The 55,573-nt window shown below is 60.3% G+C and carries 57 protein-coding genes and 1 tRNA gene (1 of these 58 cut by a window edge); 24 read left to right on the forward strand and 34 right to left on the reverse strand.

The genetic code is table 11. From position 1 onward, the window contains the following. Positions 1-792: NAD(P)H-hydrate dehydratase (locus tag PMI03_RS18085; protein WP_007696007.1), on the forward strand; the 792-nt coding region annotated here is incomplete at its 5' end. Between the two features lie 6 nt (positions 793-798). Here PMI03_RS18085 and PMI03_RS18090 read toward each other — a convergent pair. Together PMI03_RS18090 and uvrA are read right to left on the reverse strand one after the other, a co-directional pair. Further along, the gene (locus PMI03_RS18090) at positions 799-1,605 is read right to left on the reverse strand and encodes a DUF72 domain-containing protein (RefSeq protein ID WP_007696008.1); all 807 of its coding nucleotides are present in this window, start codon (positions 1,603-1,605) and stop codon (positions 799-801) included. Between the two features lie 30 nt (positions 1,606-1,635). Beyond that, positions 1,636-4,557, reverse strand: coding sequence for an excinuclease ABC subunit UvrA (gene uvrA / locus PMI03_RS18095; protein ID WP_007696009.1), 2,922 nt, complete (start codon positions 4,555-4,557; stop codon positions 1,636-1,638). Between the two features lie 259 nt (positions 4,558-4,816). On the opposite strand from uvrA, the gene PMI03_RS18100 reads away from it, so the two are divergent. After that, positions 4,817-5,365 carry a single-stranded DNA-binding protein gene (locus PMI03_RS18100; protein WP_007696010.1) on the forward strand — a complete coding sequence of 183 codons (549 nt, stop codon included), beginning with the start codon at positions 4,817-4,819 and terminating at the stop codon, positions 5,363-5,365. A 69-nt stretch (positions 5,366-5,434) separates the two neighbouring features. Here PMI03_RS18100 and PMI03_RS18105 read toward each other — a convergent pair whose 3' ends face one another. After that, complete coding sequence (locus PMI03_RS18105; RefSeq protein ID WP_007696011.1) at positions 5,435-6,067, reverse strand: MarC family protein; 633 nt, start codon at positions 6,065-6,067, stop codon at positions 5,435-5,437. Positions 6,068-6,293: 226 nt separating this feature from the next. On the opposite strand from PMI03_RS18105, the gene gyrA reads away from it, so the two are divergent. Continuing rightward, on the forward strand, positions 6,294-9,098 hold the full coding sequence (gyrA, locus tag PMI03_RS18110) for a DNA gyrase subunit A (protein ID WP_012651457.1): 2,805 nt from the start codon (positions 6,294-6,296) through the stop codon (positions 9,096-9,098). A gap of 98 nt (positions 9,099-9,196) precedes the next feature. Here the strand turns inward: gyrA and PMI03_RS18115 are convergent, their stop codons facing one another. From PMI03_RS18115 to PMI03_RS18125, 5 genes are all read right to left on the reverse strand, one after another. Continuing rightward, positions 9,197-9,556: a DoxX family protein gene (locus tag PMI03_RS18115; RefSeq protein WP_007696014.1), complete on the reverse strand. Its 360-nt coding sequence runs from the start codon at positions 9,554-9,556 to the stop codon at positions 9,197-9,199. Next, positions 9,549-10,193 carry a TetR/AcrR family transcriptional regulator gene (locus PMI03_RS18120; RefSeq protein ID WP_007696017.1) on the reverse strand — a complete coding sequence of 215 codons (645 nt, stop codon included), beginning with the start codon at positions 10,191-10,193 and terminating at the stop codon, positions 9,549-9,551. Before PMI03_RS18120 ends, PMI03_RS18115 begins: the two co-directional genes overlap by 8 nt. A 226-nt stretch (positions 10,194-10,419) precedes the next feature. Continuing rightward, positions 10,420-10,554 carry a hypothetical protein gene (locus PMI03_RS31800; protein ID WP_007696019.1) on the reverse strand — a complete coding sequence of 45 codons (135 nt, stop codon included), beginning with the start codon at positions 10,552-10,554 and terminating at the stop codon, positions 10,420-10,422. Between the two features lie 41 nt (positions 10,555-10,595). Continuing rightward, positions 10,596-10,754 carry a hypothetical protein gene (locus PMI03_RS31805; RefSeq protein WP_007696021.1) on the reverse strand — a complete coding sequence of 53 codons (159 nt, stop codon included), beginning with the start codon at positions 10,752-10,754 and terminating at the stop codon, positions 10,596-10,598. A 92-nt stretch (positions 10,755-10,846) separates the two neighbouring features. Beyond that, positions 10,847-11,068 (reverse strand): hypothetical protein, encoded by a 222-nt coding sequence (locus PMI03_RS18125; protein ID WP_007696023.1) that lies wholly within the window; start codon positions 11,066-11,068, stop codon positions 10,847-10,849. 201 nt (positions 11,069-11,269) lie between these two features. Between PMI03_RS18125 and coaD the strand changes: the two genes are divergently transcribed. The 5 genes from coaD (at position 11,270) to tgt (ending at position 15,261) form a co-directional block, all read left to right on the forward strand. Then, the gene (coaD, locus tag PMI03_RS18130; protein WP_007696025.1) at positions 11,270-11,773 is read left to right on the forward strand and encodes a pantetheine-phosphate adenylyltransferase; all 504 of its coding nucleotides are present in this window, start codon (positions 11,270-11,272) and stop codon (positions 11,771-11,773) included. 38 nt (positions 11,774-11,811) lie between these two features. Next, complete coding sequence (locus PMI03_RS18135; protein ID WP_007696027.1) at positions 11,812-12,384, forward strand: peptidylprolyl isomerase; 573 nt, start codon at positions 11,812-11,814, stop codon at positions 12,382-12,384. A gap of 82 nt (positions 12,385-12,466) precedes the next feature. Beyond that, positions 12,467-12,967, forward strand: coding sequence for a peptidylprolyl isomerase (locus PMI03_RS18140; RefSeq protein ID WP_007696028.1), 501 nt, complete (start codon positions 12,467-12,469; stop codon positions 12,965-12,967). A 74-nt stretch (positions 12,968-13,041) separates the two neighbouring features. After that, on the forward strand, positions 13,042-14,124 hold the full coding sequence (gene queA / locus PMI03_RS18145) for a tRNA preQ1(34) S-adenosylmethionine ribosyltransferase-isomerase QueA (protein ID WP_007696029.1): 1,083 nt from the start codon (positions 13,042-13,044) through the stop codon (positions 14,122-14,124). Positions 14,125-14,130: 6 nt separating this feature from the next. After that, positions 14,131-15,261 (forward strand): tRNA guanosine(34) transglycosylase Tgt, encoded by a 1,131-nt coding sequence (gene tgt, locus PMI03_RS18150; RefSeq protein WP_007696031.1) that lies wholly within the window; start codon positions 14,131-14,133, stop codon positions 15,259-15,261. A 79-nt stretch (positions 15,262-15,340) separates the two neighbouring features. Here the strand turns inward: tgt and PMI03_RS18155 are convergent, their stop codons facing one another. Next, a complete protein-coding gene (locus PMI03_RS18155) occupies positions 15,341-16,036 on the reverse strand; it encodes a class I SAM-dependent methyltransferase (RefSeq protein ID WP_007696033.1) in 696 nt (231 codons plus the stop codon). A 157-nt stretch (positions 16,037-16,193) separates the two neighbouring features. Continuing rightward, the gene (locus tag PMI03_RS31810) at positions 16,194-16,352 is read right to left on the reverse strand and encodes a hypothetical protein (protein ID WP_174015642.1); all 159 of its coding nucleotides are present in this window, start codon (positions 16,350-16,352) and stop codon (positions 16,194-16,196) included. A gap of 33 nt (positions 16,353-16,385) precedes the next feature. On the opposite strand from PMI03_RS31810, the gene PMI03_RS18160 reads away from it, so the two are divergent. After that, the gene (locus PMI03_RS18160; protein ID WP_007696035.1) at positions 16,386-16,775 is read left to right on the forward strand and encodes a VOC family protein; all 390 of its coding nucleotides are present in this window, start codon (positions 16,386-16,388) and stop codon (positions 16,773-16,775) included. Positions 16,776-17,068: 293 nt separating this feature from the next. Then, positions 17,069-17,947, forward strand: coding sequence for a cell wall hydrolase (locus PMI03_RS18165; RefSeq protein WP_007696037.1), 879 nt, complete (start codon positions 17,069-17,071; stop codon positions 17,945-17,947). Between the two features lie 84 nt (positions 17,948-18,031). Here PMI03_RS18165 and PMI03_RS18170 read toward each other — a convergent pair whose 3' ends face one another. The 7 genes from PMI03_RS18170 to PMI03_RS18200 form a co-directional block, all read right to left on the reverse strand. Then, complete coding sequence (locus PMI03_RS18170) at positions 18,032-18,451, reverse strand: DUF4864 domain-containing protein (protein WP_007696045.1); 420 nt, start codon at positions 18,449-18,451, stop codon at positions 18,032-18,034. 59 nt (positions 18,452-18,510) lie between these two features. Further along, a complete protein-coding gene (gene fabF / locus PMI03_RS18175; protein ID WP_007696047.1) occupies positions 18,511-19,776 on the reverse strand; it encodes a beta-ketoacyl-ACP synthase II in 1,266 nt (421 codons plus the stop codon). Between the two features lie 22 nt (positions 19,777-19,798). After that, complete coding sequence (locus PMI03_RS18180; protein ID WP_039974390.1) at positions 19,799-20,305, reverse strand: helix-turn-helix domain-containing protein; 507 nt, start codon at positions 20,303-20,305, stop codon at positions 19,799-19,801. 156 nt (positions 20,306-20,461) lie between these two features. Further along, positions 20,462-20,926, reverse strand: coding sequence for a GNAT family N-acetyltransferase (locus PMI03_RS18185; protein ID WP_007696049.1), 465 nt, complete (start codon positions 20,924-20,926; stop codon positions 20,462-20,464). A 43-nt stretch (positions 20,927-20,969) separates the two neighbouring features. Then, a complete protein-coding gene (locus PMI03_RS18190) occupies positions 20,970-22,871 on the reverse strand; it encodes an ABC transporter ATP-binding protein (protein WP_007696051.1) in 1,902 nt (633 codons plus the stop codon). A 2-nt stretch (positions 22,872-22,873) separates the two neighbouring features. Then, positions 22,874-24,760 (reverse strand): ABC transporter ATP-binding protein, encoded by a 1,887-nt coding sequence (locus PMI03_RS18195; RefSeq protein ID WP_039974307.1) that lies wholly within the window; start codon positions 24,758-24,760, stop codon positions 22,874-22,876. A gap of 161 nt (positions 24,761-24,921) precedes the next feature. After that, positions 24,922-25,797 carry a LysR family transcriptional regulator gene (locus PMI03_RS18200; protein WP_007696056.1) on the reverse strand — a complete coding sequence of 292 codons (876 nt, stop codon included), beginning with the start codon at positions 25,795-25,797 and terminating at the stop codon, positions 24,922-24,924. Positions 25,798-25,927: 130 nt separating this feature from the next. On the opposite strand from PMI03_RS18200, the gene PMI03_RS18205 reads away from it, so the two are divergent. The 3 genes from PMI03_RS18205 (at position 25,928) to PMI03_RS18215 (ending at position 27,624) form a co-directional block, all read left to right on the forward strand. Further along, on the forward strand, positions 25,928-26,149 hold the full coding sequence (locus PMI03_RS18205; RefSeq protein ID WP_007696057.1) for a DUF1127 domain-containing protein: 222 nt from the start codon (positions 25,928-25,930) through the stop codon (positions 26,147-26,149). A gap of 228 nt (positions 26,150-26,377) precedes the next feature. After that, entirely contained in the window at positions 26,378-27,070 is a 693-nt protein-coding gene (locus PMI03_RS18210; protein ID WP_229202585.1) for a hypothetical protein, read from the forward strand. Continuing rightward, positions 27,067-27,624, forward strand: a complete 558-nt coding sequence (locus PMI03_RS18215) for a sel1 repeat family protein (protein ID WP_007696061.1) — start codon at positions 27,067-27,069, stop codon at positions 27,622-27,624. The genes PMI03_RS18210 and PMI03_RS18215 overlap by 4 nt, the downstream gene beginning before the upstream one ends. A 181-nt stretch (positions 27,625-27,805) precedes the next feature. On the opposite strand, the gene PMI03_RS18220 is transcribed toward PMI03_RS18215, so the two are convergent. Genes PMI03_RS18220 through metG form a run of 4 tightly spaced genes read right to left on the reverse strand, consistent with a single transcriptional unit; the run spans position 27,806 to position 31,470 of the window. Further along, positions 27,806-28,297, reverse strand: coding sequence for a YbaK/EbsC family protein (locus tag PMI03_RS18220; RefSeq protein WP_007696063.1), 492 nt, complete (start codon positions 28,295-28,297; stop codon positions 27,806-27,808). Next, positions 28,294-29,121, reverse strand: a complete 828-nt coding sequence (locus tag PMI03_RS18225) for an MBL fold metallo-hydrolase (protein ID WP_007696065.1) — start codon at positions 29,119-29,121, stop codon at positions 28,294-28,296. Before PMI03_RS18225 ends, PMI03_RS18220 begins: the two co-directional genes overlap by 4 nt. A 4-nt stretch (positions 29,122-29,125) precedes the next feature. Further along, positions 29,126-29,908: a TatD family hydrolase gene (locus tag PMI03_RS18230; RefSeq protein WP_007696067.1), complete on the reverse strand. Its 783-nt coding sequence runs from the start codon at positions 29,906-29,908 to the stop codon at positions 29,126-29,128. An 8-nt stretch (positions 29,909-29,916) separates the two neighbouring features. After that, complete coding sequence (metG, locus tag PMI03_RS18235; protein WP_007696069.1) at positions 29,917-31,470, reverse strand: methionine--tRNA ligase; 1,554 nt, start codon at positions 31,468-31,470, stop codon at positions 29,917-29,919. Between the two features lie 248 nt (positions 31,471-31,718). Here metG and PMI03_RS18240 point away from each other — a divergent pair, with 248 nt between their 5' ends. Next, on the forward strand, positions 31,719-32,519 hold the full coding sequence (locus tag PMI03_RS18240) for a sulfite exporter TauE/SafE family protein (RefSeq protein ID WP_007696072.1): 801 nt from the start codon (positions 31,719-31,721) through the stop codon (positions 32,517-32,519). On the opposite strand, the gene PMI03_RS18245 is transcribed toward PMI03_RS18240, so the two are convergent. The 4 genes from PMI03_RS18245 to PMI03_RS18260 all read right to left on the reverse strand — a co-directional run bounded on the left by PMI03_RS18245 (position 32,516) and on the right by PMI03_RS18260 (position 36,822). Further along, positions 32,516-33,553, reverse strand: coding sequence for a DNA polymerase III subunit delta' (locus PMI03_RS18245; protein ID WP_007696074.1), 1,038 nt, complete (start codon positions 33,551-33,553; stop codon positions 32,516-32,518). The genes PMI03_RS18240 and PMI03_RS18245 overlap by 4 nt on opposite strands. Beyond that, positions 33,550-34,233: a dTMP kinase gene (tmk, locus tag PMI03_RS18250; protein ID WP_007696077.1), complete on the reverse strand. Its 684-nt coding sequence runs from the start codon at positions 34,231-34,233 to the stop codon at positions 33,550-33,552. The genes PMI03_RS18245 and tmk overlap by 4 nt, the downstream gene beginning before the upstream one ends. Positions 34,234-34,375: 142 nt before the next feature. Then, positions 34,376-35,587 (reverse strand): D-alanyl-D-alanine carboxypeptidase family protein, encoded by a 1,212-nt coding sequence (locus PMI03_RS18255; RefSeq protein WP_007696079.1) that lies wholly within the window; start codon positions 35,585-35,587, stop codon positions 34,376-34,378. 68 nt (positions 35,588-35,655) lie between these two features. Beyond that, positions 35,656-36,822, reverse strand: coding sequence for a septal ring lytic transglycosylase RlpA family protein (locus PMI03_RS18260; RefSeq protein WP_007696081.1), 1,167 nt, complete (start codon positions 36,820-36,822; stop codon positions 35,656-35,658). Between the two features lie 455 nt (positions 36,823-37,277). Here PMI03_RS18260 and PMI03_RS18265 point away from each other — a divergent pair, with 455 nt between their 5' ends. Continuing rightward, positions 37,278-37,574 (forward strand): PsiF family protein, encoded by a 297-nt coding sequence (locus tag PMI03_RS18265; RefSeq protein WP_007696083.1) that lies wholly within the window; start codon positions 37,278-37,280, stop codon positions 37,572-37,574. A gap of 587 nt (positions 37,575-38,161) precedes the next feature. Here PMI03_RS18265 and PMI03_RS18270 read toward each other — a convergent pair. Beyond that, a tRNA-Ser gene (locus PMI03_RS18270) sits at positions 38,162-38,251 on the reverse strand. Positions 38,252-38,448: 197 nt separating this feature from the next. Between PMI03_RS18270 and PMI03_RS18275 the strand changes: the two genes are divergently transcribed. Beyond that, a complete protein-coding gene (locus PMI03_RS18275; RefSeq protein ID WP_007696085.1) occupies positions 38,449-39,051 on the forward strand; it encodes a DNA-3-methyladenine glycosylase in 603 nt (200 codons plus the stop codon). A gap of 67 nt (positions 39,052-39,118) precedes the next feature. Here the strand turns inward: PMI03_RS18275 and PMI03_RS18280 are convergent, their stop codons facing one another. The 4 genes from PMI03_RS18280 to PMI03_RS18295 form a co-directional block, all read right to left on the reverse strand. Continuing rightward, the gene (locus tag PMI03_RS18280) at positions 39,119-40,663 is read right to left on the reverse strand and encodes a DHA2 family efflux MFS transporter permease subunit (RefSeq protein WP_007696087.1); all 1,545 of its coding nucleotides are present in this window, start codon (positions 40,661-40,663) and stop codon (positions 39,119-39,121) included. Continuing rightward, complete coding sequence (locus tag PMI03_RS18285) at positions 40,656-41,879, reverse strand: HlyD family secretion protein (protein ID WP_007696089.1); 1,224 nt, start codon at positions 41,877-41,879, stop codon at positions 40,656-40,658. The genes PMI03_RS18280 and PMI03_RS18285 overlap by 8 nt, the downstream gene beginning before the upstream one ends. Further along, the gene (locus PMI03_RS18290) at positions 41,872-42,336 is read right to left on the reverse strand and encodes a MarR family winged helix-turn-helix transcriptional regulator (protein ID WP_007696090.1); all 465 of its coding nucleotides are present in this window, start codon (positions 42,334-42,336) and stop codon (positions 41,872-41,874) included. The genes PMI03_RS18285 and PMI03_RS18290 overlap by 8 nt, the downstream gene beginning before the upstream one ends. A 244-nt stretch (positions 42,337-42,580) precedes the next feature. Continuing rightward, the gene (locus tag PMI03_RS18295) at positions 42,581-42,862 is read right to left on the reverse strand and encodes a hypothetical protein (protein ID WP_007696092.1); all 282 of its coding nucleotides are present in this window, start codon (positions 42,860-42,862) and stop codon (positions 42,581-42,583) included. Between the two features lie 184 nt (positions 42,863-43,046). Between PMI03_RS18295 and PMI03_RS18300 the strand changes: the two genes are divergently transcribed. From PMI03_RS18300 to glp, 5 genes are read left to right on the forward strand one after another with little or no spacing between them, the layout of a single operon-like run. After that, a complete protein-coding gene (locus PMI03_RS18300; RefSeq protein ID WP_007696095.1) occupies positions 43,047-44,939 on the forward strand; it encodes a peptidylprolyl isomerase in 1,893 nt (630 codons plus the stop codon). A gap of 24 nt (positions 44,940-44,963) precedes the next feature. Next, positions 44,964-45,980 (forward strand): anthranilate phosphoribosyltransferase, encoded by a 1,017-nt coding sequence (gene trpD / locus PMI03_RS18305; RefSeq protein WP_007696097.1) that lies wholly within the window; start codon positions 44,964-44,966, stop codon positions 45,978-45,980. A gap of 12 nt (positions 45,981-45,992) precedes the next feature. Then, positions 45,993-46,793, forward strand: a complete 801-nt coding sequence (gene trpC, locus PMI03_RS18310) for an indole-3-glycerol phosphate synthase TrpC (protein ID WP_007696099.1) — start codon at positions 45,993-45,995, stop codon at positions 46,791-46,793. A 1-nt stretch (position 46,794) separates the two neighbouring features. After that, positions 46,795-47,289: a cyclic pyranopterin monophosphate synthase MoaC gene (moaC, locus tag PMI03_RS18315; RefSeq protein WP_007696101.1), complete on the forward strand. Its 495-nt coding sequence runs from the start codon at positions 46,795-46,797 to the stop codon at positions 47,287-47,289. A gap of 3 nt (positions 47,290-47,292) precedes the next feature. Then, complete coding sequence (glp, locus tag PMI03_RS18320; RefSeq protein ID WP_007696103.1) at positions 47,293-48,519, forward strand: gephyrin-like molybdotransferase Glp; 1,227 nt, start codon at positions 47,293-47,295, stop codon at positions 48,517-48,519. Positions 48,520-48,585: 66 nt separating this feature from the next. Here the strand turns inward: glp and gnd are convergent, their stop codons facing one another. Continuing rightward, positions 48,586-49,611 carry a phosphogluconate dehydrogenase (NAD(+)-dependent, decarboxylating) gene (gnd, locus tag PMI03_RS18325; protein WP_007696104.1) on the reverse strand — a complete coding sequence of 342 codons (1,026 nt, stop codon included), beginning with the start codon at positions 49,609-49,611 and terminating at the stop codon, positions 48,586-48,588. 199 nt (positions 49,612-49,810) lie between these two features. Here gnd and PMI03_RS18330 point away from each other — a divergent pair, with 199 nt between their 5' ends. Next, positions 49,811-50,188 carry a VOC family protein gene (locus PMI03_RS18330; protein ID WP_007696105.1) on the forward strand — a complete coding sequence of 126 codons (378 nt, stop codon included), beginning with the start codon at positions 49,811-49,813 and terminating at the stop codon, positions 50,186-50,188. Here the strand turns inward: PMI03_RS18330 and PMI03_RS18335 are convergent. Beyond that, entirely contained in the window at positions 50,164-51,297 is a 1,134-nt protein-coding gene (locus PMI03_RS18335) for a citrate synthase (RefSeq protein ID WP_007696107.1), read from the reverse strand. The genes PMI03_RS18330 and PMI03_RS18335 overlap by 25 nt on opposite strands. 84 nt (positions 51,298-51,381) lie before the next feature. Here PMI03_RS18335 and PMI03_RS18340 point away from each other — a divergent pair, with 84 nt between their 5' ends. Beyond that, on the forward strand, positions 51,382-52,470 hold the full coding sequence (locus PMI03_RS18340; RefSeq protein ID WP_007696108.1) for a citrate synthase/methylcitrate synthase: 1,089 nt from the start codon (positions 51,382-51,384) through the stop codon (positions 52,468-52,470). 9 nt (positions 52,471-52,479) lie between these two features. On the opposite strand, the gene PMI03_RS18345 is transcribed toward PMI03_RS18340, so the two are convergent. Continuing rightward, positions 52,480-53,355: a LysR family transcriptional regulator gene (locus PMI03_RS18345; protein ID WP_007696109.1), complete on the reverse strand. Its 876-nt coding sequence runs from the start codon at positions 53,353-53,355 to the stop codon at positions 52,480-52,482. 98 nt (positions 53,356-53,453) lie between these two features. Here PMI03_RS18345 and PMI03_RS18350 point away from each other — a divergent pair, with 98 nt between their 5' ends. Then, positions 53,454-54,053 carry a LysE family translocator gene (locus PMI03_RS18350; RefSeq protein ID WP_007696111.1) on the forward strand — a complete coding sequence of 200 codons (600 nt, stop codon included), beginning with the start codon at positions 53,454-53,456 and terminating at the stop codon, positions 54,051-54,053. Positions 54,054-54,065: 12 nt separating this feature from the next. Here the strand turns inward: PMI03_RS18350 and PMI03_RS18355 are convergent, their stop codons facing one another. Continuing rightward, on the reverse strand, positions 54,066-55,573 hold the 3' portion of the coding sequence (locus PMI03_RS18355; protein ID WP_007696112.1) for a CHASE2 domain-containing protein. 367 nt of this gene lie beyond the right edge of the window; the window shows 1,508 of its 1,875 coding nt (coding positions 368-1,875); the start codon falls outside the window, past its right edge; the stop codon is at positions 54,066-54,068.

The following is a 55,573-nucleotide window of genomic DNA, read 5'->3' on the forward strand; positions in this document are numbered from 1 at the left end:
CAGGCAAACCTGCCAGCGGCTGCCACCGACACCCACAAATACAAGCGCGGCCACCTCGTCGTCTTTTCCGGCGGCGCGACAGCTACGGGGGCGGCGCGCATGTCGGCCATGGCTGGGTTGAAGGCAGGGGCAGGGCTTGTCACCATTGCTTCCCCGGAACAGGCGCTGGCGGTCAATGCCGGGTTCCTGACGGCGATCATGCTGCGCGCGGTCGAGGACGAGGTCTCCTTGCGCGAGTGGCTCTCCGACAAGCGCCTTTCGACCTTCGTTCTCGGCCCTGGCTTCGGCGCCGGCGAGAAGGCCCGCCAATTTGCCCTGGCCCTGAACGATCGTCATCTGGTGCTGGACGCCGACGGCATCACCTCGTTTCGCGACGACCCGCAACTCATGTTTGATGCCTTCGCGGATGGCCCGACGCGGCTGGTCCTTACGCCGCATGAGGGCGAATTCGCCCGCCTCTTTCCCGATATCGCCGCCGACGGTGCGCTGAGCAAAGTGGAGAAGGCCAGGGCGGCGGCGACGCGGGCTCATGCCGCCATTATCTACAAGGGTGCCGATAGTGTCATCGCTGCACCCGACGGCCGGGCGCTGATCAACGCCAACGCCCCGCCATGGCTTGCCACCGCCGGCTCCGGCGACGTGCTCGCCGGCATCATCGGTGGACTGATGGCACAGGGTGCGCCAGCCTTCGAGGCCGCCGCCGCCGGTGTCTGGCTGCATGGCGTCGCTGGGCAGCGCGCCGGAAAAGGACTGACGGCGGAAGATCTCGTTGCGCACGTCACGCCCGTTTGAGGGGCGTTATTTCGCCACTTCTTCCTGCAGCGCGATCGCGCCATGAGGCGCATTGACCTTGCCCTCATGGATCATGAAGGCGAAGACGTCGCGCGGCTCGACCTTGACCTTGCGGTCCCCGTCGATCAACGGCAGATCATCGGGGATTTTGCCCTCTGCCCAGGTCTCCAGCCGCTTCGCCCAGGCCTTCAAGTCCTTCGGCGGATAGCAGGTCTTGATGTCGTCGGAGCCCTTCTGCAGGCGGGCATAGACGAAATCGGCGGTCACATCGGCGATCATCGGATATTCGAAATGCTCGGCGCAAACCGGCGCGATATTGTATTTTGCAAGCAGGGCGACGAATTCCGGCACCTTGAACGAGTCATGCCGGACCTCGACGACATGCTGGAGCGCCAGACCGTCTTGCTTGCCCGGCAGCAGCTTCAGGAACGCCTCGAAATCATCCGGGTCGAACTTCTTCGTTGGCGCAAACTGCCAGAGCAGCGGCCCGAGATGGTCACCCAGCTCACTGATGCCGGATGTGAGAAAGCGCTGCATCGACTCACCCGCCTCGGCAAGCACGCGCCGATTGGTGACGAAACGCGTCGCTTTCAGCGAGAAGATGAAACCATCCGGCACGTCGGCCGCCCACTTGGCAAAAACCTCCGGCTTTTGTGTGCTGTAATAGGTGCCGTTGACCTCGATCACCTTCAGCTGGCGACTGGCGAAATTGAGCTCGTCCTTCTGCTTGAGCGTGTCGGGATAGAATGTCCCCCGCCACGGCTCAAACGTCCAGCCGCCAATGCCGGTTCGGATCGTGCCGGTTTTGGTCATTCTCTCCTCCATTGATTGGGCGCGGCTAGATCACTCCGCCGCTACGACTTTTTTTATCGGCCGCCGCTCCAGCAATTCCTTGAGAAACTGTCCCGTATAGGACCGCTTCTCCTTGACGATCATCTCCGGCGTGCCCGTTGCAACGATCTCGCCGCCGCCGTCACCACCTTCAGGACCGAAGTCGAGGATCCAGTCGGCCGTCTTGATGACTTCGAGATTGTGCTCGATGACGACGACTGAATTGCCTTGGTTGACCAGTTCGTGCAGCATTTCCAGAAGCTTGGCGACGTCATGGAAATGCAGACCGGTGGTCGGTTCGTCGAGAATATAAAGCGTGCGGCCCGTCGATCGCTTCGACAGTTCCTTGGCTAGCTTGACGCGCTGCGCCTCGCCACCCGAAAGCGTATTGGCCTGCTGGCCGACCTTGATATAGCCGAGGCCGACATCCTTCAGCGATTGCAGCTTGTCGCGCACGGCGGGAACAGCCGCGAAGAAATCGACGCCTTCCTCAACGGTCATGTCGAGCACATCGGCGATCGACTTGGTCTTGAAAGTGACATCCAGCGTCTCCCTGTTGTAGCGCTTGCCGTGGCAGACGTCGCAGGTGACGTAGACGTCGGGCAGGAAGTGCATCTCGATCTTGATGACGCCGTCACCCTGGCAGGCCTCGCAGCGGCCACCTTTGACGTTGAACGAGAAGCGACCTGGCTGGTAGCCCCGCGCCTTCGCTTCCGGCAGGCCGGCGAACCAGTCGCGGATCGGCGTGAAGGCGCCGGTATAGGTCGCCGGGTTCGAGCGCGGCGTGCGGCCGATCGGCGACTGGTCGATGTCGATCACCTTGTCGATATGCTCGAAGCCATCGATCCGGTCATGTTCGGCCGGGATTTCGCGCGCGCCCATGACGCGGCGTGCGGCCGACTTATAGAGCGTCTCGATCAGGAAGGTGGACTTGCCGCCGCCGGAAACGCCGGTGACGGCGGTAAAGACGCCGAGCGGGATCGCAGCAGTGACGTCCTTGAGGTTGTTACCCCTGGCGCCGACGACCTTGATCTCCTTACCCTTCTTGACCTTGCGGCGCTCGTCGGGAACCGGCACGCCGAGTTCGCCGGAGAGATATTTCCCGGTCAGCGACTTCGGGTTTGCCATGATCTCCTGCGGCGTGCCATGCGCCACCACCTGGCCGCCATGTATGCCGGCGGCGGGGCCGATATCGACCACGTCATCCGCCGTCATGATTGCATCCTCGTCATGTTCGACGACGATCACCGTATTGCCGATGTCGCGCAGGTGCTTCAGCGTTTCCAGCAGACGGGCATTGTCGCGCTGATGCAGGCCGATCGAGGGTTCGTCGAGGACATAGAGCACGCCGGTGAGGCCCGAGCCGATCTGCGAGGCCAGGCGAATACGCTGGCTTTCGCCGCCGGACAGCGTGCCGGAATTGCGCGACAGGCTCAGATATTCGAGGCCGACGTCGTTGAGGAAGCGCAGGCGATCGCGGATCTCCTTGAGAATGCGGACGGCAATCTCGTTCTGCTTGTCGGTGAAGGTCTCCGGCAGCAGCTCGAACCAGTCGCGGGCAATCCGGATCGACATTTCCGCGACCTGGCTGATGTGCAGCTTGTTGATCTTGACCGCCAGCGCTTCCGGCTTCAGGCGATAGCCGTTGCAGGCCGGGCAGGGGGCGGCCGACATGAAGCGCTCGATCTCCTCACGCGCCCAGGCGGAATCCGTTTCCTTCCAGCGCCGCTCGAGGTTCGGCACGATGCCTTCGAAATTCTTGTGCGTCGTATAGGAACGGGCGCCGTCGGCGTAATGGAACTCGATCTTATCCTCGGTACCGTTGAGGATCACGTCTTTCGCCGTATCCGGCAGGTCGCTCCAGCGGCTGCCGAGCTTGAAGCCGTAATGCTTGCCGAGCGCTTCCAGCGTCTGATTGTAATAGGGCGAGGTCGATTTGGCCCAGGGAGAGATCGCGCCGTCGCGTAGTGTCCGTTCTGGTTCGGGTACGATCAACGCGGGATCGATCTTCTTCAGCGAGCCGAGGCCATCGCAGGACGGACAGGCGCCGAAGGGATTATTGAACGAGAACAGGCGCGGCTCGATTTCCGAAATGGTGAAACCGGAGACCGGGCAGGCGAATTTTTCCGAAAACAGCACGCGTTCATGCGTTTCGTTCAGCGACTTGTTGGCCGACCCACCGGCAGAAGTCTCCTCCGGCGGCAGCGGCTTATCGGCAAATTCCGCAATGGCAAGGCCATCGGCGAGCCGCAGCGATGTTTCGAAGCTGTCCGCCAGGCGGGCCGAGACGTCGGGTCGGACGACGATACGGTCGACCACGACGTCGATATCGTGCTTGTACTTCTTGTCCAGCGTCGGTGCATCGGCGATCTCGTAGAACTGCCCGTCGACCTTGACGCGCTGGAAGCCCTTTTTCATGAGCTCCGCCAGTTCCTTCTTATATTCGCCCTTCCGGCCGCGCACGAGCGGCGCCAGGATATAAAGCCGGGTGCCTTCCTCGTAGGCGAGCACGCGGTCGACCATCTGGCTGACCGTCTGGCTCTCGATCGGCAGGCCGGTGGCCGGCGAATAAGGCACGCCGACGCGGGCAAACAGCAGGCGCATATAGTCGTAGATTTCGGTGACGGTGCCGACCGTCGAGCGCGGATTGCGCGACGTGGTCTTCTGCTCGATCGAAATCGCCGGCGACAGGCCATCGATCTGGTCGACGTCAGGCTTCTGCATCATCTCCAGAAATTGCCGCGCATAGGCCGACAGGCTCTCGACATAGCGACGCTGCCCCTCGGCATAGATCGTGTCGAAGGCGAGCGAGGACTTGCCCGAGCCCGAAAGGCCGGTCATGACGATCAGCTTGTTGCGCGGAAGGTCGAGATCGATGCCCTTGAGATTGTGCTCGCGTGCGCCACGTATGGATATAGTCTTCAGTTCACTCATCGTCGTCCGCTTGGTCCCTTGATGTCTGCCTTTATTTAGTGATGCCGGGCCGTGAGTCGAGGCTGAAATGAAGGGCAGCGCCAGGTTTTCGATTCGGTTGACAGGATCATAGGGATAAAATAGAACAAAGAAAGAACAAAATTCCTTGTGGATGAAGCTCCCTTGGATGGTTGCTTAAATAGCACCTGATGGCGGCAATGGTCTAAGGTGCGCGGATAAAATTTCAGAGCCGTCGATGGGCGGCAAGTAGGGTGGTGTCATGGCCGGTAGTGTGAACAAGGTAATTCTGGTTGGAAATCTCGGGGCGGATCCTGAAATTCGCCGTACGCAGGATGGCCGTCCGATCGCCAATCTCAACATCGCGACATCGGAAACCTGGCGTGATCGCAATTCCGGCGAGCGCAAGGAAAAGACCGAGTGGCACCGCGTGGTGATCTTCAACGAAGGTCTCTGCAAGGTTGCCGAACAATATCTGAAGAAGGGCGCCAAGGTTTATATCGAAGGCGCGCTTCAGACCCGCAAGTGGCAGGATCAGAACGGCCAGGACAAGTATTCGACCGAAATCGTGCTGCAGGGCTTCAATTCGACGCTGACCATGCTGGACGGTCGCGGTGAAGGCGGTGGCGGCGGTAATCGTGGCGGCGGCGGTGGTGATTTTGGTGGCGGTGATTACGGCGGTGACGACTATGGCCAGCCCGCACCGTCATCCGGCGGAGGCCGCAGCGCTGGTGCAAGCCGTGGCGCTCCCGCAAGCAGCGGTGGCGGCAGCAACTTCTCGCGCGACCTGGACGACGATATCCCGTTTTGATCGAGCGGCTCTGATCGACAGCTTATATCGAATTGTACTGAACGGCCCGCCTTTCCCGGTGGGCTTTTTCTATGTAAGCGTGAGGGCGGACTGAACGCCGTCCACGACGAACTGGGCGGCAAGTGCGGCGAGGATGACGCCGAGCAGGCGGGTCAGGATGGCGCGGCCGGTTGCCCCCAGCATGCGGTCGAGCCTGTCGGAGATTGCGAGCGCCGCGAAGACGAGCCCGAGATTGACGGCGATGACGCCGATCAGCTGTGCCCGATCAAACGTGGTCTGCAGCGAACCGGCAAGCAGAATGGTTGCCGAAATGGCCCCGGGGCCGGCGATCAATGGCAAGGCGAGGGGGAAGACCGCGATATTGTGGATGTGATCCTTGGTGATCGCGACCTCGGTCGTCTTCTCCTTCCGGTCCTGCCGCTTCTCGAATACCATCTCGAAGGCGATCCAGAAGAGCAGCAGGCCGCCGGCAATGCGGAAGGCGCCGATAGAGATGCCGAGGATGCCGAGCACGCTGGCGCCGAACAAAGCGAAGGCAGCCAGGATGAAGAAGGCGATCAGGGATCCGCGCAAGGCCACCTGCTTGCGTTCGGCCCGGTTCATGCCCGCCGTGAGGCCGATGAAAAGCGGAGCGAGACCTGGCGGATCGACCGTGACAAGCAGCGTCGTGAAGGCATTGATTAGCGTGTCCGCGCTCGCCATATGTTCCCCAGCCATTTGTTTTCTATGGTTGTTGATCCATTGATATGCGAGGAATGGGCTTTCGCAAAGCGCAATGCGGCCAATCCGGGACGTGCTGCCACGGAAATGTTCGATTTAGCGGGTTAAGAGGGCAAAAGCCTGTTCAAAAGCACCCGCCAAAATTGGCGCTCGCAGGGCCTTTCGGCTATAAATTTCGCAGTGATTCTAAAAGAGATCGTGATCTGTTTTGACTGAGCAAACACCACCCGGCGGCGGGAAGCTCCCGCCAGGCATCGAGCCAATTTCCATCATGGAGGAAATGCAGCGGTCGTACCTCGATTACGCGATGAGCGTGATCGTCAGCCGCGCGCTTCCCGATGTTCGCGATGGTCTCAAGCCCGTTCATCGACGCATCCTCTATGGTATGTCGGAACTCGGGATCGACTGGAACAAGAAATATGTGAAGTGCGCCCGCGTAACCGGTGACGTGATGGGTAAATACCATCCGCACGGTAACCTGGCGATTTACGATGCGCTCGCCCGCATGGCGCAGCCCTGGTCTCTTCGCCTGCCGTTGATTGACGGGCAGGGCAATTTCGGTTCCGTCGATGGCGATCCGCCGGCGGCCGAACGTTACACGGAATGCCGCCTGCAGAAGGTGGCGCATTCGCTGCTCGACGATCTCGACAAGGAAACCGTCGATTTCCGCGACAACTATGACGGCACGCTGAGCGAGCCCGTTGTCGTACCGGCAAAGTTCCCCAACCTGCTCGTCAACGGTTCCGGCGGTATCGCTGTGGGCATGGCGACCAATATTCCGCCGCATAACCTGTCCGAAGTGATCGATGGCTGTATCGCGTTGATCGACAATCCGGCGATCGAACTGCCGGAGATCATGCAGATCATTCCGGGTCCGGACTTCCCGACAGGCGCCAAGATCCTCGGCCGCGCCGGTATCCGCTCGGCCTATGAGACCGGGCGCGGCTCCATCGTCATGCGCGGCGTCGCTGCGATCGAGCCGATGCGCGGCGACCGCGAGCAGATCATCATCACTGAAATTCCCTATCAGGTGAACAAGGCAACGATGATCGAGAAGATGGCCGAACTGGTGCGCGAAAAGCGCATCGAAGGCATCTCCGATCTGCGCGACGAATCCGACCGCCAGGGCTACCGCGTCGTTGTCGAGCTGAAGCGCGACGCTAATGCCGACGTCATCCTGAACCAGCTTTACCGCTATACGCCGCTGCAGACGTCTTTCGGCGCCAACGTGGTGGCTCTGAATGGCGGCAAGCCCGAACAGTTGACCCTGCTCGACATGCTGCGCGCCTTCGTGTCCTTCCGCGAAGATGTCGTCAGCCGCCGCACCAAGTACCTGCTGCGCAAGGCGCGCGAACGCGCCCACGTCTTGGTCGGTCTCGCCATCGCCGTCGCCAATATCGACGAAGTCATCCGCGTTATCCGCCGCGCTCCCGATCCGCAGTCGGCGCGTGAGGAGTTGATGACTCGCCGCTGGCCCGCGGAAGATGTCGAATCCCTTATCCGGCTAATCGACGATCCGCGTCACCGCATCAACGAAGACGGCACCTACAATCTTTCGGAGGAGCAGGCGCGCGCCATTCTCGAGCTGCGTCTTGCTCGCCTGACGGCACTCGGCCGTGACGAAATCGGCGACGAGCTCAACAAGATCGGCGCTGAGATCAAGGATTATCTCGATATCCTCTCGTCGCGTGTCCGCATCCAAACCATTGTAAAAGAAGAGCTTATTGCCGTTCGCGACGAGTTCGGAACGCCGCGCCGCACCGAGATCGTCGATGGCGGTCTCGAGATGGACGATGAGGATCTGATTGCCCGCGAGGACATGGTCGTCACCGTTTCGCATCTCGGCTACATCAAGCGCGTGCCGCTCACCACCTACCGCGCCCAGCGCCGCGGCGGCAAGGGTCGCTCCGGAATGACGACGCGCGACGAAGATTTCGTTACCCGGCTATTCGTTCTCAATACGCATACGCCGGTACTGTTCTTCTCGTCGCGCGGCATCGTCTATAAGGAGAAGGTCTGGCGCCTGCCGATCGGCACGCCGACATCGCGTGGCAAGGCCTTGATCAATATGCTGCCGCTTGAGCCCGGCGAACGCATCACCACGATCATGCCGCTGCCCGAGGACGAGACGAGCTGGGACAATCTCGACGTCATGTTCTCGACGACGCGCGGCACCGTGCGCCGCAACAAGCTGTCGGACTTCGTACAGGTGAACCGCAACGGCAAGATCGCCATGAAGCTCGAGGAAGAGGGCGACGAAATCCTCTCCGTCGAGACCTGCACCGAGCATGACGATGTGCTGCTGACGACGGCGCTCGGACAGTGCATCCGCTTCCAGGTCTCGGACGTGCGCGTCTTCGCCGGCCGCAATTCCATCGGCGTTCGCGGTATTTCGCTGGCGTCGGGCGACAGCATCATTTCGATGACCATCGTCAACCATGTGGATGCCGAGCCCTGGGAGCGCGCTGCCTATCTCAAGCGCTCGACCAGCGAGCGTCGCTCGACCACGGGCGAGGAAGAGGAAATTGCGCTGGTCGGCGAGGAAGTCACCGAAGAGGGACAGCTGAGCGACGAGCGCTATGAAGAACTGAAGGCACTGGAGCAATTCGTGCTGACGGTTTCGGAAAAGGGCTTTGGCAAGCGTTCGTCTTCCTACGATTTCCGTATCTCCGGCCGTGGCGGCAAGGGTATCCGCGCCACCGACACGTCGAAGACTGCCGAAATCGGCGAACTGGTCGCCGCCTTCCCGGTTGAGGACAGCAACCAGATCATGCTGGTCTCGGATGGCGGTCAGCTGATCCGTGTTCCGGTCGGCGGCATTCGTATCGCCAGCCGCGCCACCAAGGGCGTCACCATCTTCTCGACCGCCAAGGACGAGAAGGTCGTTTCGGTCGAGCGCATCAGCGAGCCGGAAGGTGATGATGACGCCGTCGAGGCAGATGCTGAGGATGGTGTGCCGAATGGAGAGGCCGAGGTGCCTGCAGGCGAGGCCGAAGGTACCAGCGAGGAATAGCTCTCGATTTTAATGAGTTTAATGGAAAACGGCCGCCTTTGGGCGGCCGTTTTTGTCCGTTCGAAAGCATCGGTATAGATCTTGGAATGCAACACGCCCTATCGAGAGGCGGCAAGACCTGTCCGCCAGGTGGTCCAGCCTGTCAGCAGCACCAAGCCTAATACGGTCGCGGGAGCAATGGCATGTGAATATTCACCGTGTCCCAGCACGGTCGCAATCGCTGAGAGCATGATGGTGGCGGCGAGCGCTAGGCCGAGAAGGCGAGTGGGGCGCAAAAGGATGAGGGCGGCGGCAGCCAGCTCGACTATGCCAGTCACGTAATGAAACCATCCGGGATAGCCCCAGCGCTGGTAATCATCGAGAATGGTATTGGATGCAAAGATATTGCCCAATCCTCCCGCCACGAAGAAAATTCCCACGATCCACGGAAGTATCAGGCTCCATTTGAATTTACCCACGGTCTTTAGCCTCGCTTGTTATGGCACCCTGTAGAAATGTTTTAACGGCCGCTTCGCTCAAGCGCTCGATTGCTGCCTTATCTGGCGGTTTGCGATCAATCCCCACGAGGCCGCGCAATTGTGGCGCCATCACCAGCATGCTCAGGAACTGCTCGGCCAAATCAAACGCAGAGATGTCTGCCCGAAACTGGCCATCCGTTTGCTTGGGTTCGATCCAGCTTGCCAGAATGCGCGTGGCATTCTCCGGGCCTCCGAACCAGATTGCCTGGGCGAGCCTTGGGAATTGATGGCCTTTGGATGCCATCAGGCGATGCAATGCGAGCGCTTGTGGTTGAAGCACGATGCCAAGAACACTGCAGGCGAAGGATGTGAGTGCCGTGTCGAACTCTCCGGTTTTGGGGATTTCAAGCAGTTCGAGCGGAGCGGAAATGTCGGCGCAAAGCCGTGTGACCGCTTCGATGAAAAGCCCTTCCTTGCCGCCGAAATGATCGTAGACATTGCGTCGTGAACCACCGGAGCGGGATATCACCATGTCGATGGAAACGGCATCATATCCCTGCTCAAGGAACAATTCCGCTGCACTTTCCACGAGTTGCTTAACTCGGTCTGCCCCGCGCTCTGTCCTATGGGTCTCCATATAAGCCTCTTTCGATGAATAATGGTATGGTACTATACCATACCATTTGGCGACACAAGATTTGCCAGGATGTGTCGGAGGCGTGCGACCTTTTGTCGATTTCAGGATTTCCGCTGTGCAGCCACTGCATAGAAAAAACCGGACGCTGGGGAGCGTCCGGTTTGACTGGTCCCGGGCGCCTGGAGGGCCGCACGCGGGTGGGGGAGATTGTCAGGAGCCCGAAGGGTCAGAGTGTTCCGTGACGCTTGTTCAGCTTCTTGCTCTCTTCGCTTTCGCGATGGAGCGCCGATATGGTGGATGCAACAGACACAACGAACATGATGCTGATGAAAAGCGTAAGCACCGTTAATATCGTGAACATGATCGCTCCCTTCCTCTCGCGGAACTAGCGTTCAGATCCCTTTAGTATTGGCTGGAAGCCGTAAAGGAACGAGCCGAAGCAAAGGGACCATAGATCTTCGACTGGTCAGGCTTTTGATCGTAAAGAGCGATCGTTGCTGCAAGCATTCCGGAAATCATCGTCATCCAAACAACGTTAATAAGGGTGATCTTGTCGGGCATACTCTTTTTCCTTCTTACAGCAACGTGCAAATTTAAGGTTCGTACTTTAACGCAGCGGCTCGTGAATGGTTCCGCCATATGTTGGGCTCTATTTACCAACGCCCATCTGAAGCAACCTTGAATGCCTTGTTCATCTGGCGTTCAGATTCGCGATGCGTTTTGCGCATGGCGCTGATGATTTCTTGAGCAGAAGTGGTGTCATCACTGTCGGTATGAGCAGCCCATTCGATTTCGTAATTGTTCGCGAACAGGTGAACAACGTGCTCAATGAGGATGGAGGCGACAATGGCGACTGCGACGATGAGGACCAGCATGGCCTGATATTCCTGAGCCGGAGATGGATGAACCGGTTGAACCGGCCCGTTTCGATGTTGGGGTGAGTAAAGCATTGTCGATCTGAAACGGGCTTGAACGCCGCATTCATCTGTCGTTCAGAGGCCATTGCCGGGTTGTAAATGACTTGCGAGAAGGGGCTATCCGTGACAAAAGGCGTCGAAACAACGAGCCGGCTCGGTATGACGACAGCCTTTTATCCCGGATCCTTCGATCCCATGACCAATGGACATCTGGACGTCCTCGTGCAGGCGCTGAATGTCGCCTCCAAGGTCATTGTCGCGATCGGGATTCATCCTGGCAAGAAACCGCTTTTTTCCTTCGAGGAGCGGGCGGAGCTGATCAACCGGTCGCTTGCTGATGCGCTGCCGAAGAAGGCTGCCGACATATCCGTAGTCTCCTTCGACAATCTGGTGGTCGACGCGGCCCGCAAGCATGGCGCGAGCCTCCTGGTGCGTGGCCTGCGCGATGGCACCGATCTCGATTATGAAATGCAGATGGCCGGTATGAACCGCCAGATGGCGCCCGATATTCAGACCCTGTTTCTGCCCGCCGGCACGGCGTCCCGGCCCATAACCGCCACATTGGTGCGGCAGATCGCCTCCATGGGCGGCAATGTCAGCGCCTTCGTCCCGCCAGCGGTTCTTGAAGCCCTGACTGGCAAGTTAAAAGATCCGGCCAAATAAAAGTCAGGCCGAAATCCATTTTTCCGAACGGAGCACCCATGAAACTTCTTCATATCGCATTGGCAGGCTTTCTCGGCCTCGCCGCCTTCGCAGGCAGCGCCATCTCGGCCGCGGCCACCGATCTTCTGACGATCCAGCTGAAGGACGGCCCTGTTGTTATCGAGTTGATGCCCGAAGTTGCGCCGAAGCATGTCGCGCAGATCGAAGCGTTGGCGAAGAAGGGTGCGTATGACAATGTTGTCTTCCACCGCGTCATCGATGGTTTCATGGCCCAGACCGGCGATGTCCAGTACGGCAACACGACGAAGGGCTATAACGCCGCCAAGGCCGGCACCGGCGGTTCCGATCTTCCGAACCTTCCGGCCGAATTCTCCAAGGTTCCGTTCACGCGCGGCGTTATCGGCATGGCGCGTGCCCAGGATCCGAATTCCGCCAACTCGCAGTTCTTCATCATGTTCGCTGACGGCGATTTTCTGAACGGCCAGTATACGGTCGTCGGCAAGGTCGTCTCCGGCATGGAACTCGTCGACAAGATCAAGCGCGGCGAAGGCCAGAATGGCGAAGTGAGCAACCCGGACAAGATGCTGAAGGTCACCGTCAGCAAGAAGTAAATCCAAAGGCATGATCCCAAAAAATGTGAAGCGGTTTTTGGATAAGATCATGCGCAATCAAACATAGAACGAGGAAACGAAAATGGCTGAGATCAAGGATCCCGAAAACACCCTCATCCTGGAAACCACCAAGGGCGAAGTTGTCATTCAGCTCCTGCCGCAGGTAGCGCCCGAGCATGTCGCCCGCATCAAGGAACTCGCTCGCGAGAAGGCCTATGACGGCGTTGTTTTCCATCGCGTCATCGACGGCTTCATGGCACAGACCGGCGATGTGGAGCATGGCAAGGTAGGCGGCAACACGGCCCGCGCCGGTACGGGCGGCTCGTCCAAGCCGGACCTGAAGGCTGAATTTTCCGCCACGTCGCACATTCGCGGCACTTGCTCGATGGCGCGTTCGCAGAACCCGAACTCGGCCAACTCGCAGTTCTTCATCTGCTTCGCTGACGCATCCTGGCTGAACAAGCAGTATTCGGTCTGGGGCCAGGTGATCAGCGGCATGGACAATGTCGACAAGATCAAGCGCGGCGAGCCGGTGAAGGATCCGGACTCGATCGTCTCCGCGCGGATTGCCGCCGACGTCTGATTGTGATTATTCCTGAAACCCGCCTCTTGCGCCTTTGGCGCGGGGGCGGGTTTCGCTTTGCCCGGATTGCCTGAATGCGTGTTGACCTTTTCGATTTCGATCTGCCGGACGAGCGTATCGCGCTTAGGCCCGCCGAGCCGCGCGATAGCGCGCGCTTGCTCGTGGTCGATCCGAATGCGGAGATGGTTTTGAGCGACCGCCAAATCCGCGATCTCTCGTCCTACCTTCGCCCCGGCGACGCTATCGTCTTCAACGACACCAAGGTCATCCCGGCCCAGCTGGAAGGCATCCGTCACCGCGAGGGTGCGCCCGGCCAGCAGGTTTCGGCGACGCTGCATATGCGCGCCGCACCCGATCGCTGGAAGGCGTTCGCGAAGCCGGGCAAGCGCATCAAGATCGGCGACCGCATCCAGTTCGGCCATGGCGAAAATGTCTGCGCTCTCGGCGTGCTTGATGCTGTGGTCGAGGAGAAGGGCGAGGGTGGCGAGATCACGCTGCGCTTCGATCTTTCCGGTCCAGCGCTGGACGAGGCGATTGCCGCTGTCGGCCATATTCCACTGCCGCCCTATATCGCCGCCAAGCGTCCGGAAGACGAGCGCGACCGCGCCGATTACCAGACCATCTATGCCCGCGAGGAGGGCGCCGTCGCAGCGCCCACCGCCGGCCTGCATTTCACCCCGTCACTGTTTGCAACGCTGGACGCCATGGGCGTCGAGCGGCATTTCGTGACGCTGCATGTCGGCGCCGGCACCTTCCTGCCGGTCAAGGCTGACGATACCGAAGACCACAAGATGCATTTCGAGATCGGCCATGTCGATGCAGCGACAGCGGAAAAGCTGAACGCCGTGAAGGCGAGGGGCGGGCGCATCGTCTGCGTCGGCACCACGTCGCTGCGGCTGCTCGAAAGTGCGGCTGCCGAGGACGGCACGATCAAGCCCTGGTCCGGCGCAACCGGCATCTTCATTACACCCGGTTACCGCTTCAAGGCGGTCGATCTGCTGATGACCAATTTTCACCTGCCGCGCTCGACGCTGTTCATGCTGGTGTCGGCCTTTGCCGGCCTCGATACCATGCGCGCGGCCTATACCCATGCTATTGAGACGGGCTATCGCTTCTATTCCTATGGCGATGGCAGCCTGCTCCACCGGAAAGACTAAGACGAGATGAGCGAGAGCTTTCAGTTCCAATTGAAGAAGACCGATGGCGGCGCCCGTCTCGGCGAAGTTTCCATGCCGCGCGGCACGATCCGCACGCCGGCCTTCATGCCGGTCGGCACGGTCGGCACCGTCAAGGCGATGTATCTCGACCAGGTGCGCGAGAGCGGCGCCGATATCATCCTCGGCAATACCTATCACCTGATGCTGCGCCCAACCGCCGAGCGCGTCGCCCGTCTTGGCGGCCTGCACGAGCTGATCCGCTGGCCGCATCCTATCCTGACCGATTCCGGCGGTTTCCAGGTGATGTCGTTGTCCGGTCTGCGCAAGCTCGATGAGCAGGGCGTGACCTTCAAGTCGCATGTCGATGGCAGCCTGCATCATATGTCGCCGGAACGCTCGATCGAGATCCAGGGCCTGCTCGGCTCCGATATCCAGATGCAGCTCGATGAATGCGTGGCGCTGCCCTCGACTCCGAGAGAGATCGAGCGGGCCATGGAAATGTCCTTGCGCTGGGCTGAGCGTTGCAAGGTCGCCTTCGGCGACCAGCCCGGCAAGGCGATGTTCGGCATCGTGCAGGGCGGCGACGTGCCTGACTTGCGTGTCCGCTCGGCGCAGGCGCTGAACCAGATGGACCTGAAGGGCTACGCCGTCGGCGGTCTTGCCGTGGGTGAGCCGCAGGATGTGATGCTCCGCATGCTGGAAACCACCCTGCCGGAACTACCGACTGAAAAGCCGCGCTATCTGATGGGCGTCGGCACGCCGGACGATATCCTGAAATCCGTCGCCTGCGGCATCGACATGTTCGACTGCGTGATGCCGACCCGCTCCGGTCGCCACGGCCTGGCGTTTACCCGCCGCGGCAAGGTCAATATCCGCAATGCCCGCCACGCCGAGGACATGCGTCCGCTCGATGACCAATCGAATTGCCCAGCCTCGCGCGACTATTCACGCGCCTATCTGCATCATCTCGTCCGCGCCAACGAGGCGCTCGGCGGCATGCTGCTCTCCTGGAACAATCTCGCCTACTATCAGGAACTGATGCAGGGCATCCGGCAGGCGATCGCCGAGGGCCGTTTTGCCGATTTCATGGCGGAGACGCAGGAGAACTGGGCGAGGGGCGATCTCGAGCCGGTTTGAGATGTGATCCACTATCTCTGCTAAAGGTGGCGACGATCGATACGATCGTGCCGTCTTCTTAGCCATTTGCATCTCGGACTTATGCTTTCCTGGCCGAGAAAAACAGGAAGCGCGGTTTGGTTGTGAGGCTCCGAAATGCCTCCGGAAAGAGCTCGCGGGCTCGCGGATCGGGTTGGGGTTCACTCAGGATATCAATCTGAAAACCGGCTGCCTTGAGCGCGTCAAATATGGCGTGGAGCGGTCGATGCCAGAAGCGCATGGCGATGTCCTTTCCTCCGCGCTGCCAGGTCTCGTCAAAACTGTAGGTCTCGAAATAATTATCGTGGCCGGGCGCCGGATGATCCATGAAGGGATGGTGGGTGGAGAAAACAAGGCGGCCGCTTTGGGAGAGCAGACGGTTGAACTCGGCGAGGGGCCGCGACCAGTCAGGCAGGTAAAGCATGACAAGCGAGGCGAGGATCAAATCGAAACTGCCATCATCGAAGGGCAGCGGCTCATTCAGATCAACCAGTCGTAATTGCGCACGTCCTTCAAGGCGACGTCGCGCAATTTCCAGCAAGCCTGCACTCGAATCGATGCCGGTTAGGATCGCGCCTCGATCAAGAAGCGCTGCCGCATGTGCTCCACCACCGCATCCCGCATCAAGGACCCGGAGCCCGGCAACATCGGCAATCATCGAAAGAATTGCCGACCGCTCATAATAGGCATTCCAAGCGTTGTTCTCGTTGTCAGCCTGATAGGCTGCCGCAAACGCATCGTAATCATTCTCAGACAACGTCGTTCCTCTCCAGAGGCTCACCTGAAAGACGATTGGTTTCAATACGGTAGAGATACTCACTCTATCGAACTATCGAAGCGCCAATATCTCCGGCAAGGCCGTCTCTTTGATTCATTCCATCCTTCGCAGTCCTTGCGCCTGCCCAAAATCGGCGCTAATCGGAATTGTCGAAAAAGGCAGGGGCGGTTTCGGTAAGCCCGACCCCTTCTATCTGGAAGCTCTGTTCCGCGCCTTGGCGCGAGTACCCACGACGCGGAAGCTTGGTCATACCGGCCGAGCCGCCCGCGTTGGTGTGGGCGATTTCGGCCGTCATGCCTCCGCGGGAAGACCCATGGAGCTGCCTGCCATGCGACTAAATCATCTTGATCTTCATGTTCCCGATGTCGCCGCGACGAGGGACGTTCTGGTATCTGCCTTCGGCCTGATCGAAATCGAGACGCGGGGCGTAAATGGCCTTGCCATTTTGCGTGACGACGCCGGTCTCGAACTGGTCATCAGCCGTCCGATCGAGAAGTTCGGCGGAGCTGATTCGGCCTCGGTTGGACGCAATACCTATCATATCGGCTTCATATTGCCGTCGCGCGAGTCTGTGGACGAACAATTTGAGCGGGCCAAATCGGCCGGCTGCGAGATCTGGCAACCGCCTTCGGCGGTGCGGGGCGGGTGGTTATTTTACTGCTTTGCGCCGGGGCGAATTCTCATCGAGGTCGGTTGGCGTTCAGACCCAATAGCCTAGTCAAAAATATTAATGACTGTAATGGTTTGTGATGCGATCTTCGCGTCACAAACCGGGCGTTTTCAGGGGGCGTATTCGAGGTTTTTCGATAGGCCGCGAGGCCCGCCGAAACGGCGGCGTGATGAGAAATCGTTTGGAAAAATGGCGAATCGGAATAAACGGTCCGTCCGCCAATGATAAGCTTCATTGGCTAATTTAATCGCGATGGGTTTGGAATTCCTGTGGATTTCGGCTACAACGCTTTTTCTTGATCGATAAGGGCTGTTCTAATCATAAGTAGGAGGCACCTGCCGTTGAGGGCGCAAGGTAAATTGGGGACATGTCTGTCCGGCTTGTTATTTGTCGGATTGGCGGCAACAGGCTGCACGACTGACACGAAAACATCTTCGGCTACTCATAGCTCGACAAAATCGATCCAGCCGGCGAAGGTAACCTATAATTACACCGCCAAGGATCGCGACTGTCTGAAGCGCGTCATGTATTTCGAGTCCGAGCATTCGGATCACGATGGGTACATGGCGGTGGGCACTGTCGTGATGAACAGGCTGACGTCGGGGGCTTATGCCAATTCGATTTGCGGCGTCGTCGCACAGGAGCGGCAATTCGCGCCGGGCGTAATGACAAGGTTGGTGCGCCCCGAGGCGGAACCGGAGCTTGATACGGCGGCCACGGCTATTCTGCGCGGAGAGCGGCATGCGGGCGTGAAGGATGCGATGTTCTTCCACACCAATGGCCTGAAGTTCCCCTACAATAACATGCACTATGTCGCGATAGCCGGCGGGAATGCGTTCTACGAGAAGCGCGGCCGGGATGGCGAGTTGCAGACCCCGGCGCCGCTTCCGGCCTATGAGGTCGCGATGAACTACGTATCGACGCAAGGCATATCGACAACACAATCGCCGTTCATATTGCCGGAAACGCGGCAGGTGCAACAAGCGCCGTCCGTCGTCGCCTTTACGCCGGTCTCGAACCCGACTTTTGCCATGCCGGCTGCGACGGCTGCGATCCCGGCAGAGGTTCCCATCCCGACGCCGGCTCCAGCCCTGATCTCGGTGCCAGTTACCCATGGGACGGCAGTCGTCGAGCCGATCTCGACCATAGCGATTCCCCAGCCGCGCCCCGAATTCGAGGGTGAGGGCTATTCCGGCAACTCTGTTAGAATTCGCGGCTAACGAAGCCAGCAACTGCCTTTTCAGCGGCGCGCACTATCGGCGATAGTAGATGCGCCGCTTCGCGGCATCGATCCCGCATGCCGCTCAAATGCCTTTGCTTGCCGTATTGGGCAGGATTTGTACGCCGTTGATCTTGTAACTGCCATCCGGCTGGCGAGCTATCTGATAGATCGCCGTCCAGTCCTTGTCGTCGATACCGGTGATCAACACTTCCTGATAGACAACTGCGCCGTTGTCGATGGCGCGGCTTTTGCCGAAGGCGTAGTTGCCGGGGTGATAGACCGGCTGGTAGCTCTTCTTCACCATTGCGAAAAAGACGTCCTTGTCTGGAAAGAGCGCCTTGATGCCCGGCGCCGCAAAAGAATAGGCCGTCGCCGCATCATTCTGCAGGAAGGCTTCTATCTGTCCCTGGATCAGCGTTTGCGCCGTTTGCACAGGATCTTCCGCTTGCGCCTTGGGCGCAAGGATGAGGCACAGCATGACGGCGAGGGATAAAGCGCGCATGGACATCTCCGGCGAATATCCCGGAGAGCATAGCGCGCTTCACGTTTTTGAAGAAGCGGCTATTGCCAGCGGCGAAACAAGGCGCTGGCATTCACGCCACCAAATCCAAAACCATTCGAGATCGCATATTCCATCGACATCGGCCGGGCAGTTGCTCCGACGAGATCGATACCTTCGGCCGCGGGATCGGCGTCCTGCAGATTGCGGTTCGGCGGCGCGATTTGGTCGCGCAGCGCCATGATCGTGAAAACAGCCTCCAGGCCGCCGGCGGCGCCGAGGAGATGGCCGGTGGCAGCCTTCGTACCGCTGACGGCAATGCCGCCATCGCGACCGAATACTGTCTTGATCGCCTCCATCTCACCGCGGTCTCCGACCGGCGTCGACGTGGCATGGGCGTTGAGATGTTTGACTTCGCGGGGCGAAATTCGAGCCTGCGACAAAGCCGCCAGCATTGCCCGGCGTGCTCCATCGCCATCCTCTGGGCCGGCTGTCATGTGATAGGCGTCGGCTGCAGTGCCGTAGCCGACGAGTTCCGCAAGCGGCGTGGCACCGCGGGCCAGCGCATGATCCAGCGTTTCGATCACCAACATGCCAGCGCCTTCGCCCATGACGAAGCCGTCGCGGGCGGCATCGAAGGGGCGGGAAGCTTCCTCCGGCCTATTGCTGAAGCCGGTAGAGAGGGCGCGTGCCGCCGCAAAGCCGCCGAGGCTGACCTTGTCGATGCAAGCTTCCGCGCCGCCGCAGATCGCCACATCGGCCTCACCAGCTCGGATCAGTCGCGCCGCATCGCCGATTGCCTGGACGCTGGCGGCGCAGGCGGTGACCGGTGCGCCAAGCGGTCCCTTGTAACCGTAGCGGATACTGACCTGGCCGGCTGCGAGATTGACGAGGAAAGAGGGGACGGTGAAGGGAGATAGTCGCCGTACGCCGCGCGCTTCTGCTGTCCGGACCGCATCAGCGATTGCCGGAAAACCACCAATGCCCGACGCGATCACGGTGGCTGTGCACTCAAGGTCACGAAGATCGGTCGGCTGCCAGCCGGCTTGCTTCACTGCCTCTTCGGCCGCGGCCATCGCAAAGAGGATGAAGCGGTCCATTTTCTTCTGGTCCTTCATCGGCACGTAGCGATCGGCGTCGAAACCGGCCTCCGCATCCTCTTCGAGGTTGGGCACGACGCCGCCGACCTTGGCGGCGAGATCGTCGACCATCGTCTCCGGTAAGAGCCTAAGACCGGAACGACCTTCGACCAGTCGTTTCCAGGCTGCGCTGACGCCGACGCCGAGTGGTGAAACCAGGCCCATGCCTGTTACGACGATGCGATCCATGTCTTGCTCCTATTTAACGTAATCAGGCGTCGAAGCCCAAGAACCATGCCTTCATGTGTTCTATCCGCTCATGGACGGCTTCATCAGCTGCTGGGCCGGGCACGAGAATCGTATCTTCGGGATGGAAGGCGCGGCCGGTCACGCGGTCGATGAGAAGCGGATCGCGATCTTTACCGGTGGCCGCATCGGCAAGCCGCATTGCGACGTCCTCGGGCGGCACATGCCGGTTGCCCCAAGTGAACAGCGCCATCAAGACAGGAAAGAAATCGCGCCCCTTGTCGGTCAGGACATATTCGTAGCGCCGCGGTCGCTCGTTGTAGAGGCGGCGTTCGAACAGACCTTCATCGGTCAAATGCTTCAGCCGCCGCGTCAGGATATTCGGGGCGACGCCAAGATTTTTCTGGAATTCATCGAACCGTGTCAGGCCCTGGAGCGCGTCCCGCAGGATCAAAATGCTCCACCAGTCACCGACGCTTTCAAGTGCGCGGGCAGCGGGACATTTAAAGGTGCTGAAGCTGGTTCTCTGCATGGCAGAGGCGAATAGCATGAATAACTATCATGATGCAAGTTACTCAATGTGGAGCAAGAGAACCATGCTGAGGACATCGCTTTGGTTTCCCGACGAACAGCGTCAAACGTGAACCGATCGCGAAATCGATTCAGAGAGCAGCTTTTCGGGAAAGAATCATTGGTCGATTTTATAGGCCTTGGAGATTGATCCATCGCTCGAGCGATAGGTTCGGAAGCCCATAGCCTCATAGTAGGCGAGCCCCATCTTGTTGCCTTCGCCGATGGTCGCATCGATGTTTTGCAAACCAAAAGTCTTGGCGGCCCGCAACGTCACCTGAAATAGCGCTGAACCGATGCCCTGGCGACCAGCACGAGGGCTGACATGGGTTCCGATGATCCCCCAGTCCTCAGATACCCCATACGGATTTCCCGCTACGGCGTAGCGTAGGGACTGGAACCCGAGAATCTGTCCTTGTTCGTCCTCTGCGACCGAGCATTCTATCCGATGTTCATGCTCGATGTACTGCGCCAGGACCAACGTGACATCGCCGGCACTATTTCGCAGGCCCGCGTCGAAAATCTCGTTCAGAACATTGCTCATACCCTGAGCATCAACGGATTTGGCGGGTCTGATGTTCATACTTGTCTCATCCTCGTAACCTGTGGATGGAACGATTCCAGGCCTACGTCCGCGACTCCGTTGGCGTGGACGGGGTCGCTTCCTCGTCGGGGATATCGTCGAAGGAAGAATAATTGAGGTTATAGAGTTTCGAATAGAGCTTGCCGTTGGCCATCAGCTCGTTGTGATTGCCGCTTTCGATCAGCTGGCCGTTTTGCAGCACAATGATGCGGTCCGCCTCGCGGATGGTAGCCAGCCGATGGGCGATCATCAGGCCGGTGCGGCCTTCCAGCAGCTTCACCAGTGCTTTCTGGATCAGCATCTCGGTGTAGCTGTCGATATTGGCCGTCGCCTCGTCGAGCACGAGGATCTTCGCGTCGGCAACGAGGGCGCGGGCGAAACTGACGAGCTGGCGCTGACCGAGCGACAGGCCACCGCCGCGCTCGCCGAGTACGGTTTCGTAGCCATCGGGCAACCGTATGATGAATTCATGCGCGCCAACTGCCTTTGCCGCCTCGATGATTTCCTCGCGCGTCGCCTCAGCCTTGTTGTAGCGAATGTTCTCCAGGACGGTGCCCGTGAAGAGAAAGGGCTCCTGCAGCACCATGGCGATCTGCCGGCCGAGCGAATCCTGGGTGAGGGAGCGCACATCATGGCCGCCGACCAGCACCTGGCCCTGCTGCACGTCGTAGAACCGATGGATCAGCGCCATCGAGCTCGACTTGCCCGAGCCGGTCGGCCCGATCAACGCGACAGTCTCGCCGGGATTGACCTTGAAGCTCACGTTTTTCAGCACCGGATGCTTCGGATCATAGCCGAAGACGACATCGCGGAATTCAACCGAGCCATCCATATCCGCCGACAGCACCTTGGCGTCGGGCACATCCTTGATATCGATCGGCACGTCGAGCACTTCCGTCAGCCGCTGCCCGGAGGCCATGGCGCGCTGCATGACGGAATACTGCATCGTCAATGAGCGGATCGGATCGAAGAAGCGCTGGATATAGAACAGGAAGGCGACCATGACGCCGACATCGAGCCTGTTGTTCAGCACCATCGAACCGCCGACGATGATGACGATGGCCATGGCCATGCCCGTCAGCGTGTCGACGATCGGCACCATGATCTGCGCATATCGTGCCGCCGTCAGGTGCGCCTTCAGATTGGTATGCGCCTTCTCGTCGAAAAGGTCGAAATTGACGCGCTGGCGATGCATGCCCTGGACGGCGCGCACGCCATGGATCGCCTCGGCCAGCGCGCCGCTGGTGATGGAATTGACTTCATGCGCGTTCATGAAGGCGACGCGCGCCTTCGGCAGCCAGAACAGCCGAACGATGAAGAGGATCGGCATGACCGAAAGCGTCAGCAGGCCAAGCCGGAAATCGAGCGACAGCATGACGACGATAATGCCGAAGAGCAGGGCAATGTCGCCGACGGAAAGTACTGATGTTTCAAGGAATTCCTGCATGGAGTTAACGTCGCCTTGCAGGCGCGACATCAGTCGGCCAACCTCGGTCTTGTCCATGAAGGAGAGCGATACGCGCTGTATATGCGCAAACATCGCCCGGCGAATATCGAACAGAACCTCTTCCGCGACTTCGCCGACATAGGTCTCCTGGACGTAGCTCGCCCCATAATTGACGAGGATCGCCACGCTAAAGATCGCCAGGGCTAGCCAGAGCGCCGAGTAATTGACAGCGCCGGGCGCCATCGCATGATCGATCGCATAGCGAATGACGAGCGGTATGACGATCTGCGACGCGGTAAAGAGAAGCACCGCCACAACAGCGATATAGACCTGGCGGCGATAGGGGCTGACGAAGGTCCAGATGCGGCCGACGATCTTGCTGTCGAAGACCTTGCCGAAGATTTCTTCCTCGACGCGATGCGAGCCGACCACGGCACGGGGAGGGCGACGTCCGTCCTCGCGCACATCGTTGCGCTCGGTCTCGATGGTTTCTGACATTGTCAGGCCTCCCTCTTCACGGCGACGACCCGGTCGGCGGACACCTTCATGTCGTCATCCGGGCGAACCTGCAAATCGTACAGCGCCTTGTACCTCCCCCCTGCTGCCAGCAGCTGCTCATGGGTTCCACGCTCGACGATTTCGCCGTCTTCGATGAACAGGATCTGGTCGGCATGCATCAGCGAGCTCAGCCGATGGGCGACCACGAGTGTCACACGATCGCGGGCAAAACGCTTCATGGCGCTGCGGATGCGCTGTTCGGTGGCCGCGTCGATCGCAGCGGTGGAATCGTCGAACACCATCACCGCCGGCTTCAGCATCAGCGTCCGCGCGATCGTCAAACGTTGACGCTGGCCGCCGGAAAGCGACACGCCGCGTTCGCCGACGACGGTGGTGTAGCCGGCCGGCAGGCCGAGAATGTAGTTGTGTAGTTGCGCGGATTCGGCGGCGCGCTCGATGCGGCCTTCCTTCGCCCAGGGATCGCCATAGGCGATATTGTTCTCGATGCTGGTGGTGAACAGGAAGGAATCCTGCTGCACGACGGCGACGTTCTGGCGCAGCGATTGCAACGTCGCCTTGTTGATGTCCTGACCATCTATGGTGATGCGGCCGGAAGTCACGTCGTAGAAGCGCGGGATCAGATGCGCGATGGTGGATTTGCCGCTGCCGGGGGGGCCGACGATGCCGATCGTCTCGCCTCGCCTTGCCTCGAAACTGATAGTGTTGAGCACAGGACGGTCTTCCAGGCCAGGATAGACGAAGCTGACATTCTCGAAACGCAGTACGCCGTCGGTAACGACCAGCGGCTCGGCGTCCGGCGCGTCCTTGATGGCGATATCCAGATCGAGCAGGCCAAAGAGCCTCGAGCCACAGGTCGAGGCGCGGGCGAAGGCGTTGACCATCAGCCCAAGTTGGCGCACCGGCATCTGCAGGATGGTCATGAAAGTCAGGAACGAGGCGAGGGTGCCGACGCTGATCTCGCCGGCGATCACTTTGTTGCCGCCGACCCAAAGCACGAGGCCCATGGCGGCGAAAAACGAGAAGTTCATCGCGCTGGTGTTGATGACGCGAATACCGACGCGCTTGTGGGCGAGGGTGAGGGCGTTGTGCGACGCCTTGTCGAATTTCATCAGCTCGTGAGCCTGCGCGGCGAAGGCACGCACGACACGAATGCCGCTGAGATTTTCCTCCATGACACGGGTCAGCACCGACAGCCGTTCCTGCAGATCAAGCCAGGTAGCGCGCAGCCTGAGCTGCGTTACGGAGGAGCGCCAGGCGACGAAGGGCACAAAGCTCAAAGCCAGAAGCCCGAGCAGGAAATCGGTCGACAGCAGCATATAGGCGCCGACACCGATCAACACGGTGAGCAGCACCGTGCGGACGAGCGCCGTGGAGAAATACATACGCACGCCTTCGAGATCGAGCAGCCCAATCGTTATGAGATCGCCGGAGTGAACCTTGTCGTGGAAGCTGAAGGGAAGCTGCTGGAACTTCTCATAACAGGCGAGGCGCAGCTCGTAGCCCATGTGGTGGCCGACGGCTTCGCTGTAATAATTCTGCACCATCGTGAAGAGGCCGCGCAGAACGCTGACGACGAGAAGGAGTAGCGCTGTCGTCATCAGGGCATGTTCGGCGATCTGGCCGGCGGCACCGCCGGCGAAGGCCGATTGCGTCTGGTCCACGGCATGGCCAAGCAGGCGCGGGATCATCAACTGTAACGTTGCAGCTACGAAAGTGGCACCTATGGCAAAGCTTGTCTGCCAAGGGTGACGCAGCGTCATATGCGTGATCCGCACGATTGTGGAGAGACCTCGACCCCAACCGGCCGCACTGACATGCGCCAACGAAGTCAACGACTTCGCGGCGCTTCTTGATGAATCGCTGCTCACGCTCTTATCCAGGCATTTTTAGAACGAGGCGGGCCCGGAACGGGTTCGGATCGCAAAGGGGAATTATTGATGTGACGAATGTCGCCGATTCCAACCGGTCATTCAAGGGTTCAATTGGTCACAAGTGCTGCCCGAACGTTAGATTGCGTGTTCATAGATGTTCAATTCCGGAATTCGCGCAAGCAGTTGACGACTTCGCGCAGGCCTTTGGTCAGATGTTTGTCGCGACGCATGACCATGCCGAGCTGGCGCGCAAGCCTTGGCTTTAAGGGCGATGTCTGCAGATACTCGCTTCGATCGCGCTGCAGGGCCAGCCCCGGAAGCAACGACCAGCCAAGGCCCGCCGCCACCAATTCCTTGACCGCCTCGACGCTGCCAAACTCCATCGCGGGCTTCAACCGGATTCCGGCGGCAGCGAACCATTCATCGATCGCGCGCCGCGTGTTGCCACCCTCGTAAAGCATGAGGGTCTTGTCGCTGAAGAATGCAGGCTCCGGACCATTTTCCGGTATCAGGCTACCCTTGGGGGCTACAGCGAGAAGCTCATCCTCGTAGAATGGTTCCACCTCGAGCGAGCGTCCGGCTGCGGGCAGGACGACCACCGCGAGATCCAGCGCATTCGCCTCCAGATCGCGAAGTATCTCGTCGGTATTGCCGATGCGGACGATAATCTCCAGCCCAGGCATCCGCTTCTTCACGGCGGCGATGGCGCGGGGCAGGAGGTGGATGGAGGCGGTGCCGCCGCTGCCGATCCGGACGCGTCCGACCGATCCCTCGCGGTAAGGCATCATCGCCTCCTGCGCCGCGGAACAGTCCTCCAAGATCCGCCGCGCGTGAAGCAGCAGCTCGACGCCAGCCGGAGAGGGCTGCGCCCGCCGACCCACGCGTTCGATCAATCGAACGCCGAGCCGCTGCTCAAGAAGCTTCACCTGCAAACTGACGGCCGGCTGCGTCAATCCCACCTTGTCGGCAGCGGCCGTGAAACTGCCGAGGTCCACGACGCTGACGAACGCGGCGAGCTGATCGAGATTGAGCATCAGAAGGATTCCTTATGAATTGTATTAATTTCATAAGCTTCCTTCGTGGGGAGCGCCAGTGCATTTTATGGGCATGCCCAAAAGCAGCATGGCGTTTCATCGGCTGCATGGCAGATCAGGAGCTTATGCGATGACAACCGACATTGAAAACCCGATTGCGATAGGGCCGGGAAGGGATTGGAATGTAGCGATGGGGATCGTGCGGCGCGCGCTGACCGCGCTAGTTTGCCATCTGGAGAAACGCAGGACAAGGATAGATCTGGCGGAGTTGTCCGACACGCAGCTTCTGGATATCGGCGTGACGCGTTCGGAGGCGAGGGCAGAGGTTAAAAAATCGTGGTTCTGGGGGTAGCGCGATCTGGATATCAACGTCCGGATCGATTTTGAACAGTTGGCGGCATGAGCAGAACAGGCGCGAAATGCTGTTGCAATAATCTGTCGGAGCACCCTATCTTTACCGAAGAGATATCTGCGAAGGCTTTATAGGAAGATGAAGGAGAGGGTCTCGGCAGTAGTGATGCCTACGCTTCCATCGATTGCACCAGGGGATCCATATCCTCTTCTCAGAGCCACAATCAATTTGCTCGATGAAGACGATCTGCAGAGTGTCGCGCGGGCTGATTACGGCAATGACAGCGGGGAGCATTTCGCTCGGCTCGCAGACATCGTCCGGCTGTGCGAATTGCCGACACCCCTGAAATGGCATCCGCGTGAAGTTCTGGAACTGACCCGGTGGTCCGAGGCTTCTGCGGAAGATCCCGATATCGTGGCGAGGATACATAGGCAGCGTGCATTCGCATGCACGGTTCTCCTCGTCTCCTATGGTGATCCAAACAACGTGGATGCATCCTATGGCAGCAACCAGACGCTCATAAAGCTACTCGACAGCCTGGAGACGCTCGGCACGGAAGTCGAGGATGACGCTCTGTCACTGCTGTCCTGGCTTATTCCGCGCTTGCCCGACCATGAAGCGGGAGAAGTCCCATTCTTCGGATTGGCCATGCTGTGGTTCGCGCTTGGTCGTTTAGCCCAACAGGACGATGCAGCGCTTCTCGGTCTCTGCGAATGGATCATATCCGCCGAAGAAGTCGTCAGGCGTCGTCAATCCACCGGCGGACGCTTAGCTGGATCATGGTTGCTTTCGGGAACCGGCTACGACACCCATCTCGATGCCTGGCGGCGACTGGGGCGCAGGTTGGTAGATCGGCTCGACACGCGTCACGGCCCAGAGGTTAAAGAGGCTGTACTCCTGATCGGTGCGATGCTGACATGACGGCGTTCGATGAGCAGATGGCAGATCGGTTGCGCAAACAGAAGCGCTATAAGGAAGCATTTCCTCTCCTAGAGGCGGCCGTAAACGCCGGATTTGCGTGGGCTCACGAAGAGCTCGGTTGGATGTATTGGTATGGCCACGCTGTTCGAAAGGATAGAGATCGATCGCTTCATCACTACCAGCTTGCCTATGACGGCGGACGCTTGTCCGCTGCAAATCCTTTAGGGCTCATCCATTTCGACGCGGGACGCGCCGAACTCGCGCTGGAATGGTTCCGGAAAGACCGCGTGCACCCGATATCGTCGCTCTATTGGCAATACAGGACTATAGCGACGCATCCTCATTTGGCGCGTTATGCTGACGAAGCCGAGAACCTTCTAATCGAGGCGGCAGACAGTGGTCATCTATTCGCGAAACGCGATGCGGCTGTTCGAATGATGAAAGGGCACAAACGCTTCGGGACGCGGCGCCAGGGTTTGTCCATATGGCTTGGTCTCCATCGAGATCTCTTCCGTCAGACCCGTAGCGATCTATATGATGAACGACTTCGGTAATCGAGGAATGGCTGAATTCCTGAGTTTGCGCGACGTCCATGACTATGGGGTGGGCGGGAGAAGTGTGGTGATCACACGATTGTAAGTCGCACTTGGAAATAGAGCTCACCCGCCCGAATACGAAAGTCACATAAGATAGATTATGGAACTAAAATCGATATCCGACGTGCTCTGGATCCGTTCAGCCAGCCTTCACCCGTATCACCTTAGCCCCGATCTTCTCCGCCAAAACCTTGGGGTCGCAAGCAAAAATACTGTCTGGCCGTCCCGCCGCACACCAGACCTGATCATAGGCCAGCAGGCTTTCATCGACGAAGACTGGCAGGTTGACGCGGTGGCCGATCGGGCCGACGCCGCCGATGGCGAAGCCGGTTTCGTCACGGACGCGGTCGATGTCGGCGCGCTTTAGGCGCAGGCCGTAAGTGGCTGCGATATTTGCCGTATCGGCATTGTGTGCGCCGGAAACGAGAAGCAGCGTCAGGCCATTGGTGTCCGCATTGACGAAGACCAGCGATTTGACGATCTGGCCGACGGCGCAGCCGGCCGCATTGGCGGCTTCCTCTGCCGTGCGGGTCGATTGCTCCATGCGCTTGATGGCGATGTCGAGGCCGAGATCGCGAGCGGCCTGCTCGACGCGCTCCAAGCTTGAAAGCTTCCTGCTATCCTCGCTCATAGATCATCATCCTCTACATCGAGCTCAATACGCATCTGGTCGTAGGCCGGTTCGACATGTTCAGGCGTTTCCGCAAGTACGGTCTCGTAGTCGAGCGGTGTGTGCATATGGGTCAGGATCGCATGCTTTGGCTGCAAGCGTTCGATCCAGGCGAGCGATTGCTCCAGCGAAAGATGGCTTGGATGTGGTCGATATTGCAAGGCGTCGATGATCAAGATGTCGAGATTTTGTACCTTCTCGACAGATTCCGCCGGGAAGTCGCTGATATCGCTGCAATAAGCAAGTTTGCCGATGCGAAATCCGAGCGAGTGGATGTCGCCATGCTGCTGCTTGTGCGGCCAGAAGCTGATCGGACCGCCCGGCCCTTCGACCGTGAAGCTCTTGTCCAGGCTTTCGATGATGACCGGACGGACGATCGGCGGATAGCTGCTGCCCGGCGGCGTTTCAAGGCAATAGCCGAAACCTTCGCGGATGCGGTCCATGGTCGGCTGATCCGCATAGATTGGAATGCGTTCATGCGAATTGTGGAAGAAGCCGCGCAGATCGTCGAGGCCGTGAATATGGTCTGCATGGGCATGCGTATAGAGCACGGCTTCGATCGAGCCGACGCCGGCGCGGATCATCTGTTCGCGAAAATCCGGGCCTGTGTCGATGACGACGGTGGTCACGCCGCCATCGGGCGCGATCTGCTCGACCATGAAGGCCGAGCGCGTGCGTCGGTTTTTGGAATTCTTCGGGTCGCAAGCGCCCCAATCGCCGGTGATGCGCGGCACGCCCGGCGACGACGAACAGCCCAATATGGTGAAGCGCCGCCGGTGTGTCACGCCGTCAGACCCTCGTCATCCGGGAGAAGCAGCGGAATGCGTTCTCGGTGGTGATCGCTGAGATGTCGTTCATGCTGACGCCAATCGTATCGGCCAGCACCTCGGCGGTGTTGACGACATAGGACGGTTCGTTGCGCTTGCCGCGCCAGCGCTTTGGCGCGAGATACGGCGCATCGGTCTCCACCAGCAGCCGGTCGTGCGGGATCGTCTTGGCGATGTCGCGCAGCTCTTCGGATTTCGGGAAGGTCAGAATACCGGAAAAGGAGATATAGCCGCCGAGTTCGACGCCGGTACGGGCGAGGGCCGGGCCGGCTGAGAAGCAATGCAGAATGAAGGGGAAAGCCCCCTTCCCTGTTTCCTCCGTCAGGATCGCGGCCATATCTTCGTCGGCGCTGCGGCTGTGAATGACCAGTGGCAGCTGTGTTTCGCGAGCGGCCGCTATATGGCGCAGGAATCCGGTCCTCTGATCTTCAGGCTTTACCGTGTCGTAGAAATAGTCGAGGCCCGCCTCGCCGATGGCGACGATCTTCTCGTGCTGATTTGCCAGCCGCACGAGATCCTCGGTCTGGATATCCAGTTCCTGATCGGCACTGTTCGGATGCGTGCCCACTGAGCAGAAAACCGACGGATACCGCTCGGTGATCGCAAGCAACCCGTCGAGCTTTCGGACCTTGGTCGAGATGGTGACCATCTGCTTGACGCCGACCTCGTGAGCGCGCGCGACGATTACGTCGCGTTCCTCCGCGAAATCGGCAAAGTCCAGATGGCAATGCGTATCGATGAGCATAACAAACCTTATTCGACTGTCGGCGCCACATAGCGCGGAAAGACCGGCTTCGGCGCTTCCAGCGGTGTGCCGGGGACAAGACGGCCAGCTTCGCCGAGGGCGGCGAAATCGCGCTTGTCTGAGGGAATGGCGATCAGATCCAGCAGCTTGGTCGAGGAATCCGGCATGAACGGCTGCAGCAGAATGCCGATCTGGCGGACGACGTCGGCCGTCACATAGAGCACGGTCGCCATGCGGGCCGGATCGGTCTTCTTCAGCGCCCAGGGTTCCTGGCCGGCGAAATAACGGTCGCTTTCGGAGACGACGGCGATGATCGAGGCGAGCGCACGATGAAGCGCCTGCTTGCCCATATCCTCGCGCGTGGAGGTCAGCAGCGCATCGGCTTGTGCCAGCAGAGCCTTGTCCTCTTCCGTCAGCTCTCCGCATTCCGGGATCTTGCCATCGCAATTCTTGACGATCATCGACAGCGAGCGGCTGGCGAGATTGCCGATGCCATTGGCGAGATCGGAATTGATGCGCGTGCCGATCGCCTCTTCGCTGTAGCTGCCGTCCTGGCCGAAGGAGACTTCGCGCAGGAAGAAATAGCGCACCTGGTCGAGACCGAAGTGGTTCACCAGATTGACCGGATCGACGACATTACCGAGCGACTTCGACATCTTCTCGCCCTTGTTGAGCAGGAAGCCGTGAGCAAAGACGCGCTTCGGCAGCGGCAGCTTTGCAGACATCAGGAAAGCCGGCCAATAGACGGCATGGAAGCGGATGATGTCCTTGCCGATGATGTGGACATCAGCCGGCCAGTATTTCGCGCGCGGATTGTTCCGGTCCTCGATATAGCCGGTTGCTGTAATGTAGTTGGTTAGCGCATCGACCCAGACATACATGACATGCGCCGGATCGTTCGGCACCTTGATGCCCCAATCGAACGTCGTGCGCGAGATCGACAGGTCCTTCAGGCCCGATTTCACGAAGGAAATCACCTCGTTACGGCGCTCAGCTGGGCCGATGAAGTCGGGGTTTTCCTCGTAGAGCTTCAGCAGGCGATCCTGGTATTCCGAGAGCTTGAAGAAATAGCTTTCCTCCTGCACCCATTCGACCGGCGTGCCCTGTGGCCCGTAGCGCACGCCGTCAGCGCGCAGCTCCGTTTCGTTTTCCTGGTAATAGGCTTCGTCGCGCACCGAATACCAGCCCGCATAAGAATCCTTGTAGATGTCGCCGGCATCGGCCATCAGGTTCCAGATGTTCCGCGAGGTCTCGTGGTGGCGTTCTTCCGTCGTGCGGATATAGTCGTCGTTCGACGAATTGAGCAGCTTGCCCATCGCCTGGAACTCCGCTGAATTGCGGTCGGCGAGCTCTTGCGGAGACAGGCCCTCGGCGCGCGCCGTCTGCTGCATCTTCTGGCCGTGTTCGTCCGTACCCGTCAGGAAGAAAACGTCGCGCCCGTCCAGCCGCTGGAAACGTGCCATGGCGTCGGTGGCAATCAGCTCATAGGCATGGCCGATATGCGGCTTGCCGTTGGGATAGGCGATCGCGGTGGTGATGTAGAACGGGGTCTTTTCGGTCATATCAGGCAATGGTCCGCTTTACGGTTTCATCATTGTTATTCTTGCTCATGCTCGCTTTAGCGCATGTTTGCAGGGAGCGAAACACCAAGTTTCGCGCCTGCAACATTCCTTGGCTCCGAACGTGCTTTGCTTGACAGGGTCCTGACCCGGCTTTACCCCTGCGGAAAACCGAAGGGCAGGACAGAAATCACCGTGAATTCCATTTTCATTTTTGACAGCCTGTTCAACGGCTCGAAAAGGCCGTGATTTTGAGTTTTCCAGCAACATTTCAACCCCTTTATTCCTTCTCCGGTTTCTTCGTCGGCATGTTGGTGGGCATTACCGGCGTTGGCGGCGGATCGTTGATGACACCCTTGCTCGTCCTGCTGTTCGGCGTGCATCCGGCCACGGCCGTCGGCACTGATCTCCTCTATGCGGCGATCACCAAGACGGCTGGAACGGCCGTGCACGGCATGCATGGGCGGGTGAACTGGAAAGTGGTGGGCCTGCTTGCTTCCGGCAGCGTGCCGGCTGCCTTGGCGATGTTGTGGCTGATGGCCGGCGTCAATCGCGAGAGCCCGGAGGTTGCGCATGCAATCACCCTGTCGCTCGGCTGTCTTCTGCTGCTGACGGCGCTGATGCTGCTCTGTCGTGGCCAGGTGTTGAACGCCATGCGCAAATGGCGGGGCGAGCGCGGGATGCTGGCACCGCGCACCATCGCGCTGCTGACGTTGGTCCTCGGTCTTGTGCTCGGCACGCTCGTTACCATGACATCGGTCGGTGCCGGCGCACTGGGCGTTACGGTGTTGCTGGTGCTCTATCCGCAGCTCGATGTCCGAGAGATCGTCGGCTCGGATATCGTCCATGCCGTACCGCTGACCTTGATCGGCGGCATGGGCTATTGGTTTATCGGCGAGATCAATTGGACGATGCTGTTTGCGCTGCTGCTCGGCTCGATCCCCGGCATCGTCGCCGGCAGCCTGCTTGCGCCGCGCCTGCATGAGCGGCTGATCCGCATCGTCCTCGCCATTACTCTGATGGTCGTCGCCTTGAAGCTGATCTTCCCTTAGTAGGAAAGCTGCTGCTTCAGTTCACCGAGTACGGTGATGATGGTCTGTTTGCGGTCGAGATTATAGGCTTGCGACACGGTGAGCCGCTCGGTGACGTCGGAATAGAGACGGGCGAGCTTTTCCGCCACGGTCAGATGCCCCTCCAGTGCAGCCGCCCGCGCCCGGGCCATGATGTCGTCGCCGATGTGGGATACGAAGAAACTGAATATCGTCTCGCTCTCCTTGGCCGACAGCGCATCGGCGAGGCGGTGCATCGCCCGGCGCGCGGCTGGGCCTTCCGCCGAAATCACCTGCTCATAGGCAGCAACGATCTCGCCGCCGCCATAATTCAGCAGCTTCAGCGCTTCATTGACGCTGCCTTTAGCCGCGGCCAGCAGTTCACTTCCCTGCCCTGCTGACAAGCCAATGCCAAGATGTCCAAGAGCGTTGCTCAAGGCATTATCGCTGAGCGGCGCCAGTTTCAGAGGCAGGCAGCGCGAACGAATGGTCGGCAAAAGCTTGCCCGGCGCGTGCGACAGCACCAGGAAAAGCGCCCGCTTCGGCGGCTCCTCGAGGATTTTCAGGATAGCGTTGGCGGCATTGCGGTTGAGGTCGTCGGCGGGGTCGATGATGACGACCCGCCAGTTGCCGGTGCCGGAGGTCTGCGAAAAGAATTTTCCGGCGCGACGGACTTCATCGACGGTGATCGCCGATTTCACCTTGCCGGTCTTTTCGTCGACCGGGCGGGCAAGGTGCAGCAGATTGTGCGAGGCGCCGCCGGAAATCTGCCGGCTGACGGCGGATGCAGGATCCGGATCGCTGATCGTCTCGGGTGCCGTGGCGGGATCCGGATGCGAGAGCACATGGTTGGCGAAGCGGAAAGCGAGCGTCGCCTTGCCGATGCCTTCCGGACCTTCGATCAGCACGGCATGGTGGCCCTTGCTGGACCGATAGGACTGCGCCAGAAAAGCCTCGGCCTCCTCATGGCCGAAAAGACGGGTATTATCCTGCGGAGGGATTGCTCCATCCAGAACGCCGGGCCGGTCTTCGCTCATTGTGCAACTTCCGGTCTGGTGGCTCGCACGTCATCCGCCAGGCTCAATCGCTTTTCGATAATAGCGGCGATCTCATCGGCAATGACATCCTCCCCGCGTTGCGCGTCGACGACGTGGCAGCGGTCCGGATCGCGTGCGGCGATATCGAGAAAGGCCTCGCGGCGCTTCTCATGGGTCTGCAATTCTTCCTTTTCGAAGCGATCCGGCGCGGCATCGGCCGAGGCGCGCTTGCGGGCGCGCTCCAGACCCAGTTCGGCGGGGATATCGAGGATCAGCGTGCAGTCCGGCACGACACCGTTGACGGCCACCCGTTGCAGGGCTTCGATGAAATCCGGTTCCAGATTACCCGTAATGCCTTGATAGACGCGGGAGGAATCCATGAAGCGGTCGCAGAGTACGATCGTGCCGCGTGCGAGCGCCGGGCGGATGATCTCCTCGACATGATCGTTGCGGGCCGCGGCAAACAGGATGGCTTCCATGCGGGTGCCGAACATCTCCGCCGCGCCCGAAAGCAGCACATGCCGCACCGCTTCGGCTCCCAGCGAACCGCCCGGCTCGCGCGTCACCAGCACATCATGCCCCAGCTCGCGCAACCACGCCGCCAGACGGCGAATCTGGGTCGATTTGCCGGCCCCTTCCCCGCCCTCGAAGCTCACGAACAGTCCGGTTGCATCAGCCAATGATCATGTCCTGCACTTGTTTTACGCTCTTTTACCGCCGCGTGACGTGTGTTCTGTTTAACCCAAGACGCAGGCGGGTGAAACCACCAGCTCGGACATTCTATATAGGCTGTGAACAGGGATTTCGCGAGGCGCGAAGCGATCAGGTCGGGGCCGGCGTATCCCAGAGCCATGAAAACAGCAGAGTCTCCGTCAACTCCACGAAGGCATCGAAGGCGCGACGGCTGAGCGTTCCCTGCGCGACCGGATCCTTCGTATAGAGCGGCAGTTCGCGCAACAGCCGCGCGCCGGAAAAGACGCGGAGCGTTCCGGCTTCGTAGCCAGCCGCAACAGGTGCTGTCAGGGGCCAACGGTAGACGATGCGGGCCGAGAGGCGATCGGGATTGTCGTTTGCCACATAGACATCGACTGGCATCTTGGCGAGCAGCCCGACTGTGGATTGTGCCCCGCCGTAGACGCTGGCATTGCCGATCACTTCGCCGTCGGCGAAGATGCGCTGGCTTTTGAAGTTGCTGAGGCCCCATTCCAGCACGCGGCGGCTTTCTTCGGTGCGTTCCTTGTCCGTTTTCAAGCCGCCCAGCGCCAGAAACAGCCGTCTGCCATCGCGCTGGATGGAGGCGACGATCGAGTAGCCCTCACCGTCCGCAAAGCCGAGGCCTAGGCCATCGACGCCGATGTTAAGCGGCAGCAGAGGATTGCGATTGCGCTGGAAGATCTTGTTCCAGGTGAAATCCGGCTGGGCGAGATACTTGTAGAAATCGGGATAATTCTGCTGCAGGTCCTGCGCCAGCGTCACAAGTTCCCGCACCGAGACTTTGCCGCCGCCGTTCTGATCGTTCGCATCCGGTAGGCCAGTGGAATTGGTGAACACCGCCCGAGGCATGCCGATCTCCCGCGCACGCGCCGTCATGCGTCGGGCAAATTCCTTTTCGCTGATCGAAATCCCCTCGGCAAGAACGATGCAGCTATCATTGGCCTGTTGCACCGCGATGCCCTGGATCAGGTCCCCGACGCGCACGCGCGATTTCAGCGCGGCGAACATAGTCGAGGTGCGCGACGGCGCCCCGCCGGTGCGCCAGGCATTTTCGGAGACCGGATATTCGGTATCGAGTGTGATCTCTCCCCGCTTGATTGCATCGAAGATGACGTCCAGCGTCATCAGCTTGGCAAGCGATGCCGGAGAAATGGGTTGATCCGCGTTCTTGGCAAGCAGGATCGTGCCGGTGGAGGCTTCAATCATGAAGGCCTGGGTGGCCTTGGTATCGAAAGCGGGAGGCGGTGCCTGCTGCGCGACCGCTTGCAGACAGCCAACTCCGACAAGGAAGAAAAACGCGACAGTAAAGCGTCTTAGCATGCCGGCTCCCCAATGCGACCACCCCCGAACATATTAGCCAGGGGTGAAGATTCAGGCAATCAAGCCAATCAATCGACTTGCGTCTGACCTTGATGCTGGCGGTGATAAGCGGAGAGGATCGATTCCTGCGTCAACCCGTCATTGCGGACCATGACCGCATCGAAAGCGAGGTTGACATAGACCGTCTTGACCGGCGCATCCTGGTAGGCCGCAACCGTGGAGGCGAGCGACGGCGTGGCGAGGCTGGCCATGCCCGGCGAGAAATCCGGACGCTCGTAAGGGATGGGTCCGATAATGGGCAGGACAACAAGCGTCGGCTCGACAGGATCAACGGACGGCGCGGCGCCGCCGTTCCAGGTCATCGGCGGCGGATTGTTGTGCTTGCCGGCATTGGAATTCGTCGGCGTGGAGCCGGCAAAGGCGACAGCAGAATTCGGCGAGGATCGCGGTATCGGAGCCAGTGCCGGTGTGGTGTCGAAGCTGCGCTGCTCACGGCTCTTGCGGGCATAGCTATCCGACTGGGGCAATTGATCGGCGGTCATCGCGCCGTTCGAAGCAACCATCACGCCCGTTGCGATCTGGTCGCCGGGATTGATGCTTGGAATGCGCGACCCCTTGGGAATGTAGGAGGCCATCAGATAGGGCTCGTCGTGGCCGTCCATACGGGCGCGGCCGACATATTGCACGCGCACATCACCGGTGCCGCTGTGCTGCAGATCGAGCAACTGTGCCGTCTTGTTGGAAAGGTCGATGATACGGCCGGGATGATAAGGCCCGCGATCGTTGACGCGCACGATGATGGAGGAGCCGGTTTCGACATTGGTCACGCGCGCATAGCTCGGCAGCGGAAAAGTCGGGTGTGCTGCGGTCAGCGCCTGCTGGTCGTAGACTTCGCCATTGGCGGTCAGGCGGCCGTGAAAAGCAGAGCCATACCAGGAGGCGATCCCGGTCTTGTTATAGGCATAATCCTCCTTGGGATAATACCACTTGCCCTTGACCTGATAGGGATTGCCGACGAGGAAACGGCCGCCGCCCTTGGGAACAGGTCCGTTGGCGACAACCCGCGGGCTTGCTTTGACGCCATATTCCTTCTCGGAAAAATATTCCTTGCCGTGCTGACGCTTCGTCGCAACCTGCTGCGAGGTTCCGCAAGCGGTGACGGTGGCGCACATCAGTGAGAGAGCAAACCAACGCATACCTGTCGCGTATGTCACCGCACGATTATCGAATTTCATCTGTCCCACGCCGCTTAACAAATTACCAGGACCGAGGCATGCAATGGCATATCCCTCATGCCAATATCTGCTACGCCCCAATCACCTAACGGTACTTTAATCATGATTGCATGTTGTCGAATTTGCGTTCCGAATTGAGCGGATACGGACAATTCCGAATGTTATGGTTAATGAATTATGAAAATAAAAGCTAGTGGAAGGCTACTGCCCGACACTTGGCCGCCTTCGCGCAGGTCGAGTATGAGGATAAAATCAGGGCCGATACGTCTAAACGATACCCCCGCACGGCCCGGTGTGAAACGCGCGGCTAACGAACGTTGCCAGATCCCACCGAGCCGCGATGGCGGACGCTACAAGGGTTAGTTGATTGCTTTTGCTCAAACAATGATCCAAGTTTCCACCGTTAACCTGACTCTACGAACCCCCAACCAAGTCAGTTAACGGAGGAAAACATCATGCGATTTGTTAAGACATTCACGGCAGCGGCCATTGTTGCTTTGATCAGCGCAAACGCGATGGCGCAAACAACGACCCCATCGACGACAACGACCACGCCGGCCACCACCACGACCACGACAGCGCCGGCGGCAACCGCGAAAACGACCGCAACCGCGACGAAGCAGAAGGCCGCCAAGCCTGCACAGACAGAGATTTCGAAGGCTTGCTCCGCACAGGCTGATGCAAAGGGCCTGCATGGAAAGGAACGCTCCAAGTTCCGCAGCCAGTGCAAGAAAAACGGCGGCAAGGTATAAGCCGGCCTGACATTGAGGCTGCGGCGTGAACACCGCCGCAGCCCTCTCGGTTCCGGGCGATGGACATCGTCAAGCCTATTCATCCGTGGTGGCAATTACCTATGATATTGGTAATTCTAAATAGAAATTAGAAAAAGCCAGGCCACTGGACGCCAAGGTCAGTGAAGCAACTGCGCTACCATAAATGCCACCGTGATTGCGCCTGCACATACCGTCAAAGCAGTCAAAATCGAAGTCGACATCATCCGCACCTCAAACCCGAACGTTGGAGGCTAACTACAGGAGCGAGTGAGGAATGTCGCGTGACAGCTGGCGTGACATGGTGAGAAATGGCCGAGGGTGTGCAGCCATGGGCGTATCATGTCTCGTGTCTTCAGGAAAAAGAACGGCCACGTAATCTCGTGGCAGCAGCGTGACGTCAATCGGCCGCCCGACCCCGCCCTAAAGTTGACGGCAGTCGCGTTCTTCGGTGGTGTCTACAGGATCGACGGTGACAATCAAGTGGCATCTCGCAGGTGAACGCGAGGCTGTTATGCCGGGGCCGAAATATGGAATTGAGTACCGGCTGTTATGGATAAGGGTAGAAATGGCGGAAGAGGTGGGATTCGAACCCACGGTACGGTTTCCCGCACGCCGGTTTTCAAGACCGGTTCCTTAAACCACTCGGACACTCTTCCTGTCGCCGAAGCGTTACGCTTCAGAAAATGTGGTGGGCTGGCTTTACAGCTATTCGGGCCGGAGCGTCAACCGGTTGCGCGGCGGTGTGCGGCCCAATTCGTGTCCCAATCGAGGACGTCTGGATTGGGCTAGGCGTTTCAGTGATCGGGCGATAGTAATTTGGGACCGATTATCCGGAAGGACACCGCCCTCGCCCATGACGCCCAGCGACCGCCCCCTGCCCCTCGGCCAGGCACCGCTTGCCGGCCCTGACCTTGCCGCTTTCTTTTCCCGTGACGCCGTGGTCGTTGCGTCCGATCTCATCGGCGCGCGCTTTACCGTTGCGGGCGTTGGCGGGCGTATCGTGGAGACGGAAGCTTACCGGCCGGATGATGAGGCATCCCATGCTTTTCGCGGGCCAACGGCGCGCAATGCGGCTATGTTCGGTCCGGCGGGGCATGTCTACATCTATCGGTCCTATGGCATTCACTGGTGCGTGAATTTCGTCTGCACGACGGGGAGCGCGGTGTTGATCCGGGCGATGGAGCCGGAAAGCGGAATCGGAGAGATGATCCAGAGGCGCGGCACTGCCGACATAGCGGCACTTTGCAGCGGGCCGGGAAAGCTGACACAGGCGATGGGCATCAATATCAGTCTGAACGGCAGGGCATTGGATGCTGCGCCCTTTGAATTCTCTCCGGCCGAACCATTGTCCGTCGTCGCGGGCAAACGCATAGGCATCAGTAGGAATGTCGATCCGCTCTGGCGCTTCGGCGCGGTCGGCTCACGCTTCGTCAGTCGCCGATTCCCGCAAGGATAAAAAAGGGCCGCCGGCGTGGTGTCCGGCGGCCATGTAACCGCGCAGTGAAACTGGAAAGACTGCGCGGCTATTCCATAGCAACGCTATGATCGACCACCGGCGGCGCGGCTGGCTTGCGCAGCAGCATGAGCAGCGGCATGGCAAAGATCGACATCAGCATCAGCAGCTTGAAATCGTCCATATAGGCGATGATCGTCGCCTGCGTGGTGATGATGCTGTCGAGCGAGGCGCGGCCAACGGCCGTCACCGGGCTGAGGCCCTGCGCCGCCGTCGCGTCGAAATAGCGGTTGAATGGCGTCACATAGGCGGCGATCGTCGAATGGTTGACCTGGGTATTCTCGGTGATCAGCATCGAAACGACGGATATGCCGACGCTGGAGCCGATGTTGCGCGAGAGATTGTAGAGGCCGGTCCCCTCGCCGCGCATTTGCGCCGGCAATGTCGCAAAGGCGATCGTCGTCAGCGGTACGAAGAGGAAGCCAAGACCGGCGCCCTGCACGAAACCGACCGAGATCAGCGTCCATTGCGAGACGTCGGGCGTCCAGCCGGTCATGTCGTACATCGCCCAGGCGGTCAGAGCGAGGCCGATGAACAGCAGCCAGCGCGTATCCACCTTGCCGATCAGCCGTCCCACAAGGAACATGCAGAACATGGTGCCGAGGCCGCGCGGACCCATGACGATGCCGGCGGTGACGACGGGATAGCCCATCAGCGTCTGCAGATAGGGCGTCATCAGCGCCAGCGAGGCGAGATAGGTGACGCCAACGATGAAGATGAACAGCATGCTCACCGCGAAATTCTGGTCCAGGAACAATCGCGGATTCACGAAGGACTTCTTCGCCGTGAACGTATGCACCAGGAAGAGATAGAAGGCGCAGGCGCAAACCAGGGCCTCAATGATGATCTCCCCGGAGTAGAACCAGTCCAGCTGCTCGCCACGGTCGAGGAAAAGCTGTAGTGCTGCGATGCCGATCGACAGCATGCTGAAGCCGAATATGTCGAGCTTGGCGAGCGCGTCGAGCTTGGTTTCCGTCACATAGACGACGATGCCAAAGAAGGCGAGCGCGCCGATCGGCACGTTGATGTAGAACACCCAGCGCCAGCTCATATTGTCCGTCAGCCAGCCACCGATAACAGGCCCGAGCACCGGGCCGACCATGACTGAGACGCCGAACAGCGCCATGGCTTTGCCGCGTTCCTCGACATTGTAGATGTCAAGCAGGATGCCCTGCGACAGCGGCACGAGCGCTGCACCGAACAGGCCCTGCAACAGGCGGAAGCCGACGATCTGGTTCAGTGATTGCGCCAGGCCGCACAGCACGGAGGCGACGACGAAGCCGGCGATCGCCACCAGCAGCACGCGTTTGCGGCCGAACTTGGCCGACAGGAATCCCGACGGCGGCGTCATGATGGCGGCGGCGACGATATAGGAGGTCAGAACCCAGTTGATCTGGTCAGCGCTGGCCGAAACGTCGCCCTGGATATGCGGCAGAGCGACGTTGGCGATGGTGGTGTCCAGCGCCTGCATGATGACCGCCAGGATGACGCAAGCGGTGATGGCGCCGCGATTGGCGATCGGGCCTGCGGGGGAAGCGATGGCAGCGTTACTCATGATCCTGACCGTGGGATTGGCCCAACAGGCTGGCGATGGAGTCCGGCAGGCCGCGGGCGTGACCGGTATCGACGCCGGCGACGACGCTCATGCCGACGCGCAGCGGCGGCTTGCCCTGGGTATCGTCGATGCTGATGATCATCGGGATGCGCTGAACGACCTTCACCCAGTTGCCCGTCGTATTCTGCGCCGGCAGCAGCGAGAAGCTTGCGCCGGAGGCCGGCGAGATGCTGGAGACGGTGCCCTTCCAGGTGACGCCAGGATAAGCATCGACCGAGATCGTCACCTTCTGACCGGTCTTGACATAGGTCAGCTCGGTTTCCTTCGGGCTGGCGTTGATCCACATATTGGTGGTGGACACCAGCGAGAATCCCTGTTGCGCGGCCGTCAGATAGGCGCCGACCTGCAGCGAGGGAACATTGGTGGTGATGCCGTCGAAGGGTGCACGCACGACCGTATCGTCGAGTTCGCGCTGGGCGTTGTCGACGGCGGCCTTGGCCTGCAGGTAAAGCGGATTCTGTTCGACCGGCAGGTCGGCGTTGCCGCCGAGCTGGGCGAGCGTGGTTGCCGCCTGCGCCTGGGCGACGGAGACCTTCTGCTGAGCCGCATCGAGATTGTGCTTGGCCTGATCGTAAGCGGCCTTGGAGGCGACCGAGCTGTTGATCAGGTTCTGCTGGCGCTCATATTCATTCTGGTAATAGGGAATGTCGGCCTGCGCCTGGGCGATCTCGGCGAGCGATTGCTTGTAACTCGCCTGCAGGTTCAGGATCTGGTTGCGGGCGTTGCCGAGCTGCGCCTGCGCGCCTTCCAGCGTAATGCGGAACGAATCGGGCTTCAGGCGGAAAAGCACCTGCCCCTTCTTCACCACCTCATTTTCATGCACGTCGACCGAGATCACCGTGCCGGAAACATCGGTCGAAACGCCGACCATGTCTGCCTGGACATAGGCGTTGTCGGTGGACATGATTTGCCCGCCTGTGACGTAATAATAGCCGCCAACAACCAGGGCGACTGGCAGTAGCGCGAAGAGGATCGGCCGCGTCGGGCTGCGGCGCTTGCGCGGCTTTTCGGTAGCGGCAGCCGGAGCCGCGGCCCCTGCTGCTGCAGGCGCGGGCGCAGGGTTGGAGGACGGCGCCTCTGCAACTGCGGCTTGATTCTGTTCGCTAGCGGAATTTGCATTTGCGGGTACGCGAAGCGGAGAGGATGCGTCAGCCATGATGTGTCTCTTTGTCGCCCACCGTTGCACGGCAGGCCTGAACCAGGTTCGATTTCATTAGGGTAAGCAATTGATAAAGGCGCTCATGTTCCTCGATGGGAACGCCTTGCAGGGCCTCCCTGCGGGTCTGGTCGCCCAAACTGCGCATGGTGTCGAGCAATGGCCGGGCGTCATCGCGCATGTAGAGCAGCCAGCTCCGGCGATCGTTCGGATGCTGGCGACGTTCGACCAGTCCGCGATCGGCCAGCTTGTCGAGGATACGCACCAGCGTAATCGGCTCGATTTCCAACATCTCGGCAAGACCGGCCTGATGGATACCCTCGTTGTTCGAGAGATAGGCAAGCGTCTGCCATTGGGAGCGCGTCAGCCCCAAATCTTTAGCACGCTGCTCGAACCGCTTCCGAAGAAGCCGGGCAACGTCGTGGAGGAGAAAGCCGAGGGTCGGTGCTGTGTGCATGATATGAGAAGCCTGCTATTCATAAGCAACCTTATAATGCCGTGACGTATAATAAGCGGACGCCCGATTCAAGAGGTCGAGGCGCGATCAACGGCGGATTGTCAAAATGTCGCAGGGGTGTCGCAAAGATGTCGCAGTCGCCAGGGATACGAAGCTACGCGCGACTCATGATTCAAAATTCAAACTGGAAACGGAATCCGCAGGCTCCAAGCCCGCGGATTTATAGATTCTGCACGCACATGCGCTATCGATGGCTGAGCAGGCCTATCAGATAACCAATGCCGGCTGCGGCCGCGACCATGAAGATCGGTTCCTGACGAACCTTCTCCCGAAGCTGCTCGGTTACTTCCTGAGCCTCCTCGGTGACGACCGACTTTGCGCCCTGCCCGACCGCTGCCACACTATGGGAAAGTCTTGTCAAATCCTCCCGCAGCGCTGCAATCTGTGCGGCCAGGTCGTCGACGGCGGTTTCTGCGTGTGCCTGTGCTGAGGCGGATTGGGCGGAAGCGGATTTCGTCTCGGCCATCGTCGGCTCCTTTTGTTGTTACCTTGTCAGTCAACGTCAATGCTGGGTAAAGGTTCCGGAGCTTTGGTGCCTCGCCCGGTTGATTTCCTTGGTAGCTCTTCAATTCCGTTTCGGATTGCTCTAAGGAACTCCGATTGCTTCGCCCGCGGGCGAAGAGGGTATTGATGACGAGGTTTGCCTTCCGATGTTCGATGTGTTGAGAAAACTGGCCAAGACCTGGGTTGCCAAGGGTATCTTCGTGCTTCTGATTGCTGCTTTCAGCATATGGGGCATCGAAAGCCGAATGGTGACGGGAGGGAGCAGTAATGCCGTCGTGACCGTCGGTGATCAGAAGATCGATACCAACGAATTCCGCCTTGCCTATCGTCGTCAGATTCAGGCGATCAGCCAGCAGCTGCGCATGCAGATCACGCCGGAACAAGCACGCGCCTTCGGCATCGCGCAGCAGACCGTCGCGCAGCTTGTGGCCGGCGCCTCGCTCGACCAGCTCGCCAGCGATATGAACCTCGGCCTGTCGCAGGATCGTCTTGCTCAGCTCATCGGTGACGATCCGGCTTTCAAGGCGCTGAACGGCACCTTCGATCGCCAGAAGTTCGAGAGCCTGCTGCGCAACAGCAACATTAATCCCGACGATTATATCAAGGAGCGCAGCAAGGTCGCGGTCCGCAGTCAGATCGTCGAAGCTGTCTCCAACGGCTTTGTCGCCCCGAAGACGCTGGTGGATGCCGTCAAGCAGTATCATGATGAAAGCCGCAGCATCGACTATCTGCTGCTGACCAATGCCAATATCGATCCGATCAAGGCTCCGGCAGACGACGTGCTGTCGAAATGGTTCGATGGCGTCAAGTCGAAGTTCCGCGCTCCCGAATATCGCAAGTTTTCTTATGTGAAACTCCAGGCGGAAGACATTGCTGATCCCGCAAGCGTCACCGACGATGCCGCTCGCGCTGAGTTCGAGAAGCGCAAGAATAGCTTCACCACGCCGGCAACGCGCACGATCGAGCAGCTGACCTTCGCCAACAAGGACCTCGCAAATGCGGCCTCGGATGCGCTGAAGACCGGTACGACGTTCGATCAGCTCGTCACCGACCAGGGCAAGAAGCCGGCCGACGTATTGCTTGGCACCTTCACCAAGGAGCAGGTTCCGGATCAGACGCTCGCCCAGGCCGCTTTTGCCGTGACCAAGGAAGGCGGCACGACGCCCGTTGTCGACGGTTCCTTCGGCCCGGTGATCCTGCGCGTGACCAACGTCAAGGACGAGACCGCGAAGAACTTCGACGACGTCAAGGAAGATATCCGCAAGCAGATCGCGCTCAACGCCGCCGCCAGTGATATCACCAGCATCCATGACAAGTTCGAAGACCTGCGCGGCTCCGGCGTATCCTTGCAGGAGGCTGCCCAGCAGTTGAACCTGAAGGCGGTAACGGTGGATGCGATCGATTCCACCGGGCTCGACCAGGCCGGCAACGAGATCAAGGATCTGCCCGCCAGGCAGCAATTGCTCGGCGAAGTCTTCAAGGCGGAACAGGGCAGCAATGCCGCGCCCATGACGGTCGGCAACGACGGTTACGTCTGGTACGATGTCCTGGGTATCACCCCGGATCGTGATCGCCCGCTTGCCGAAGTCCGTGAAAAAGCCGTTGTCGACTGGACTGCCGAGCAGCAGAAGATCGCTCTCGCCGCCAAGGCCAACGAGCTGAAGCAGGAAGCGCAGAAGGGCAAGTCGCTTGCCGATATCGCCACGCCGCTCGGCATCGCCGTCGAAAGCAAGGCTGACGTGACGCGCACGACGGACGATCCGGTTCTTGGTCGTGCCGGCGTTGCCGCCGCCTTCTCCGGCCCGATCGACACGGCTGCCAATGCCATCGGTGCTGATGACACGACGCAGATCCTGCTGAAGGTCACCGACGTCAACAACAATCCGACGACCGATGCGCTCAGCAACCAGGATCAGCAGGCGACCCAGATTGCCAACGCTGCCGGTGACGACATTCTCGACCAGATCGTTGCCGACCTGCAGTCGAAATACACCGTCACGGTCAACCAGAACCTCGCCGAACAGGCGATGTCTCGCTAGCTCGGTCGGGAGGATCGATAGCCGATGGCTGAATTGAAACCTTTCCTCGCCAAGGTCGCCAATCGCGAGGTGCTGACGCGGGACGAAGCCCGTCAGGCATTCGATATTTTGATGTCAGGTGAAGCCACGCCCTCGCAAATCGGCGCATTCCTGATGGCGCTGCGCGTGCGGGGCGAGACGGTCGACGAAATCGTCGGTGCCGTCACGGCGATGCGTGCCAAGATGTTGCCGGTGGAAGCGCCGGCGGATGCGATCGATATCGTCGGCACCGGCGGCGATGGCTTTGGCACCTACAACATTTCGACGCTTGCGGCGTTCATCGTTGCCGGTGCAGGCGTGCCGGTCGCCAAGCACGGTAACCGTGCTCAGAGCTCCAAGGCCGGTACGGCCGACACGCAGTCCGTGCTGGGTATCAAACTCGATATCGGTCCCGAGGTCATTGCCCGTTGCATTCGTGAGGCCGGTATCGGTTTCATGTTCGCGCAACTGCATCATTCCTCGATGCGCCATGTCGGCCCTTCCCGCGTTGAACTCGGTACTCGCACAATCTTCAATCTATTAGGACCTTTGGCGAACCCGGCTGGCGCTCGACGGCAGTTGCTCGGCGTTTTCGCGCCGCAATGGGTCGTGCCGCTCGCCGAGGTGCTGAAGGACCTAAATGCCGAAAGCGTCTGGGTCGTGCACGGCAATGGCCTCGACGAAATCACAACGACAGGAACGACCTCGGTCGCAGCCCTCGAGGACGGCAGGATCCGCACCTTCGAACTGACGCCGGCCGACTTTGGCCTCGCGCATGCCGATCTTGCCGACCTCAAGGGCGGCGACGGCATTGCCAACGCGGCAGCGCTCCGCGCCGTGCTCAGCGGTGAAAAGAATGCCTATCGCGATATTTCGCTTGCGAACGCGGCAGCATCACTGGTGATTGCCGGCAAGGCGGAAACGCTTCATGATGGCATGAAGCTCGCGGCCCAGTCGCTCGATAGCGGCGCAACCGCCGCTGCGCTGGAAAAGCTGATCGCCGTCTCCAACGCCGAAGAATAGGTTCAGGACGTCATGACCGATATTCTCAAGAAGATCGAAGCCTATAAGCGCGAAGAGATTGCCGCCGCCAAGGCCAAGGTCTCGCTTGCCGATCTCAAGGCGATGCAGGCGGGCCAGTCCGCGCCGCGCGGTTTCCATAAGGCGCTGGCCGCCAAGAAGAATGCCGGCTCCTTCGGCCTGATCGCCGAAATCAAGAAGGCCAGCCCCTCGAAGGGCCTGATCCGTTCCGATTTCGATCCGCCTGCCCTCGCCAAGGCCTATAAAGTGGGTGGTGCTGCCTGCCTCTCCGTCTTGACGGATAGCCCGAGTTTCCAGGGTGCGCCGGAATTCCTGACCGCCGCTCGTGCAGCCTGTTCGCTGCCGGCATTGCGCAAGGATTTCATGTTCGAAACCTATCAGGTGCATGAAGCGCGCGCCTGGGGTGGCGACTGCATCCTCCTGATCATGGCTTCTCTCTCCGACAGCGATGCCGAGCGCCTGCAGGACGAAGCCTTCGGCCTCGGCATGGATGTGCTGGTCGAAGTCCACGACGCCGAGGAAATGGAGCGGGCGCTGAAGCTGTCCTCGCCGCTGATCGGCATCAACAACCGCAATCTGCGCACCTTTGAGGTCAGCCTGTCGGTCAGCGAAGCCCTGGCACCTATGGTTCCCGCCGACCGGCTGCTGGTGGGCGAAAGCGGCGTCTTCACCCATGCTGATTGCAAACGGCTGGAAGCCGTTGATATCACTACGTTCCTCGTCGGTGAAAGCCTGATGCGCAAGGACGACGTGGCGGCGGCAACGCGCCTGCTGCTGACCGGCGAAGCCGAGTAAGATGAACACGGAAAAGACCGGCCTCACCCATATCGGCGCTTCCGGCGAGGCGCATATGGTCGATGTCGGCGACAAGGCCGAGACGATCCGTATCGCGACCGCCGAAGGCCATGTCACGATGAAGCCGGAAACGCTGGCGCTGATCCGCGAAGGCAATGCCAAAAAGGGTGATGTCATCGGCACCGCACGGCTTGCTGGTATCATGGCCGCCAAGCAGACCGCCAATCTCATCCCGCTCTGCCATCCGCTGATGCTGACCAAGGTTACGGTCGATATCACCGAGGACGCCGCCCTGCCCGGCCTGCGCATAACCGCAACCGCAAAGCTTACCGGCCGCACCGGCGTCGAGATGGAAGCGTTGACAGCGGTCTCCGTCGCCTGCCTGACCATCTACGACATGGCCAAGGCCGCCGACAGGACAATGGAAATCGGCGGCATCAGATTATTGGAGAAATCCGGCGGCAAATCCGGCGATTTCCGTCACCCGGAGGCCTGACGCATGAGCCTTTTACCCGTAGCGGACGCCCAGGCGCGCCTGCTGAATAGCGCAACGTCGCTCCATCGCATCGAAAGCGTTCCGCTCGACCTGGCCGAAGGCCGGGTTCTCGCCAAGGATCTCTCCGCACGCCTGACCCAACCGCCCTTCGACGCTTCAGCGATGGATGGCTATGCGCTGCGTTTCGAGGATGCCGCCGAGCCGGGCGCAGAACTGACCGTGATCGGCGCTTCCGCCGCAGGCCATGCCTTCGAGGGTGCAGTCGGCAAAGGCGAAACGGTGCGTATCTTCACCGGTGCGCCAGTTCCGGCTGGAGCCGATACGGTGCTGCTGCAGGAAGATGCCGAACGGCCGGAGGATGGTCGCATCCGCACAACTTACCCTCTGCGTAAGGGGCAGCATATCCGCCCGCGCGGCCAGGATTTTGCCGAAGGTGAAGTCGTGCTTCCGGCCGGCACGGTGATGGATTTTTCGCGCCTGACGGTTGCGGCGGCCATGAACCATCCGGCGCTCGATGTCTATCGCCGTCCGCTGGTGGCGATCCTTGCGACGGGCGATGAGCTGGTGACGCCGGGAACCGAGCCGGGGCCTTCGCAGATCATCGCGTCGAACACCTTCGGGATCGCCGCACTCGCCCGCAGCGCCGGCGCCCATGTGCTAGATCTGGGTATCGTCCCTGACGACAAGGCGGAAATTACCGCCGCGATCGGTCGGGCGCAGGTGGCGAAAGCGGATGTCATCGTTACGCTCGGCGGCGCCTCCGTCGGCGATCACGATCTGGTGCAGGCGACGCTTATCGAAGCGGGAATGCAGCTCGATTTCTGGCGGATCGCCATGCGCCCCGGCAAGCCGCTGATGGTCGGCAGCCTCGGCGAGACCCATGTGCTCGGGCTGCCCGGCAACCCGGTCTCCAGCCTCGTCTGCGGCCTGTTGTTCCTGGAGCCGCTGATCCGCAAGTTGGCGTCTCTACCGCCGGTGAAACGCGAGGCCACGGCCCTGGCCGCCATACCCCTCAAAGCCAATGATCAGCGTCAGGACTATGTCCGCGCGACGCTGACGAAAGCCGCCAACGGTTCGTGGCTGGCAGAGCCTTTTTCCAAGCAGGATTCCTCGATGATGAAAGTCTTTTCCCGCGCGGATTGCCTTATCATCCGCCCGCCGCATGTGCCGGAACTTGCCGCTGGCTCCCCATGTCCGGTCCTGCTGTTGCGCCCCGATCTGCTGGGCTAAACCGGTTACAAAAATGCCGGGCAGTTTCGACCACCCGGCATCAATATCACGACATTCAGAACAAGATTACTTGACCGGCTTCTCGTGGTGGCCGCCGAAGCCCGCGCGCATGGCCGACAGAACCTTGTTGGCGTAATCGTCATTGCCGCGCGACGCGAAGCGGCCGTAGAGGGCGGCGCTGAGCACCGGCGTCGGGACGCCTTCGTCGATGGCAGCGGAGATGGTCCACCGACCCTCGCCCGAATCCGAAACACGGCCGGCATATTGCGACAGAGCGGCATCGCCATGCAGTGCGTCGGCGGTGAGGTCGAGCAGCCAGGAGGTGATGACGCTGCCTCGGCGCCAGACTTCGCTGATTTCTGCGATGTCGAGGTTATATTGATAATATTCCGGATGGGACAAGGGCGCGGTTTCCGCGTCGGCTTCGGTGGTCTGCGTGCCGATATTAGCGTGGCGCAGCACGTTGAAGCCTTCGGCATAGGCAGCCATCAAGCCATATTCGATGCCGTTATGAACCATTTTGACGAAGTGGCCGGCGCCGGACGGGCCGCAATGCAGGTAGCCCTGTTCGGCCGTGCTCGCCTTTGCCGCTTCATCGGAGCGCATCGGCGACGGAAGAACATCGCCAACGCCCGGTGCAAGCGTTGCGAAGATCGGCGACAGATGCTGGACGGTATCCTTTTCGCCGCCGATCATCAGGCAATAGCCGCGCTCCAGGCCGAAGACGCCGCCGCTGGTGCCGACGTCGACATAGTGGATGCCCTTGGATTTCAGTTCGCCGGCGCGGCGAATGTCGTCATGATAATAGGAGTTGCCGCCGTCGATGACGATATCGCCCTCGTCGAGCAGCGGAAGGATCGCGGCGAGTTCCTTGTCGACGATCGCGGCGGGCAGCATGAGCCAGACGGCGCGAGGACGGGCGAGCTTCGATACGAAATCTTCGAGCGACGTGCTACCGGCGGCGCCAAGCTTTTCAAGCGTCGCGATGCTTTCCGGGCGCGCGTCGAAAACGACAGCACTATGGCCGCCCTTCATCAGACGCTGCACCATGTTGCTGCCCATGCGGCCAAGGCCAATCATTCCGATTTGCATATGTCAGTCTCCTAGGAAGGATTTGTATCGGTTGAAATCTCAATAAAGATATTTAGCGGTCTTTGCCAATGAACAAATGACGGGCGAGCTATGCAGCCGCGCGGGATCAGGGCGAAACATACGGCGCTCACGCATCTGTGATATTGCCCGACGCTGGCAAGCTGCCATGCTATCGGCATCGACCGTCTCTGGAGCCAATATGCTGGATCACGTTACAATCGGAGTGAGCGATGTCGAGCGGTCGAAAGCCTTCTACGACAAGGCTTTGCTGCCCCTCGGCATAGAGCGTCTATACGCCGAAGGCGCGATATTTGCGGGATATGGGATCAGGCCAAAGGCCTTTTTCTGGATAGGGCAGCGAAATGTGCCGCAAACCGGCGTTCACGTTGCCTTCACGGCAGAGGACAGAGCGGCCGTTGATCAATTCTACGAGGCCGCCCTTGCCGCCGGTGGGCTGGACAATGGGCCTCCCGGTATCCGGTCCCACTATCATCCCAATTATTATGGCGCCTTCATCCTCGATCCCGATGGCCACAATATCGAGGCTGTCTGTCACTCGACCGGCGGGCCGATATAGCGGGCTCGGGGGCGGATGAGATGACCGCTGGTCGACTGCTCCATGGCATGCGCCAGCCAGCCAACCGTGCGGGCAAGCGCGAAGATGATCATCGGGGCATCCTGGGGCAGATGATAGGCTGACGTCATCGCCGTCAGGGCAAAGTCGACATTAACCCGTTCTCCCACGAGGTCTTCAGCGACGCTCCGAACCTCCGCAAACAAGGGCGGCAGGGTGAAGCAAGCGAGCAGCGCCTTGGCGCGCGCATCGCCGTCCGGATAGAACGGATGCCCGACCGCCGGCACTGGCCGGCCTTCCGCCAGATAGCTGCGCACGGCCCCCTCCGCCCCGATCGCGGCGGCGCGGGTGACCAGCGAGCGCACGCTTTGCCACGCACCGCCATGCAGCGGCCCGGTCAACGTCGCAAGACCGGAGAGTGCGGCAGCTGACAGCGTCGCCCCGGCGGAAGCGGTGATTCGCGCCGTGAAGGTCGAGGCGTTGAGCTCGTGATCGGCGAAGAGAACCAGGCAGCGACGGATGAGGTCGCTTGCATCCGGCCTGTCCCAGGCCGTTGCCAGGCGCTCATGCCCCGGCAGCGTCGATGTCCCCGGTGCCAGTGCTACCGCAACGGTGCGGAACACGCTTTCGGCTTCGTTCTGGAGCGCCGGCAACGAGCGCCCAAGCGAAGGCAGGTCCGTCGTAGCGCGCCCAGCCAGGGCAGAAAAGGCAGCGCTCAGGGCGGGCAATCGTTTATCGCCACCCTGCCCTTCCAGCCGCAGTGGCCGCTTCATGTCCCAGAGCAGGACCGCGATATCCTCCAGTGTCGCATGTTCGGCAAGCTTGGCCGTATCCTGCCCTCGATAGAACAACCGACCGTCAGAAACCGTCGACAGTGCCGAAGGCAGCACTGGATCGCCCCATTGGATCGCCTCGGCTGCTACGGTCTCGGTCTTGCGCCGTCCCGCGTGGCGGGCCGCCAACCGTTTGACGTCATCGGTGAAGTAAAGGCTGCGCCGCGTATCCGCGGGATCGGGCTTTGCACGGATGCGGCCACGGCTGACATTGGCGTACAGCGTCTGCGTTTTTGTGCCCAGCAGGGTTAGCGCCTGTTCCGCCGTCAGCCAGCTCATCATTCCTCACATTGATCAATTTCATCAAGATTGACGTCAACGAAAATAGGACTGATCTAAACGCATAGTCAAAGGAGAATGATAATGAAAAGTGGTCTTGAAGATGTCATTGCTGCCGAAACTAAGCTGTCAGATGTCGACGGTGCTGCCGGCCGGCTGATCATTCGCGGCGTGTCGCTGGACGATCTGGTGGCAACGAGCCGTTTCGAGGATGTCGCAGCCCTGCTGCTCGACGGCCTGTTCGAGGAACACGCCGATGCTGCAAGCATCAGGACGCAGTTGGGCGCTGCTCGTGCAGAATTGTTCGCGCATGTCGGCGCCGCCGATCCGGCATTGCTGGCCCTGCCGCCGGTCGAGGCCGTGCGGGCGTTGCTGGCCCGCATCGAGGACGGCGAGGATTTCGCGACCGCCATTCGTCTGATGGCGGCCCCCGCTGTTTTCCTGCCCGCCGTGCTGCGCCTTCAGAACGGTGAGACGCCGATCAAGCCGGATGCCTCCCTGTCGCAGTCCGCCGACATCCTGTACATGCTGACTGGCAAGCGTCCGACAGCGGAGCAGTCCGCCGGCCTCGACGCCTATCTGGTGACGATCTCCGACCATGGCCTGAATGCTTCCACCTTTGCCTCCCGCGTCATCGCCTCGACTCATGCCGGCCTGACATCGTCGGTGCTGGCTGCGATCAGTGCCCTCAAGGGACCGCTGCATGGCGGCGCTCCCGGCCCGGTGCTCGATATGCTCGACGCCGTCGGTGAGCCGGCCAATGCGCGGGCATGGCTGTCACAGGCGCTTGATCATGGTGAAAGGCTGATGGGCTTCGGCCACCGCATCTACCGCGTCCGCGATCCGCGCGCCGATGCCCTGAAGACGGCGCTGAAGCCGATTTTCGCAAGTGGTCAGGCGGATGCCGGTCGCATCGCCCTTGCCGAAGCGATCGAGGCTGCGGCACTTGCGCTCCTCAAGGAACGCAAGCCGGATCGTCCACTCGATGTCAACGTCGAGTACTACACGGCGCTGTTGCTCGATGCTCTCGGCTTTCCGCGCAACTCCTTCACCGGCGTCTTTGCGATCGGCCGCACAGTCGGCTGGATTGCCCATGCGCGCGAGCAGACATTGGATGGCCGCCTGATCCGCCCGCAGTCGCGCTATGTCGGCCCGTTGCCGAAGGCGGCGTAGAAAAGTATCTCATGCGGCCGTGACCTGTCGCGGCCGCATCAGCCCCTCGCGGATATGGCGGGCGAGCTCGGTGGCGGGAAGCGTTGCTTCGCTTTTCGGCAAATGGAGGTTGACGGAGAAGACCGGCAGCTCCGGTAGGCCGTCATTGGTTCCGAGAATATCGAGATCTGCGGGAACGGTGGAGGCGAGCCAGGCGGTGACCGCTAGATCGGTGCGCACCGTTGCGGTCGTCGCTTCGATATTGCCGTTCTCAAAGACCGTCCGCCAGCGCCGCCCATCATCGGCGAGTGCTGCGAAGACCGATGGCCGGAAGGCGCAGGTGTCGGCCACCATCGAAATCGGTAGCGGATCCTTGCGGTAGGCATTGCCCGCCTTGGCACCGACCCAGACCAGCCGGTCGATCGCCAGGCATTCGCCCTTCGATGCGCCGAGTGGCTCCTCCACGATGCCGAGATCGATTTCACCATCGTCAAGCGCCCGCATCAGTTCCGGCGATGAGGCGCAAATCAGAGAAATCTCCACCTGGGGATGACGTTCCGCATAGGATTTGAGAACCGGTGCCAGCGTTGTTCCTATCAGATCATAGGGCACGCCGAGCCGCACGCTGCCCTCGATGGCACTATCCGTCATGTCGGCCCAGATATCGTCGTTGAGGATCAGCAGCCGGCGGGCATTGCCGAGCAGTCGCTCGCCAGCATTCGTCAGCCTTAATCCCCGCTTCTCCCGCTCGAACAAGGCGCAGCCGAGCGCATCTTCCAGGCGCTTGATCTGCTGACTGACGGCGCCCTGCGTCATGTGAAGGGTATTGGCGGCAATCGTCATGCTGCCGTGATCGGTCACAGCGGCGAAGGTTCGAATGAGCGCAATATCAAAGTTCCGGGTCATGCATCCATTATAGATGCTAATGCATGACCATTTCAATATTCGTTTTTCTGATGAACGCCATTTGCCTATGTTTTCGTTGAAAACGGAGATCGTCCCGCATGACCATCAATGCCCTGTTGCCCCTGATCCTCTTCGCGCTGATCTCGACCATCACGCCGGGCGGCGCCACGACGCTTGCGACCGCGTCCGGCGCGCATTTCGGCTTTCGCCGCTCGATCCCCGTGATGGCCGGTTGCGCCATCGGCCTTGGTTCCGTTGCTTGTGCCGCAGCGGCTGGCCTCGGTGGCCTGTTGATGGTTCTGCCCGCGTTGCAGACCGCGATGAAAGCGTTGGGTTCGCTCTACCTGATCTGGCTCGCCATCAGGATCGGCCTCAGCGGGCCGCCGCATCTTTCCGGTGACATGGCGAAACCTACCAGCTTTATCGCCGGCGTCTGGATGCTCTGGTATAATCCCAAGGCCTGGACGATGACGGTCGTCGCGGCAGCTTCCTTCGCCGCATTGGCGAGCAGCCCTGCCACGCTCGCAGTCCTGCTCGGTGTGACAATTTGTCTTGTCGCCGCATTCTCACTGGCGGTCTGGTGCGTCCTCGGGCAAATGCTCGGACGCTTGCTGAAAACGGCATGGCAATGGCGCGTGCTCAATGCCTCGCTCGCCTGTCTGCTCGTGATCTCCATCATCCCGATGTGGCGCGGATAGAGCCTGAAATAGTCAGGGCGTTCCGGATGATGCCTGGCTGCGCCAGAGCCATATCGCCAGGGATCCGGCGCGGCCGCGCAAGCTTGTTTCGAGCGGACCTTCGAGCCTGCCTTCTATATATGGCAGGCTGTCATGTCCGGCGGAATGCAACAGGTCGTTGCTGATGGCGATCTCGGCCTGATTGCGGGCGGCCACTTCCATCAGGCGGCTGGCAACGTTGACCGTGTCGCCGGTCGCCGTGATCTGCTGGCGGCCTTCACCGCCGAGCCTGGAGGCGACGATAGTCCCGAAATGCGCGCCGATCTTGAAGCCGATGCGAGAAGCGGTCGCCTCCGGCAGCGCTGCGAGCCAGCCTCTCATCCTGTCGGCGAGGCGAATGCAACAGCGCGCTGCATTGGCGGGATCGGTTCGCTTCGGCTGCGGCAGGCCGAAAAGGATCATCGCGCCGTCGCCCATGAAGCTGGTAATGGCGCCGCCGCTGGCTGTCACTTCCTCGTCGACGAGATTGTAGAAGCCGTTCAGCAGCTCCCGCACGGCGGTCGGGCCGATTGCCTCGCTGAGACCCGTGAAGCCATTGATGTCGATAAAGACCACGGCCGCCTCCTGATGCACCGGTTCGGCGAGAAAGCCGGGATCATGGGCAAGGTGTTCGGCAAGACCGGGTGCCTGGATGCGCTGCAGGCGTTCGCTCTGCTCGGCAAACCGTCCGGCCTGCCTGCGGCCGAGCCAAAGCTGGGCCGCGCCGAAGAGCAGCGCCGGCGGCACCGTCGCAGCGATCGGCAAGGCGGCGCTCAGCCAAATTCCGTGCTTGAAGGCGCTGACATTGATCGCCAGCCAGGCAAGGATGACGCAGAGCGCCATGATCAGGCCGATGGTGTTGCGCCGCCAGGCAAGCAGGCTGACGATGACGAGCGGCAGGCCGACGGCGAAATAGAGGTCGATGAGACGCACACCGCGGTCACGAACCAGGCCATCGCCGGCAATCAAATGTGTGATCGAGGTGGAGATGACTTCGACGCCCGGTAGCACCGGATCGAAGGGTGTCGGAAAGACATCGCCACCGCCGGTGACGGTGGCGCCGATGACGACGATATGGTCCCTGATCGCCTCCTCCGGTAATTGTCCATTCAACGCCGCGCTGGCGCTGATGGTGCGTATCGTGCCGCGCGGACCGTAGAACGAGAGCGGCATGAGATAGCCGGTATCGGTATGCACAGAACGGTCGCCGATCTTGATGTGGTCGGAGATGACCGTTGGGTGTTCGCCGGTCGCGGCCGAAACGACGCGCAGCGAGAAGGACGGCTCGATCCGCTCGCCGCTGCGAAACAGCATGGGCACGAAACGCGGCGTTCCGGTCTTGTCGGTCTGCACATTGACGATGCCATAGCTCGCAGCCTCCGCGAACCGCTGCTGCGGCTCCAGGAATTGCAGCGCGCTGGGAACGCGGGCGAGAGGTTCCCTACTGTTATCAGTGACGCGCTGGCGGCTTTCGGGAAAGATGCCGGCGGCAGCCAATACGA

The organism is Rhizobium sp. AP16 (assembly GCF_000281735.1).
GTDB lineage: Bacteria > Pseudomonadota > Alphaproteobacteria > Rhizobiales > Rhizobiaceae > Rhizobium > Rhizobium rhizogenes.

What these genes read in the sequence shown, in the direction of transcription:
- moaC (WP_007696101.1), top strand. Translation starts at nt 46,795, where the DNA reads ATGAACACGGAAAAGACCGGCCTCACCCATATCGGCGCTTCCGGCGAG.
- PMI03_RS18200 (WP_007696056.1), bottom strand. Translation starts at nt 25,797, where the DNA reads ATGCTCAATCTCGATCAGCTCGCCGCGTTCGTCAGCGTCGTGGACCTC.
- PMI03_RS18135 (WP_007696027.1), top strand. Translation starts at nt 11,812, where the DNA reads ATGAAACTTCTTCATATCGCATTGGCAGGCTTTCTCGGCCTCGCCGCC.
- PMI03_RS18345 (WP_007696109.1), bottom strand. Translation starts at nt 53,355, where the DNA reads ATGACCCGGAACTTTGATATTGCGCTCATTCGAACCTTCGCCGCTGTG.
- PMI03_RS18105 (WP_007696011.1), bottom strand. Translation starts at nt 6,067, where the DNA reads ATGGCGAGCGCGGACACGCTAATCAATGCCTTCACGACGCTGCTTGTC.
- PMI03_RS18120 (WP_007696017.1), bottom strand. Translation starts at nt 10,193, where the DNA reads ATGGAGACCCATAGGACAGAGCGCGGGGCAGACCGAGTTAAGCAACTC.
- PMI03_RS31800 (WP_007696019.1), bottom strand. Translation starts at nt 10,554, where the DNA reads ATGTTCACGATATTAACGGTGCTTACGCTTTTCATCAGCATCATGTTC.
- PMI03_RS18170 (WP_007696045.1), bottom strand. Translation starts at nt 18,451, where the DNA reads ATGCGCGCTTTATCCCTCGCCGTCATGCTGTGCCTCATCCTTGCGCCC.
- tgt (WP_007696031.1), top strand. Translation starts at nt 14,131, where the DNA reads ATGAGCGAGAGCTTTCAGTTCCAATTGAAGAAGACCGATGGCGGCGCC.
- PMI03_RS18245 (WP_007696074.1), bottom strand. Translation starts at nt 33,553, where the DNA reads ATGAGCGAAGACCGGCCCGGCGTTCTGGATGGAGCAATCCCTCCGCAG.
- PMI03_RS18100 (WP_007696010.1), top strand. Translation starts at nt 4,817, where the DNA reads ATGGCCGGTAGTGTGAACAAGGTAATTCTGGTTGGAAATCTCGGGGCG.
- glp (WP_007696103.1), top strand. Translation starts at nt 47,293, where the DNA reads ATGAGCCTTTTACCCGTAGCGGACGCCCAGGCGCGCCTGCTGAATAGC.
- fabF (WP_007696047.1), bottom strand. Translation starts at nt 19,776, where the DNA reads ATGGATCGCATCGTCGTAACAGGCATGGGCCTGGTTTCACCACTCGGC.
- PMI03_RS18215 (WP_007696061.1), top strand. Translation starts at nt 27,067, where the DNA reads ATGACGGCGTTCGATGAGCAGATGGCAGATCGGTTGCGCAAACAGAAG.
- PMI03_RS18185 (WP_007696049.1), bottom strand. Translation starts at nt 20,926, where the DNA reads ATGAACATCAGACCCGCCAAATCCGTTGATGCTCAGGGTATGAGCAAT.
- PMI03_RS18205 (WP_007696057.1), top strand. Translation starts at nt 25,928, where the DNA reads ATGACAACCGACATTGAAAACCCGATTGCGATAGGGCCGGGAAGGGAT.
- PMI03_RS18285 (WP_007696089.1), bottom strand. Translation starts at nt 41,879, where the DNA reads ATGGCTGACGCATCCTCTCCGCTTCGCGTACCCGCAAATGCAAATTCC.
- PMI03_RS31805 (WP_007696021.1), bottom strand. Translation starts at nt 10,754, where the DNA reads ATGCCCGACAAGATCACCCTTATTAACGTTGTTTGGATGACGATGATT.
- PMI03_RS18280 (WP_007696087.1), bottom strand. Translation starts at nt 40,663, where the DNA reads ATGAGTAACGCTGCCATCGCTTCCCCCGCAGGCCCGATCGCCAATCGC.
- PMI03_RS18265 (WP_007696083.1), top strand. Translation starts at nt 37,278, where the DNA reads ATGCGATTTGTTAAGACATTCACGGCAGCGGCCATTGTTGCTTTGATC.
- gnd (WP_007696104.1), bottom strand. Translation starts at nt 49,611, where the DNA reads ATGCAAATCGGAATGATTGGCCTTGGCCGCATGGGCAGCAACATGGTG.
- PMI03_RS18090 (WP_007696008.1), bottom strand. Translation starts at nt 1,605, where the DNA reads ATGACCAAAACCGGCACGATCCGAACCGGCATTGGCGGCTGGACGTTT.
- PMI03_RS18295 (WP_007696092.1), bottom strand. Translation starts at nt 42,862, where the DNA reads ATGGCCGAGACGAAATCCGCTTCCGCCCAATCCGCCTCAGCACAGGCA.
- PMI03_RS18255 (WP_007696079.1), bottom strand. Translation starts at nt 35,587, where the DNA reads ATGCTAAGACGCTTTACTGTCGCGTTTTTCTTCCTTGTCGGAGTTGGC.
- PMI03_RS18335 (WP_007696107.1), bottom strand. Translation starts at nt 51,297, where the DNA reads ATGAGCTGGCTGACGGCGGAACAGGCGCTAACCCTGCTGGGCACAAAA.
- PMI03_RS18350 (WP_007696111.1), top strand. Translation starts at nt 53,454, where the DNA reads ATGACCATCAATGCCCTGTTGCCCCTGATCCTCTTCGCGCTGATCTCG.
- PMI03_RS18330 (WP_007696105.1), top strand. Translation starts at nt 49,811, where the DNA reads ATGCTGGATCACGTTACAATCGGAGTGAGCGATGTCGAGCGGTCGAAA.
- PMI03_RS18230 (WP_007696067.1), bottom strand. Translation starts at nt 29,908, where the DNA reads ATGCTCATCGATACGCATTGCCATCTGGACTTTGCCGATTTCGCGGAG.
- queA (WP_007696029.1), top strand. Translation starts at nt 13,042, where the DNA reads ATGCGTGTTGACCTTTTCGATTTCGATCTGCCGGACGAGCGTATCGCG.
- PMI03_RS18180 (WP_039974390.1), bottom strand. Translation starts at nt 20,305, where the DNA reads ATGCAGAGAACCAGCTTCAGCACCTTTAAATGTCCCGCTGCCCGCGCA.
- PMI03_RS31810 (WP_174015642.1), bottom strand. Translation starts at nt 16,352, where the DNA reads ATGACGGCCGAAATCGCCCACACCAACGCGGGCGGCTCGGCCGGTATG.
- PMI03_RS18190 (WP_007696051.1), bottom strand. Translation starts at nt 22,871, where the DNA reads ATGTCAGAAACCATCGAGACCGAGCGCAACGATGTGCGCGAGGACGGA.
- trpC (WP_007696099.1), top strand. Translation starts at nt 45,993, where the DNA reads ATGACCGATATTCTCAAGAAGATCGAAGCCTATAAGCGCGAAGAGATT.
- PMI03_RS18220 (WP_007696063.1), bottom strand. Translation starts at nt 28,297, where the DNA reads ATGAGCGAGGATAGCAGGAAGCTTTCAAGCTTGGAGCGCGTCGAGCAG.
- PMI03_RS18125 (WP_007696023.1), bottom strand. Translation starts at nt 11,068, where the DNA reads ATGCTGGTCCTCATCGTCGCAGTCGCCATTGTCGCCTCCATCCTCATT.
- PMI03_RS18260 (WP_007696081.1), bottom strand. Translation starts at nt 36,822, where the DNA reads ATGAAATTCGATAATCGTGCGGTGACATACGCGACAGGTATGCGTTGG.
- trpD (WP_007696097.1), top strand. Translation starts at nt 44,964, where the DNA reads ATGGCTGAATTGAAACCTTTCCTCGCCAAGGTCGCCAATCGCGAGGTG.
- metG (WP_007696069.1), bottom strand. Translation starts at nt 31,470, where the DNA reads ATGACCGAAAAGACCCCGTTCTACATCACCACCGCGATCGCCTATCCC.
- PMI03_RS18300 (WP_007696095.1), top strand. Translation starts at nt 43,047, where the DNA reads ATGTTCGATGTGTTGAGAAAACTGGCCAAGACCTGGGTTGCCAAGGGT.
- PMI03_RS18140 (WP_007696028.1), top strand. Translation starts at nt 12,467, where the DNA reads ATGGCTGAGATCAAGGATCCCGAAAACACCCTCATCCTGGAAACCACC.
- coaD (WP_007696025.1), top strand. Translation starts at nt 11,270, where the DNA reads ATGACGACAGCCTTTTATCCCGGATCCTTCGATCCCATGACCAATGGA.
- PMI03_RS18340 (WP_007696108.1), top strand. Translation starts at nt 51,382, where the DNA reads ATGAAAAGTGGTCTTGAAGATGTCATTGCTGCCGAAACTAAGCTGTCA.
- PMI03_RS18160 (WP_007696035.1), top strand. Translation starts at nt 16,386, where the DNA reads ATGCGACTAAATCATCTTGATCTTCATGTTCCCGATGTCGCCGCGACG.
- PMI03_RS18275 (WP_007696085.1), top strand. Translation starts at nt 38,449, where the DNA reads ATGACGCCCAGCGACCGCCCCCTGCCCCTCGGCCAGGCACCGCTTGCC.
- PMI03_RS18290 (WP_007696090.1), bottom strand. Translation starts at nt 42,336, where the DNA reads ATGCACACAGCACCGACCCTCGGCTTTCTCCTCCACGACGTTGCCCGG.
- uvrA (WP_007696009.1), bottom strand. Translation starts at nt 4,557, where the DNA reads ATGAGTGAACTGAAGACTATATCCATACGTGGCGCACGCGAGCACAAT.